This window comes from Candidatus Dormiibacterota bacterium, assembly GCA_036495095.1.
Classification (GTDB): domain Bacteria; phylum Chloroflexota; class Dormibacteria; order Aeolococcales; family Aeolococcaceae; genus CF-96.
This window is the reverse complement of record DASXNK010000023.1, coordinates 1-49,172: the sequence shown is the minus strand read 5'-3', so window position 1 is coordinate 49,172 and position 49,172 is coordinate 1. Positions and strand designations below refer to the sequence as shown.

Sequence of the window (49,172 nt, the reverse complement as noted above, 5' to 3'; positions counted from 1 at the left end):
GGATGACCCGGACCCGGGGGTCGCGGTCGTGCCAGGCCATCGCCATCGCGCCGGTGGCGTCGGGGCTGCCGTCGTCGACGAGGATGACCTCGGCCGACTGGGGCATGGTGTCGAGCACCCCGAGGAGCTCGGCGACGGCGTAATCGACGTTCTCCTCCTCCTTGTAGAGGGGGACGACCACGCTGAGGTCGACGCTGTGCAGCGCGATCGGTGCAGAGCCGTGCTCCGGGGTCTCGTCCCAGGCGCGGCTGGCGGAGAAATCCATCCCTTCCTTCCTTGCGGTCACGCCGCGACACCGTCCATCCCGAGTATGGCATCCCGCGCCGCCACACCCACGTAAGAGTCGAAGAAGAAACGCGGTCAGGTGCCCATGTCTTGCACCCGCAGGCTGCGGCAGCCCTCGGTCCACACGGCGCGGTGCTCGGCGGTCACCGCGAACGCCTCGTAGCCCGGGATCCCGGCGATCCAGGAGGCCCCGTCGCGGCCCATGACGAAGGCGGCGGTCGAGTAGGCGTCGGCGAGGGTGAGGCTGGGCCCGACCACGGTCAGGCTCAGCAGCCCGCACGCCGGCAGGCCGCTGCGGGGGTCGAGGATGTGGGCGCCGCGCTCGTAGGTGCCGCTGGTGGCGACGGCGAGGTCGCGCACCCCGAGGACGGCGGCGACCCGGTCGGCGATCTCCGGGTGGCGGATGCCGACCCGCCACCGACGTCCCGGCTCGGGCTCGCCGCGCGCCAGCACGTCGCCGCCCGCGTTGATGCAGAAGTTGCGCGCACCGGCGTCCTCGAGCAGGCGGGCGCCGCGCTCCACCGACCAGCCCTTCACCACCGCCGAGGGATCGAGCCCGCCGTCGGGACGCCACGCCGCGAAGAGGCCGCCGCTGCACCGGCGGACCTCCTCGCAGATCTCGAGCACCTCGCGGACGTCGGGGTGGGCGCTCCCGGGTGCGAGCTCGCCGCGGCCGATGCGGCTGATCTCGCTGCCGGCCCGGTAGGTGCTGAAGCGGGCGTCGACCTGGCGGAGCCAGCCGAAGAACCCGTCGAGGGCGGGCTCCGGCACTCCCGGGTCGCGGAGGTCGACCCCGACGGCGGTGCCCATCACCTGCTCGACGCGGACCCGGCGCGCCGTGGTGGGCGGCTCAGGCATGGGCCTGGTCGAGCGCCGCCTGGACCGACTGGGCGTAGGCGTCGCTGGTGTAGGTCGCCCCGGAGATGGTGTCGATCTGGGCGCTCTGCGCCGTCAGCACCTCGTCGTGGAGCATCGGCCCGGCGACCTGGCTGATGTACGCGGAGCGGGAGCGATCACTGGGCAGCTGCACCGCCTGGACGTCGGTGATGCGGCCCCCGGAGACGACCACCCGCACCTGGACGTCGCCGTATCGCATGCTCACGTCCTCGCCGGAGTAGCGCCCGTCCCTGAGGTGGCTGCCGCCGGCGGGCGACGGCGCCGGCGTGGCGGTGGAGGCCGCCGGCCCGGCCTGGTCGGTGGCGGTGCCCGCTCCGGCGGCGGCCGGCTGCGCCGCCGGGGTCGGGTCACCGGAGGGTGCGGCGGGGAGGCCGGCGACGCGGGTCGCGGTCGTGTCCGGCGTCCGGAAGCTGGCGAGAAGAGCGACCGCGGCGATGGTGCCGAGGACGGCGGTGGCGGCGCGTGCGGGGACGATCATGACGAGCTCCGGTTCAGGCCCGGGCCTGGTCGAGTGCGGCCTGCGCCGACTGCGCGTAGGCCTGGCTGGTGTAGGTCGCGCCCGAGACCGTGTCGATCCGCGCGCTCTGCGCCTGGAGCACCTCGCTGCGCAGCTGGGGCCCGGCAGAGCTGCTGATCTGCCCGGATCGGGCGTGGGTGGGCATCTGCACCGCCCGCACGTCGGTGATCCGGCCGCCGCTGATCACCAGCTGCACCTGGACGTCGCCGAAGCTGCGGAAGGCGTCGCCGGCGACCACGTCGCTGCCCGTCCAGGTGCCGTCGTGCAACCCGGAGGCGGCGACCGGGGTCGCGGTGGGCTGCGGTCGCGGCGTCGGCGGCGGCGCTGGCCGGGGGGTCGGGGGCGGAGCCGGGGTGGGGATGCGCGGAGTGGCCGCGGCGGCGGGCGCGGAGGCGGTGGGAGGCGGCGCGCTCGCCGGGGGCGCGACGGTGGGGGTTGCGGTCGCGGTGGGGACCGCGACCGACGGCGGTGGCGGCGGCGGCGTGCTCCCCTGCGCCGCCGGCGGGGCGGTGGAGGCCGGCGCGCTCAGCGTGCTCCGGGCCACACCCGCCGTCCGCGGCGTGGCCTGGTCGGGCGTCCGGAAGCTCGCCAGCAGCGCCACCGCGGCGGCGGTGGCCACGAGGGCGGAGAGGGCGCGCCTGGGGATGATCATCGACAGCTCGCTCAGAGCAGCGCGAAGCGCTCGTCGTGGATCTGCTCGTCGGAGACGCCGAGCTGGCCCAGGGCCTCGCGGACCCCGCGGATCATCCCGGCGGGCCCGCAGAGGAAGACGTCGCGCTCGCGCAGGTCGGGGACCAGCCGGCGCAGCGCGCCGACGCCGAGCGGGTCGTCGCCGAGCTCGGGGGTGCCCCGGCGGCCCACGAGGTAGTGGACGGTGCCGCGGCGGGCCCGCATCAGGTCGTCGATCTCGGCGCGGAAGAGGACGTCCTCCCAGCTGCTGGCGCGATAGAGCAGGGTGACCGCGCCCCGGCCGCCGAGCTCCTCGAGGAGGGCGCGCAGCGGGGTGATGCCGACGCCGCCGGCGATCAGCAGCACCCCCGGGCGCCGCCGCCGGTGCGCCGTGAGGATGCCGTAGGGTCCCTCGGCCATCACCCGCGTGCCCGGCGCCAGGCGCTGGACCTCGGCGCTTCCGTCGCCCACCGCCTTGACGGTGAGCCGCAGGAAGCGTGCGTTCGGCGCCGCCGAGAGCGAGAAGGGGTGCGCCTTCCACCAGCCGTCCCCGGCGAGGAAGCGCCAGCGGAAGAACTGGCCGGCGCGGGCCCGCAGCTGGTCGAGGTCGCGCCCGGTGACGTAGATCGACACCACGCCGCTGGCCTCCGGCACCACCCGGGCGATCCGCAGCCGGTGGCGCAGGGCGTGGCGGAGCGGGCGGCCGACCCGGAAGGCGAGCACGCAGCCGGCCACCACGAGGTACAGCCCGATCCAGTAGACGCGGGCCACCGGGTCGGTGGAGAGGTCGTTTCCCACCGCCAGCTCGTGGCCGAGGCTGAGGGCGATGGCGAGGTAGGCGTAGAGATGGACGAAGTGCCAGGTCTCGTAGCGCAGCCGCCGGCGGGCGATCCGGACCGAGGTGACCGCGACCATGAGCAGGCAGACGGTCCCGGCCGCCGCCATCAGCATCCAGGGGTAGGTGGTGAGCAGGGTCCAGGCCTCGGCGGCGACGCTGCTGCCGTCGCCGAGGGCGTAGCCGACCGTGGTCAGCACCACGTGGCCGCAGATCAGCAGGGTGCAGGAGAAGCCCAGCCACCGGTGCCAGTGGGCGACCCGGTCAGGGCCCGCCAGCTGCTCGACCACCGGGCTGCGCGACATCAGCAGGAGCTGGACGAGCGCGGCGTAGGTGCCCAGCAGCGCGGTGAGCTCCCCCGCCGCGGTGAGATCCGCCGAGGCGCTGGTCAGCGTGCTCAGGCCGCCGTGCCGGATCCACATGCCCACGATCAGCACCGCGTTGACGCCGAGCAGCGCGAGCACCTCGCGCCGGTGGGTGCGCCACTCGCGCGCTGGGCGCAGCCGCGAGCCCGGGGGCGTGGTGGGGAGGTCGAGAGTGCTCAGAGGGGGGTCTCCTGGGGTGATCCGCCGCTTCGCACCGTATCGCTCGAACCTTTCAGGAGGCTGACGATTCGGGGGAGGCGGCTCAGGGCGTCTGCACCGGCCGCCTCTCTACAATGACGCCGCTCATGGCCAGTCTCGAACTGGTGGAGACGGCGCTCCGTCATGGTCAGCAGAGCCTTCTGCTCAGCCGTCTTCGCCTGCGTCACATCATCCCTGTTGCCGCGCTCCTCGATCGGTGCGGCTTCGCCAGCCTGGACGTCTTCGGCGGCGCCACGTTCGAGGCCTGCATCCGCTTCCTGGGCGAGGACCCGTTCGAGCGTCTGCGCGCCCTGAAGGAGGCCGCCCCGTCGACGCCGCTGCTCGCGCTGGTGCGCGGCCAGGCGCTGGTGGGCCATCGCCAGATGGCCGACGACGTCGTCGACGCCTTCGTCCGGGTGAGCGCCGAGGCCGGCATCGACATCTTCCGCTGCTACGACTCGCTCAACGACGTCCGCAACCTCGAGCGCATCGTCACCGCGGTGCACGCCGCCCGCAGGCATGCCGAGGGGGCGCTCGTGTACACCGAGTCGCCGGTCCACGACGTCGACCGCTTCATCGCCCTGGGGGCGCGGCTCCGCGACCTCGGCTACGACGCCCTCTGCATCTACGATCCCGCCGGCCTGCTCGGCGCGGGCACCGCGACCGCATTGGTGCGGGGGCTGATCGCGGAGACCGGCCTCCCCGTCAACGTGCACTCCGCGGCGCTCACCGGCCAGGCGGGGCTCACCTACCTCGCCGCCGCCGAGGCGGGGGCCTCCTCGCTCGATGTCGCCCTCTCGCCGCTCGCCGACGGTTCCTCGCTGCCGGCCACCGAGGGAGTGATCCACGCGCTCGTCGGCACCGCCCAGGAGACCGCCTGCGACCTCGACACCGTCGCCGCCGCCACCGGGATGCTCGAGGAGTCGATGGGCCTCTACCGGGCCCTCGCCGACCCCGCCGCGTGGCGGCTGGACACCTCGGTGCTGCGCACCCAGCTGCCCCCGGCGGCGGTCGACCACCTCCATGCCGAGCTGCGCGACCGCGACGCGATGGGGCGGCTCGCCGAGGTGCAGCTGGAGATCCCCCGGGTGCGCGCCGAGCTCGGTCACCCACCGCTGATCACCCCGATCGCCCAGATCGTCGCCACCCAGGCGGTCTACAACGTCTGCGACGGCGAGCGCTACGCCACCATCAGCCAGGAGGTCAAGGACTACTGCCTCGGCCTCTACGGCGAGCCTCCGGGCCCGGTCGATCCCGGGGTGCGGCGGGTGGTGAACGGCCGCGAGGAGCCGATCACCTGCCGGCCGGCCGACCTGCTCGAGCCCCAGCTGCCGCTGCTGCGCCACGAGACCGAGCGCGACGGGATCCCCATCCGCGACGACGGCGACCTGGTCGCCTACGCCCTCTTCCCCGCGGAGACCGCGGCGCTGCTCCGCGGCGAGGCGGTGGCCGAGCTGCTCGGCGACGAGCCCGAGCCCGAGCCCGAGAACGCCGGTCCGGGCGCGGCGAACCCCGCCGAGGAGGCCTCGTCGGTGGCCGCGCCCGCGCCCCCGCCGGCGCCGCCCGACGAGGTCCGGCAGCTCACCGTCGAGGTCGACGGCGAGCAGTACACGGTGAGGGTCACCGCCCCGGCGGGCACCTTCGGCGGCGGCGGCGGGGGCGCGGCCGTCGACGGCGTCGCCGCGGGCGCCGGCCGCCCCGTGATCCGTGAGGGGACGGTGCTGGCGCCGATGCAGGGCCTGATCCTGCGCGTCCCCGTCGCCGTCGGCGACACCGTGGCCCTCGGTGACGTGGTCGCCGTGCTCGAGGCGATGAAGATGCAGAACGACGTCACCGCCACCCGTGCCGGCGTGGTCCGCGAGGTCTACGTCACCGAGGGCACGGTGGTCTCGCCCCAGGATCCCATCGTCCACGTCGAGTGATGTTCGACACCGTCCTCGTCGCCAACCGCGGCGAGATCGCGCTGCGGGTGATCCGCGCCTGCCGCGACCTCGGGGTGCGCAGCGTCGCGGTGCACAGCGAGGCCGACGCCGGCGCCGCGTTCGCGCGGCTCGCCGACGAGGCGGTCGAGATCGGCCCGGCCGCGCCGTCGCAGTCGTACCTGCGCATCGACCGGATCATCGAGGCGGCGCAGCGCACCGGCGCCCAGGCGATCCACCCCGGCTACGGCTTCCTCAGCGAGAACCAGGCCTTCGCGCGGGCCTGCGCCGCGGCCGGCATCGCCTTCGTGGGGCCGCCGCCCGAGGCGATGGCGGCGATGGGCGAGAAGGTGCCCGCCCGCGAGCGCATGGAGGCCGCCGGGGTGCCGGTGGTGCCCGGCTCGGGGGCGCTGGGGGACGTCGAGGAGGCGCTCGCGGCGGCCGGCCGGGTCGGCTACCCGGTGCTGATCAAGGCGAGCGCCGGCGGCGGTGGCATCGGCATGCGCGTGGCCCGTGACGAGCCCGAGCTGCGCGCCGGGCTGGAGGCGGCGAGGAGCACCGCCGAGCGCGCCTTCGGCGACGCCACCGTCTTCCTCGAGCGCTACGTCGAGGAGCCGCGTCACATCGAGATCCAGGTCCTCGCCGACGCCCACGGGAACACCGTCCACCTCGGCGAGCGGGAGTGCAGCATCCAGCGCCGCCACCAGAAGGTGCTCGAGGAGTCGCCCTCGCCGGTCATCGACCCCGAGCAGCGCGCCCGGATGGGCGAGGCCGCGGTCACCGCCGCCCGCGCCGTCGGCTACGTGAACGCCGGCACCGTGGAGTTCATCTACAGCCGGGGCGAGTTCTTCTTCCTCGAGATGAACACCCGCCTGCAGGTCGAGCACCCGGTGACCGAGGAGGTCCAGGGTGTCGACCTGGTGGTCGAGCAGCTGCGCATCGCCGCCGGCGAGCGGCTGGAGCTCCGCCAGGAGGACGTGGCGCCCCGGGGCTGGTCGATCGAGTGCCGGGTGAACGCGGAGGATCCGCTCCGGGACTTCATGCCCACCCCCGGCCGGGTCACCGTCTACCGCGAACCCAGCGGCCCCGGGGTGCGGGTGGACAGCTCCCTGGTGGTCGCCTCCACCGTCTCCCCCCACTACGACCCGATGATCGCCAAGCTGATCGTCTGGGGGCCGACCCGCGGCGCGGCGGTCGCCCGGATGCGCCGGGCGCTGCGCGAGTACGTGATCGGGGGCATCACCACCAACATCCCCTTCCACCTCGCCCTCCTCGACGAGCCCGACTTCGTCGCCGGCAGGCTCTCCACCCACTTCATCCCCGAGCACCCCCACCTCCTCGACCGCACCGCCGAGTGGGTGGAGCGCAAGCGCACCCTCGACGCCGCGCTCCGCGATGGGGCCCGGATCGCGGCCATCGGCGCGGCGATCGCGGTCACCATGTAGCCGGTGGGCTGGGGCCCGGTCGGCGCGGTCACCGTGCTCCGTCCCTGGGCGGAGCGGCTCGTCGAGGTGCTGCGACCGCGGCCGGGCGAGTGCATCGTCGACGCCTCCGCCGACGGGGGGCTGCTCCGCCGGCGCCTGGCCCGAGCGGTGGACCCCGGCGGGACGGTCATCCCACATCCGGAGACGAGTCGCCGGCTCGTCCCCGGCCCCTCCGCCGACGCCGCGGCATCGCTGCTCAGCCTCCAGCTCTGCGTCGATCCGGCCGGGCGTCTCGCCGAGCTGGTCGAGGCCGTCGAGCCGCGCCGCGGACGGGTGGTGGTGCTGGTCCAGGTCGCCGAGGGATCACCCCACGAGACCGCCGTCGTCGAGGTGCTGGGCGGCGCGGCACCGGCGGGGACGCTCACGGCGGCCGAGGTCGACGCCCTGGCCCGGGCCGGCCCCCTCCGCGCCGAGCGGCTCCGCGACGTGGTGCGCTTCGACGGAGTCGACCAGCTCTGGACCGCCCTGGTGACCGAGCGTGGCAGCCATGCCCGGCTGGACCCGTCCCGCCGCAGCGTCCTCGAGGCCGCGCTGGCCCGCTGGACCGCGGCCGACGGCACCCTGCGGATCGCCGTCGAGGCGGCGTGCCTCGTAACGGAATACCACCTTACTTGACAGTATGTGTATACCCTTATAAGATACCGATGCCCGAGAAAGGGCATCGGTGAGGGGGACGGGGCCGTCGGCGGCCCGCAGATCTCGAATCCTGATTCACACCTGGAGGTACGTTCATGGGTCTCGGAGTCGGCATCGTTCTGGTCGCCATCGGGGCGATCCTGGCCTTCGCAGTCGGCAACGTGAACACGGCGGGGACGGTCGACCTCCACTCCGTGGGGTACATCCTGCTCATCGTCGGCGTGATCGCCGTCGTGCTCTCGATGGTGTTCTGGTCGTCGTGGGGCGGCTCGGGCGTCAGCGGCCGGCGGCGCACCACCACCATCGACGAGGGCTGAGAGCCCGGGCTCGCGGGGGGGTCGTGCGAGCGACCCTCCCTGCCTGCCCCTACTGCGCCGGGGAGATCGAGGTGGTGAACGCCTGCGCCAGACCCTGGCCGTTGACGTCGCGCAGGCCGATGCCGACGGTCAGGTCCAGCGGCTGGCGGAGGCGGAGGAAGGTGACGTTCACGGTCCGCGAGGCGGCGTCGTACGTGACCGTCTGCAGCGCGACGGCGGAGGCGGCGCCGCCCAGGCTGATCACCGACTGGGTCACCGAGCTGGGGTCGAGGTCGCTGTCGAAGGTGATGTGCACGGTGGTGAGGCGAAGGATCCGGCTGGTGTCGACGTGCACCACCTGGGGGCCGCTGGGCTCGTCGTGGAGCGGCCGGGTGATGTCGGACTGGCTCACCACGTAGGCCGCACCGGCGGGGCGCAGGACCACGTTCTGATCGGTGAAGGCGGCGGTGGGATGGTCGTTGGTGGGATCGCGGAGCAGCCGGATCTGGGCGGTCACCGAGTCGGATCCGGAGACCGGCGTCGCGGAGATGACGTAGCCGCGGCTGAGCCCGCCGGGCAGCTGGCCGAGCAGGTCGGTCTCGACCGCCGGCGCCACCAGCCCGTCGAGCGCGGGCCGGTCGCCGGCCACCTCGGCCTTCACCAGGCCGTCGATCGCCGTCGCCGCCTTGAGCGGCACCGCGGTGCCCGCACTCGGCGCGCCGGGGACGCTGGCGAGGCTGGCGACCTCGGCGAGGACCTGTGACCCGCTGTGCTGGAGGTACGCCAGCGCGGTGCCGTTGGGGGAGAACGTCAGTCCGGAGGGCTGGCTGGCCGTCGCGGTGGCCAGCAGGCCGCCGTCGCTCACCCGGACCAGCCGCAGGTCGCCGCTGCCGTCGCCGTGCCGGACCGCGTAGGCGAGCCGCGCGCCGGTGCGATCGAGCGCGGGACCAACCAGGCTGTCGCCGGCGGCCGGCGGGGGCAGGGATACGTGGATCGCCGGGCTGCCGTCGAGCGGCTGCACGGTGATCGCCGGCTGGGCGCCGGAGCGGTCGATGATCCAGGCCACCCGCAGGCCGTCGGCGCTGAAGGCGGGCAGGTCGGCGGCGGCGAGGCCGATGAGCTGCAGCGGCGCGGCGGTGGTGGTGGCGTCGAGGTCGACGACGTGTCCCGGACCGGAGGTGGCGTAGGGGATGGCCTGGGTGTCGGCGGCGCCGGCGGGCGCCGGCGGGGGCAGAGCACCGCCGGGGATGCCGATGCCGGGGAACAGCGGGTTGGGTGCCACCGGCGGCGAGGTCGAACCCTGCGGGGGGGCCCCGGTGGCGGACCCGGTCACGGGCCCGACGTACAGGTGGTGGCCGTCGGGCGCGAGCAGCGCCGGCTGGCTGGGGTCGAGGCGGACGCCGGCGATCGGGCGCTGGTGGTGCTCCAGGTCGACCTGGGTCAGCTGACCCCCGCTGACGAAGAGGACCACCGGGTGGGTGACGTCGCCACCCCAGGCCAGCGGCGAGCCGGCGTCGGCGACGCTGCTGAGGACCGAGCGGTGGCTGCCGTCGGTGTCCGACACCGTGACCACCGCGTGCACCCCGTCGCCCGACGGGGTGAGCGTCGCCAGGGAGTGGCCCGCCGGGCTGAGCGCCACCGCGGTGACGGGGTCGCCGAGGCGCACCGGGCCGTCGCCGCCGTAGCGGACCAGCGCGGGCGCGGGCGCCGGGGTCGCGGCCACGGCGGCGGCGGCGGCGGCGGCGGCGGCGGGCACCAGGCCGGCGGTGGCGAGCAGCGAGCCGTCGCCGCTGAAGCCGAGGAGGCTGCCGTCGGCGACCGCGCCGGCCTCGTGCGCGGCGAGCGCGACCGGCCCCGCGGGCTTGCCGGTGGGGTTGGTCGGGATCACCGGGCTGGTGCCGAAGGTGATGTGGATGTCGGCGGTGGCGATGTCGCCCTTGACGTCCCGGGCCGCGCCCTTGGGGATCGTGACCACGTACCCCGAGTTGGGCTGCAGCTTGTGCTTGGGGGTGATGATCAGCTCGTTGTGGTGCCAGGTCGGCGGGTAGTAGTCGACCGCGGGCTGGATCTTCAGCCCCCGCTCCACCGCCCCGCGGTCCATGTCGTGGTTGAACGAGATGGTGATGACGTTGTCGGGGTTGATCGAGTACTGCCCGTTGATCGCCGACCTCACGTCCACGGTGAGGTGGTCGCTGTGGGGGGCGTAGTAGGCGAGCGCGGCGGCCGCGATCATCGCCCCGCCCATCCCCGCCGCACCGTAGGCGAACAGGCTCGACCGGGGGCGGAGCAGCCGGGCCAGGCCGCGGGGTCGCAGCTGGGTCTCGGCCGCGGTCATCAGCTGGGCGCGGAGCCGCCGCTGGAAGTCGGGGTCGACCCGCGGCTCGGGCCGGGCGGCGCGCAGGCGCCTGCTCAGCTCGAGCATCTCGAGATCGCCGCCGGCCAGCTCCTCGAGCTCGGCGTCGGGGCCGTCGTTCCAGCGCCTGAGGTCCATCAGACCCGCTCCGCCTGAGGGACGACGCCGAGGCGGTGGCGCACCCCGATCATGCCCCGGTGGATGAGCAGCTTCACCGCACCCTCGCTCTTGCCCATGATGTCGCCGATCTGGGCGAGCTTGAGGTCCTCACCGAGCTTGAGGGTGAGCGCGGTGCGCTGGTGGGTGGGCAGCGAGTCGATCGCGGCCCACACCCGGGCGGCCTCGTCCCGCTCGGAGATCGCCTCCTCGACCGATCGCTCGGTGGAGGCGACACCGATCACCGAGTCCAGGTCGGACTCGGGTCGCTTGGCGCGGTAGTGGTCTGCGATTGCGTTCACTGAGATCTGGTAGAGCCAGGCGCTGAAGGGGTGGCCGCTGGGCTTGTACCGGCCGATGGCGCGGAGGGCCTTGAAGAACACCTCGGCGGTGATGTCCTCGGCGGCCTCCTGGTTGCGGATTCGGCTGTAGACAAAGCGGTATATCTGCCCGAAATAGTGGTCGTACAGCTCACCGAAGGCCGCCGGGTCCTCCTTGGCGCGCTCGACGAGACCGTCCTCATACGCTCTCGGCAGTGTCATCGGACTGCGGCCGTGCGTACGTACATGAACAACGGGAGGCGTGGCTCCGGGGTTACGGCGAGCACGTCATCTCGGTGGGCGGGACGGCGCCTCCGGCGGGGGTCCGCCGGGGCTGAGAAGGACCGCCGACAGTATATGGGCCGCGCGCCGCCGCCACCCCCACCTGACCGGTCGGACGGAGCCGGCGGTCGAGCCCCGGCCCCGACCCCGCCCGGGCCTCGGGGCGCCCCCCGGTACAATCGGGTCACGTGATCCCCCGCTACACCCCGCCACGTATCGCCGAGATCTTCGGCGAGGAGTCCCGGCTGCGGCGGTGGCTGGAGGTGGAGCTGCTCGCCGCCGAGGGGTGGGAGCAGGCGGGGCGGATCCCGGCCGGCACCGCCGGCGCGCTCCGGGCCACCGCCCGCGTCGACCTCGCCCGGGTCGCCGAGCTCGAGGCCGAGCAGGGCCACGACCTCGCCGCCTTCGTCAGCGCCGTGCAGGAGACCACCGGCGACGCCGGCCGCTTCCTCCACCTCGGGCTGACCAGCTCGGACGTGGTCGACACCGCCCTGGCCACCCAGCTCCGCGACGCCGCCGCGGTGGTCGACGAGGACGCCGCCAGGCTCGAGGAGGCGCTCGCCGCCCTCGCCGTCGCCCACCGTCTCACCCTGATGCCGGGGCGCACCCACGGCGTCCACGCCGAGCCGCTGAGCCTCGGGGTCAAGCTCGCCAACCACTGGGACGAGGTGCGCCGCGGCCGCCTCCGCCTCCAGGCCGCCGCCGCGGAGGTGGCGGTGGGGAACATCAGCGGCGCGGTGGGCACCCACAACTCGGTCACCCCGGAGGTCGAGGAGCACGTCTGCCGCCGCCTCGGCCTCGGCGTCGCCGCCGCCTGCACCCAGGTGGTGGCCCGCGACCGCCATGCCGCCCTGGTGTCGGCGATGGCCATCCTCGGAGCGGTGATCGAGCGACTCGCCACCGCCGTCCGGCTGCTCCAGCAGACCGAGGTCGGCGAGGCCGAGGAGCCGTTCGCCCAGCGTCAGAAGGGCTCGTCGGCGATGCCCCACAAGCGCAACCCGGTGCTCAGCGAACGCCTCTGCGGGATGGCCCGGCTGCTCCGCGGCCACGCCCTCGTCGCCCTCGAGGACGTGGCCCTCTGGCACGAGCGCGACATCTCCCACTCGGCCGCCGAGCGGGTGGTGCTCCCCGACGCCTTCGCGGTGCTGGACTACATGCTCCAGCTCGCCACCCGGGTGGTCGCCGGCCTGCGGGTCGACGCCCGGCGGATGGCCGAGAACATGGACTGGGGCGGCGGGCTGGTCTTCACCCAGCGGCTGATGACCGCGCTGATCGACGGCGCCGGCTGGCCCCGGGAGCGCGCCTACCGCGCCGTCCAGGCGCTGGCGCTGCGCGCCCGCGAGGGCGAGGCGCCCTTCCGCGACCTGGTGCGCGGATCCGAGGAGGTGGGTGCCGTGCTCGACGACGCGCGGCTCGACGACGTGTTCGACTCCGCCGCGTACACGCGGTACATCGACGACACCTACCGGCGGCTCGGGCTGCCGGTCGAGGCACCCGGCGACACCACCGCGGCCACCCGGCCGGAGCTGGCGGTCGAGGCGGGCATTGGGGGGGGAAGGCTGTGACCCGTGGCGACGTGCTCTCCACCGCGACCGGCGAGGGGCTCGCCGTCTTCCGCCGGGGCAAGGTGCGCGACACCTTCGACCTCGGCGACGGCACCCTGCTGATGGTCGCCACCGACCGGCTCAGCGCCTTCGACGTGGTGCTGCCCACCGCCATCCCCGACAAGGGACGGGTGCTCACCCAGATGTCGCGCTGGTGGTTCGCGCAGACCGGCGACATCGTCCCCAACCACCTCCGCGACGACGATCCCGCGTCGCTGCCCGCCGAGGTTCCCTGGGACAGCTGGCGGGAGCGCTCGATGCGCACCGTCCGGGCCGAGCGCATCGACATCGAGTGCGTGGTGCGCGGCTACCTCGCCGGCTCCGGATGGAAGGAGTACCGCACCGAGGGCACCCTCGCCGGCGAGCCGCTCCCGCCCGGGCTCGGCGAGTCGGCGCGGCTGCCCCGGCCCCGCTTCACCCCCGCGGCGAAGAACGACGAGGGGCACGACGAGAACATCTCCCGGGCCCAGCTCGCCGAGGCCGTCGGCCCCGAGCTGGCGGAGCGGCTGGAGCGGGTCTCGCTTGCGCTCTTCGACCGGGCCACGGAGGTGTGCGCGCGGGCGGGGATGCTGCTCGCCGACACCAAGTTCGAGTTCGGCTTCGTCGACGGCGAGCTGACCCTCATCGATGAGCTCTTCACCCCGGACTCCTCGCGCTTCTGGGAGGCCGCGACCTGGCGCGAGGGCGAGCCCCAGCCCGCCTTCGACAAGCAGTTCGTGCGCGACCACCTCGAGACCCTGGACTGGGACAAGCGCCCCCCCGGCCCGGGGCTGCCCGCCGAGGTGGTGCGGGTCACCCGCGAGAAGTACCTCGAGGCGGCGCGGCGGATCTGCGGGCTGGAGCTGTGAGCACCTTCGCGGCCGAGGTGGTGGTCACCCTCCGTCCGGTGATCAACGACCCCCAGGGGCTGAGCGTGCGCGCCGGGCTGCGCCGGCTCGGCTTCGACGGCGTCGTCTCGGCGCGGGTGGGCAAGTTCATCGAGCTGCTGGTCGAGGCCGACGACGAGGAGGCTGCGCGCGCCGCCGTCTCCGGGATGTCGGAGCGGCTGCTCTGCAACATGGTGATCGAGGACTGGCGGATCGAGTCGCTGGGCGCGCTCGACCGGGCGCTGCCGCGCCCACCTGCGGGGGGCCTCCCCCCCGCCGCCCCCCTGGAGACCGCGCCCTGAGCATGCGCTTCGGCATCGCCGTCTTCCCGGGGACCTGGTCGGAGCGCGACTGCGCCCACGCGGTCTCCCTCGACGGCCACGAGGCGGTGATGCTCTGGCATCAGGAGGCCGATCTCCGCGGCGCCGACTGCGTCATCCTCCCCGGCGGCTTCTCCTACGGCGACCACCTGCGCTGCGGCGCCATCGCCCGGTTCTCGCCGCTGATGGACGCGGTCGCCGACCTCGCCGCCGGCGGCGGGCTGGTGTGGGGGATCTGCAACGGCTTCCAGATCCTCTGCGAGGCCCACCTGCTCCCCGGCGCCCTGCTGCGCAACGCCTCGCTCGAGTTCCGCTGCGAGCCCTCCTGGCTGCGGGTCGAGACCGAGGCGTCGCCCTTCACCGCCGGCTGCCGCCGCGGCGACGTCCTCCGGATCCCCGTCTCCCACGGCGAGGGCCGCTACGTCGCCGACCCCGAGACCCTGATCCGCCTCGAGGAGGACGACCGGGTCGCGCTCCGCTACGTGCGCCGCGACGGCGGCCCGGTGGGCGAGGCGTCGCCCAACGGCTCGATGCGCGACATCGCCGGCATCCTCAATCCCGGGCGCAACGTGCTCGGGATGATGCCCCATCCCGAGCGCGCCTGCGAGGAGCTGATCGGCGGCGCCGACGGGATGGCGCTGATCCGCTCGGTGGCCGCCTCGCTGGCCCGCGAGGGGGCGTTCGCGGGGTGACCGGCACCGGCGTGGAGGTCCCGCCCGCCGCGCTGCTCGCCGAGGTGGCGCTCACCGAGGCGGAGTACCGGCTCGCGGTCACCGCCCTCGGCCGCGTCCCCAACCCGCTCGAGCTCGGCATCATCGGCGCCCTCTGGAGCGAGCACTGCGGCTACAAGACCAGCCGCCCGCTGCTCTCCCGGCTGCCGACCACCGGTCCCAACGTGCTCCAGGGGCCCGGCGAGAACGCCGGCGCCGTCGACATCGGCGAGGGGCTCGCCATCGTCTTCAAGATCGAGTCCCACAACCACCCCAGCGCGATCGAGCCCTACCAGGGCGCGGCCACCGGGGTCGGCGGCATCCTCCGGGACATCTTCACCATGGGCGCGCGGCCGGTGGCGCTGCTCGACTCGCTGCGCTTCGGCCCCCTCGACGAGCCCCACCAGCGCCACCTCCTCGAGGGGGTTGTGGCGGGGATCGGCGGATACGGCAACTGCATGGGCGTGCCCACGGTGGGCGGCGAGGTGTACTTCGACGAGTCCTACCGGCACAACTGCCTGGTCAATGCGATGTGCGTCGGCGTCGTCGAGCACGACCGGCTGGTGCGCGCCGCCGCCGCCGGGCCGGGCAACCCGGTGCTGCTGGTCGGCGCCGACACCGACCGCGACGGCATCCATGGCGCCACCTTCGCCTCCGTCCAGCTCGACGAGAGCAGCGAGCAGCGCCGCCCCGCGGTCCAGGTGGGCAACCCGTTCCTCGAGAAGTGCCTGATGGAGGCCTGCCTCGAGCTGGTCGGCGACCCCCGGGTGGTGGCGGTGCAGGACCTCGGCGCCGCCGGCCTCACCAGCAGCGCCGCCGAGCTCGCCTGGAGGGGCGGCTGCGGCATCGACCTCGACGTCGCCCGGGTGGCCCGGCGCGAGCGGGGGATGACCGCCTACGAGGTGATGCTCAGCGAGTCCCAGGAGCGGATGCTCATCGTCGTCCACCGCGGTGAGGAGGAGGCGGTGCGCGCCGCCTTCGCCCGCTGGGAGCTGCGCAGCGACGTCATCGGGACGATCACCGACGACGGCCGGATGCGGATCCGGGACGGCGGCGAGACCGTCGCCGACCTGCCCCTGCGGATGATCGTCGACGAGGTGCCGCTGCGGCACCCGGAGGCCCGCCGCCCCGCCGGCGTCGACGCCCTGATCGCCCGCGACCCCCTCCCCGGGGGGCCGCCCTGGTCCCACGGCGAGGCGCTGCTGCGGCTGCTCGGCAGCCCCAACCTGGGCAGCCGGCGGCCGATCTTCCGCCGCTACGACCACCAGGTCGGCGACGACACCGTGGTGGCGCCGGGGGGCGACGCGGCGGTGCTGCGGATCCGGGGCACCTCCCTGGGCCTGGCCCTGACCACCGACGGCAACGCCCGCCACGGCGTCCTCGACCCCCGTCGCGGCGCCGCCATCGCGGTGTGCGAGGCGGCGCGCAACCTGGTGGCCACCGGCGCCGAGCCGCTGGCGGTGACCAACTGCCTGAACTTCGGCAACCCCGAGAAGCCGGAGATCTTCTGGCAGCTTGCCGAGGCCGTCCAGGGCATCGCCGAGGCCTGCGAGGCACTCGGGGTGCCGGTGGTCAGCGGCAACGTCTCCCTCTACAACGACACCAGCGGGGTGTCGATCGACCCCACTCCGGTGATCGGGATGATCGGCCGCCTCGCCGACGTCACCGGGCGCCTCACCCCGGGGTTCGCCGCCGAGGGCGACGAGATCAGCCTGGTCGGGCCGCTGGCCGCGACCCTGGGCGGCAGCGAGTACCAGCGGCTGGCCACCGGCGAGCTGGCCGGGCCTCCTCCCGAGCTCGACCTCGACCTCGAGCGCCGGGTGCAGGCAGCCGTCCTCGAGGCCGCCGCCGCGGGACTGCTCGCCTCCGCCCACGACTGCGGCGACGGCGGCCTCGCCATCGCCCTCGCGGAGTGCTGCCTGGCCGGAGGTCTGGGGGCCCGATGCACCCTCGAGGAGGCCGCCGGCGGCGCGGGTTTGGGCTCCGGAGGCGCGGCTATACTCTTCGGCGAGGGCCAGTCGCGGTTCCTCGTCAGTCACTCCACGGAGGTCGCGGTGCAAGTCCGCGCACTCATGGATCGACATCGGGTCCCGCTGCGGCGGCTGGGGGAGGTCGGAGGGGGCCGGATCCGCATCGAACCGGTTCTCGACGTGCCCCTCGGCGAGGCGGGCGCCGCCCACGAGGAGGCGCTGCTGTGATCGACCTCGGTGACGAGCCCCTCGACCGCCTCCACGAGGAGTGCGGCGTCTTCGGGGTCTACGGCCCCGGGGAGGATGTCGCCAACCTCACCTACTTCGGGCTGTACGCGCTCCAGCACCGGGGCCAGGAGTCCGCGGGCATCGCCGTCTCCGACGGCGAACGCATCCGCATCCACAAGGAGATGGGTCTGGTCGCACAGGTCTTCGACCAGGAGAACCTGCTCGACCTCTCCGGCTACGTCTCCCTGGGGCACACCCGCTACAGCACCACCGGCAGCACCCGGCTGCCCAACGCCCAGCCGATGCGCTTCGACCACGGCCAGCTGGGGCCCATCGCCTTCGGCCACAACGGCAACCTGGTCAACACCGCGGAGCTGCGCAACGACCTCGTCGAGCAGGGCGCGGCCTTCCAGACCACCAGCGACAGCGAGGTGATCGGGGCGCTGCTCAGCCGCACCCCCGGCGACAGCCTCGAGGTGGTGCTGCGGCGCTCGCTCTCGCGCCTCGAGGGGGCCTACTCGCTCCTCTTCATCACCCGCGACAGCCTGGTCGCCGCCCGCGACCCGCTGGGCATCCGCCCGCTCTGCCTCGGCCGCCTCCCCGGCGCCGATGGCGAGAGCACCGCGGGCCACGTGGTCGCCAGCGAGACCTGCGCCCTCGACGTCGTCGGCGCCGAGTTCATCCGCGAGATCGAGCCCGGCGAGATCCTCACCATCGACGGCGACGGGATGCGCAGCGCCCGCATCCCCAAGTCGGTGCGCGGGCCGGCGATGTGCTCGTTCGAGTTCATCTACTTCGCCCGCCCCGACAGCGTCATGCAGGGCCGGTCGCTCTACGAGGCCCGGGTCAACATGGGCCGCGAGCTGGCCCGCGAGGCGCCGGTCGAGGCCGACATCGTGATGGCCCTGCCCGACTCCGGCACCCCCCACGCGGTCGGCTTCGCCGAGGCGTCGCAGATCCCCTTCGTCGAGGGCGTGATCAAGTCGCGGTACATCACCCGCACCTTCATCCAGCCCAACCAGCGGCTGCGCGAGGCCGGCATCCGGCTCAAGTTCAACCCGATGCGGCACGTCCTCGAGGGCAAGCGGGTGGTGCTGGTCGACGACTCCATCGTCCGCGGCACCACCTCGCGGCGGATCGTCGAGGAGCTGCGCCGCGCCGGTGCCCTCGAGGTGCACATGCGGGTGGCCTCCCCGCCGATCGTGTGGCCGTGCTTCATGGGCATCGACATCGCCTCGCGCGGCGAGCTGATCGCCGCCCACCGGGACGAGAACGAGGTCTGCGAGGTGATCGGCGCCGACACCCTGCGCTACCTCAGCATCGCCGGGCTCAAGCGGGCGGTCGGGGAGCAGTCCGGAAAGGGCTTCTGCTTCGCCTGCTTCGACGGCGCGTATCCCCTCCAGGTGCCCCAGCAGCTGGTGATGGACAAGCTCGCGCTGGAGAGCTGACCTCGGCATGTGCGGACCCGCCTCACCCGAACGGGGGAGGCGCCTACCGCACAACGTCGGTAGCGAGGGTCACCCTGGCTTCGCTTGAATGGGGCACAACCGGCGTTCCCGCATGGGCTGACGCCGGACGGGTGAGGAGGTCGGGCAGCGATGCAAGCAGCCGCCGGTCGGGACCGGATGTACGTGCTCACCCTGGTCCTGACCCTGGTCGCGATCTGCGCCTTCGGCGTCTTCATCATCCGTGACTACCAGGACCAGGGCAGCCAGAGGGTCAACGTCGCCCGCATCGGCGGCACCACCGGGGGCGGCGACGCCTCCCTCCCGGCCAGCGGTGACACCGGCGCAGCCGCCGCCCAGGGCTCGACCGGCGGCGCCGCCGCCTCGGGCGCGGCGGCGGGGTCGGCGGGCACGGCGGGCACCGCCGCGGGCTCGTCGGCGGCGGGATCCACCGGCGGTGGCAGGGCGGCGGCGGCGGCCGGGTCGGCCGGAGCCTCCGGCGCCGGCGCGCCCGCGGCGGCGGCCCCGGTCGGGCCCGGGGGCACCTCGCCCGCCTGCGTCAACGGCCACATCGCGATCGGCCAGATCGTCGCCATCACCGGGCCGCTCACCGAGCAGACCGTCGCCAACGCGACCGCCGCCTACTTCAAGAAGGTGAACGCGACCGGTGGCATCAACGGCTGCCAGGTCGACTTCACCTACCTCGACGACGCCGGCCTCGACCAGCAGAAGGCCGCCGCCGACGCCCGCGAGCTGGTCCAGCAGGACAACGTCTTCGCCGTCGTCGGCGGCTTCAGCCCGATCACCTCGGCCACCACCGCCCCCTACTTCGCGAAGCAGGGCGTGCCCGTGGTCGGCGCCGAGGGCATCTCCCTCCAGCAGTACAACAACCCGGTCGAGTACTCGTTCGCGTGCTCGCCCGCGGGCTTCGGCATCTCCACGGTGAACGAGGCCAACCGGCTCGGCTACAAGCGGCTCGCGGTCTTCTACGTCGACTTCGACTTCACCCAGGTCTCCTTCGCGGCGATGAAGGAGCAGGCCGCCAGGAACGGCCAGACCATCGTCTACTCCAACGCCGAGAACATCTCGTCGGCCACCTACGGCACCGACGTGGTCGCCGCCAAGAACGCCGCCCCGGACGCGGTCGTGAACATCCTGGACGCCAACAGCGCGGTGCGCGAGGTCAACGCGATGAACAGCAACGGGTGGTACCCCAACATGGTGGCCACCACCTCGAGCTCCGACCCGGTGGTGATCCAGCAGGGTGCGGGGTGGTTCAGCCATCCCGGCCACAGCGTCTACGTTGCCCGCAACTACCTCCCCGCCAATGCCAACACCCCCGAGGTCAACGACTGGCTGCAGACCGAGGGGCAGTACTTCCCCGGCTTCGACCCCAACTCCTACGCGGAGGGGGCGTGGATGGCGGCGAAGATCTTCACCGAGCAGGCGCGCAAGCTCGGCGCGGGGCTCACCCGGGCCAGCCTGATCGCCGCGCTCAACGGCCTGCGCAGCTACCACACCGGCTTCACCCCGGACATCACGATGACCCCGGACCACGGCCCGAACAAGCAGATCCTCTGGATGAGGTGGGACGGGACGCAGTTCGCCCAGGTCACGCCCTTCGGACCCTGGTGAGGCGGGGCTGACGCCGCCATGTCGCTGATCGGCCCCGCGCTCGTCGACGGCCTCATCATCAGCAGCCTCTACGCGCTGCTCGCCTCCGGCGTGGTGATCATCTACAACACCTCGGGGGTGATCAACTTCGCGCAGGGCGCGCTCGCGATCTTCGCGGTGTTCATCCTCAAGACGCTGACCGACCACGGCTCGCCCTTCCTGCTGGCGGCGCTGGTGGCGGTGGCGGCGGGGGCGCTGATCGGCGTGGCCATCGACCGGCTCACCCTGGCGCCGGTGCGGCAGGCGTCGGCGCTCAACAAGTCGATCATCACCATCGGCTGGCTGATCACCCTGCAGTACGCGGCGGTGCTCCTCTTCAACGCCGGCGTCTCCACCAACATCAGCCACATCTGCGGGCGCTGCAGCGAGCGGCTGTTCTCGGTCGGGGGCCTCGGCGTCAACGCCCAGGACCTGATCACGGTGCTGGTCACGGCGGCGATCGGGGTGGGGCTGGCGGTGTTCTTCAAGCGCACCTATCTCGGGGTGGCGATGCGGGCCGCGTCCCAGAACGTCGATGCCACCCGGCTGATGGGGGTGAGTGTCAACAACGTGAGCGCGCTCGCCTGGGCGATCGGCGGGGCGATGGCCACCATCGGGGGCATCCTGATCACCCCGCGGCTGGGGGCGCTCGACAGCGGCACCCTCACCATCTACCTGATCGAGTCGCTCGCCGCGGCCCTGCTCGGCGGCCTGCGCAGCCTGCCCCGCACCGCGATCGGCGCGCTGGTGCTGGGGATGAGCCAGGAGCTCATCGCCATCATCCCCGGCCTCCGCGGCCTCCCCGGGCTCAAGTTCAGCGTCGCCTTCGTGGTCATCCTCGCCGCGCTGATCGTCAACCCCGACCTGGCCAGGACGTCGGCGCAGGTGGTCACCGAGAAGGTGGTCGAGCCCTTCCGGGCGCGCTGGTGGACCTACGTGCGGTGGTCCACCATCGCCGCGGTGGCGCTCTTCTTCTTCCTGGTCGGCATCGGCGGCACCGGCGGCTGGTTCGGCGACGTCAACCGCTTCTACTGGGCGCAGGTCTTCGGCGACGCGTGCATCTTCCTGTCGCTGGTGGTGCTCACCGGCTTCGTCGGGCAGATCTCGCTCTGCCAGTTCACCTTCGCCGGGTTCGGGGCCTTCTTCACCGCCATCTTCACCGCGAGGTGGGGCCTGCCCTTCTTCCTCGCGGTGCCCCTGGCGGCGCTCTGCACCGCCCCGATCGGGATGATCATCGGCATCCCCGCGCTGCGGGTCCGCGGCCTCCAGCTGGCGGCGGTGACGCTGGCCTTCACCCTGGTCGGCGACCAGCTCTTCTTCGCGCAGTCGTTCCCGCTCAGCGGCGGCGCCCCGGGACAGCCGGTCAACCCGGTCGCCGGCCCCATCGACCTGAGCGACCCCACCGCCCACTCGCTCTTCTGGACGCTGCTGATCGGGTTCGTCGTCGTCGCTCTGGCGGTGGCGGCGCTGCAGCGCAGCCCCAGCGGGCGCGCCTTCTTCGCGGTGCGCGACTCCGAGAACGCGGCCACCGCGATGGGCATCTCGCTGACCCGGATGAAGCTCGCCGCCTTCTCGCTGGCCGCGGGCATCGCCGGGCTCGGCGGCGGCCTCTTCGCGCTCACCCTGCCCTCGGTGAGCAGCCCCGATTTCAACCCCGGCCTGTCGATCACCTTCCTGGCGCTGATCATCCTGGCCGGCATCCGCTCGGTCTGGGGGGCGCTGGTGGCGGCGACCTTCTACATCTGGGGGCCGGTGGTGATCAAGTCGATCCTCGGCCACCTCGGCGCCGACCCGGCGCAGGCCTTCAACTACCAGCAGCTGCTCAGCGGGCTGCTGCTCATCCTCACCGTGATCATGAATCCCACCGGCATCGTCGGCAGCCTCGCCGAGCTGCCGCTGGTCGGCAGCCACCTGGCCCGCCGGCTCGGCGGCCACCGGGCCGCGACCGCGCCGGGCACGGGGGTGGCCTGATGCCACTGCTCGAGCTCGAGGGCATCACCAAGCGCTTCCGCGGGGTGACCGCGGTCGACGGCCTCGACCTGCGCGTGCACCGTGGCGAGATGGTCTCGCTGATCGGCCCCAACGGCGCCGGCAAGAGCACCAGCTTCAACTGCCTCAGCGGGCTGATCCAGCCCGACGCCGGGCGGGTGAGCTACGACGGCCAGGACCTGCTCGCCCTCGCCCCCCACCAGCGGGCCCTCGCCGGGCTGGGGCGCACCTTCCAGACGGTGCAGCTCTTCGGCGACCTCACCGTCTGGGAGAACCTCACCGTGGCGGCGCAGTCGCGCGGCTCGGTGGGGATGCTCGGGCACATGCTCGGCCTCGGGCGGGTGGAGACCCGCCGGTTCCGCGAGCGCGCCCGGGTGATCGCCCAGTTCGTCGGCATCGGCGACGTCCTCGAGCGGCCGGCGAGGGTGCTGCCGCTGCGCCAGCAGCGGCTCTGCGAGCTCGCCCGGGCGCTCTGCCTCGAGCCCCAGCTGCTGCTCCTCGACGAGCCCGCCTCGGGCATGGACGCCGCCGAGACCGACGAGTTCGCCCGCCTGCTGCTGCGCATCCGGAAGAGCTTCCGGCTCTCGATGCTCTACGTGGAGCACGACATGCGGCTGGTGATGGCGGTGAGCGACTACATCTACGTCCTCGACTTCGGCCGGCTCATCGCCGAGGGGAAGCCCGAGGACGTGCGCAGCAACCCGGCGGTGATCGCCGCCTACCTGGGGGAGAGCACCGGTGCGGCCGCGACTGGCTGAGCGCTTCCATCACCCGCCGCCGGTCCCCGGGGCGCCGCTGCTGGAGGTCGAGAACCTCTCCGTCCGGTACGGCGAGATCGTGGCCGTCCGCGACCTCTCCCTCACCCTGCACGAGGGCGAGGTGCTCGCCCTGCTCGGGCCCAACGGCGCCGGCAAGTCGTCGACGCTGCGGGCGCTGAGCGGCCTCCTCCACCCCGCCGCCGGCACCGTCCGGCTGCGCGGCCGGCGCATCGACCGCCTGCCGCCGGAGGCGATCGCGCGGCTGGGGATGACCCACGTGCCCGAGGGGCGCGGCATGTTCCCCGACCTCACCGTCCGCGAGAACCTGCGGATGCCCACCCGGGGGCTGTCCCGCGCGGCCTTCGAGACCGCGCTGGAGCGGGTCCACGGCTACTTCCCGCGCCTCGCCGAGCGGGCCTCGCAGCTCGCCGGCACGCTCAGCGGCGGCGAGCAGCAGCAGCTCGCCATCGGCCGCGCGCTGATGGTCGAGCCCCAGCTCCTGCTCCTCGACGAGATGTCGCTGGGGCTCGCGCCCACCATCGTCGAGCAGCTCTTCGAGATCCTCGCCCGGATCCACGCCGGCGGGGTCGCCGTGCTGCTCGTCGAGCAGTACGTGGGCCCGGCGCTGGCCGCGGCCGACAACGCGATCGTGATGGAGAAGGGCCAGGTGCGGGTGAGCGGGCCGGCTCGGCAGCTCGCCCAGGACGTCACCGTGGTCCAGGCCAGCTACCTGGGCGCCGCCGGGGCGGGCGCCGAGAAGCCGGCGCTGATCGGCTCGGCGTTCCGCGAGCCGCTCGGCGTCGAGCTCAGCCCAGAGCAGCTCCGCCGCCTCGGCGAGCTCGCCGCCCACCGGGGCATGACCGCGGAGCAGATCGGGCAGGAGGCGATCGAGCGGATGCTCACCATGGCGGGAGGCAGGGGGGCGCAGGGGGGAGGCCCCCCGCACATGAGCGCGTCTGAGCGCTCAGGCGCGTCTGAGCGCTCAGGCAGGGGGGCGCAGGGGGGAGGCCCCCCGGGAATGAGCGCGTCTGAGCGCTCAGGAGGGATGTGGTGATGCGTCGCGGTGCGCGATGGGCGCTGATCACGGCGGTGGTGGCGGTGATGGTCGTGGTCCTCGCCCTCCCCTTCGGCGGCCACGGCGGCGGCCGCGCCAGCGCCGCGGCGCCGGATGTGTACCAGGTCGTCGCCGGCTCGTCGGTGGTCGACACCGACCTCTTCCAGACCGGTTCACCGGTCGACCCCTCGCCGCTCGGCAACACCGCCTTCCCGCTCACCAGCGTCACCGCCGACAACCAGCCCCAGGCGGAGGCGCACGCCGCCTTCCTCGAGCCGCCGGCGTCGCTGCAGGCGGGGGCGAACCTCAACCACGTCCAGATCCCCTATCCCACCCAGGCCGAGGCGCTGTGCGCGAACTGCAGCAGCGCGGTGACCCAGAGCGCCGACGGCAACCTCGACCAGCACATCAACGGCGCCCGCATCACCCTCGGCGCCGGCCACGCCCACGCCACCGCGAGCAAGCTCGGGGCCACCGGCGACGCCAGCAACGGGGTGCAGACGGTGGGCGCGCTCGACCAGCTCGCCGGCCTCTACAGCGGGGCGATCACCGCCCTCTACTCCGACGTCATCAACAAGCCGGGCCAGACCCCGCCCCCGGCGCCGCTGAGCTCGCCGCCCGCCTGCCAGAGGGCGCCGCAGTCGGTGCTGAGCCCCGACAGGCAGGTCTGCCCGGCGGCGCCGCCCCCGATCTCGCTGGTCGCCGAGACCGGCGGCTCGTCGTCGCACAGCTCGGTGCTCACCGACGACGGCGGCACCGTGGTCGACACCCTCTCCAACCTCACCGCCACCCGGCTGCTCAACGGCCTCATCTCCGTCGCCACGATCGGCACCCAGGTGAGGGCGAGCGGCGACGGCACCCCGGCGGGGACGAAGGTGGACGCCACCAACAACATCCAGGGGGTGTGCGTGAACGGCGACTGCCAGTACTCGATCACCGCCAGCGGGATCTGCAAGGCCGGCGCCAGCGTCTGCGCCAACGACCCGCTCAACCAGGCGCTCCGCTCCCAGGGCTTCAACGTCTGCCGGCTCAGCGCCTCGACGGCGCGGGCGGGAACCCGGGTGGTCGGCGACGCCCAGGGGATCCTCGTCGAGTGGCACGTGCTCACCACCAGGGACGGGAAGAACGTGCCCGACCCCGACTACTACAGGTCGTTCGGCGACAGCGCCTGCGAGCCCGGGCTCTCCAACCCCCATGCCGGGTTCACCGGGACCTCCCTGTACGTGAAGCTGGGGCGCTCCGAGGCCCAGCTGTTCTCGAACAGCTTCCCCGCCGTCGGCGGCGGCTTCACCGGGGCGCAGTCGCCGGTGACCGGCGTCGGCGTCACCGCCCCGGCGGGCGGCGGCGGCTCGGTCCCGGGCGGCGGCGGGCTGACCGGCTTCGGCGGCTCGTCGAGCCCCGGCACCGGCGGCGGCCGCCAGCTGCGGCCGCCGGGCACCGCCGAGGTCGGCGCCAGCCTCGACGGCGTCAAGGACCGGCGGCCGCTGCTGCTCAGCGTCTTCGGGCTGCTCGAGGTGATCCTGCTCTGCAACCTCACCGCCATGGCGCTCTCACGGAGGCCCTGACCATGGGTGTGCTCGGCGGCCGCCGCCCCGCCCGTCGCGGCGGTGAGCCTCCCTGGGTCCGCCTGTACGCGGCGCTGATGAACCTGCTGTACCTCCGCCCGGCGGCGGCGCGGGTGTGCCACGACTGCCAGGTCGACTACGTCCCCGACCTCACCGACGGGCGCTGCCCGATCTGCGGCACCCCCTCGGGCGAGGCCGCCCCGCCGGTGCGGCGCTCGCGCCGCCGCGACCTCGCCGGCCTGGGGCTGGTCTGGCTGGTGGGCGTGATCGTGTTCCTGCTCCTGGTGCACGCCCTCTACGGCTGAGGCAGGCCACCGCGAGTCTTTCTACTCGCACGTCGGACAAAATATGGCGCCGGGCCGGTGGCGGCGGGTACCATCGAGCGATGGACCCCCTCGCCCGAGTGACCGTGTCCTCGGAGGTCACCCCCAGGCGGCGCCCGGGACGCCCCCGCCTCGAGGGGCCGTCGCCGGAGTACCTGCAGCGCCGTGAGGAGATCATGGTTGCCGCCGCCGAGGTGTTCCGCGCCAAGGGCTACGAGGCGGGAACCCTCGAGGACGTCGCCACCAGCCTCGACCTGCGCCGCGCCAGCCTCTACTACTACTTCGGCTCCAAGGCGCAGCTGCTGTCGGCGCTCTGCGAGCGCACCATGGGCATGATCCTGCGGATCGCCGAGGACATCGAGCGCGTCGACGACCCGGCCGAGCGGCTGGCGGCGATGCTTCGCCTCCACACCGGCATGGTGGCCCGCGAGCAGGGGCTGTTCACGGTGTTCTTCGACGAGCGCGGCTCGCTCGCCGACCAGGAGCGGGCCCGCGACTTCGAGCGGCGCTACCTCCGCCACCTCGTCGGCACCGTCGAGGCGGCGGTCAGTGCCGGCCTGCTCCCCCCCACCGACCCCTACCTCACCGCGCTCGCGCTGCTCGGCATGATGAGCTGGATCTACAAGTGGTACGAGCCCGGGCGCCACGACGCCGAGGCCTACGCACGCACCTGTGAGGCGCTGCTCCTGGGTCCGCGCGCCGGGAGGTAGGGGTGGGGAGCTCTCAGCTCGCCCGGGCCCGGCGGAAGAGGCGGAAGCGCCGGCGCTGCTCGGTCGCGCTCTCGAGCGCGCTGGCCCCGGCGTCGTCGCCGTCCTCGGCGTCGGCCTCGGCGCGGTCCGAGTCCTCGTCCTGCTCGTGCTCGTCGACGGCATGCAGCCCCACCGGGGGCATCTGGGCGTAGGCGACGGCGCCGTGGCCGAGCTCGAGCTCGAGCATCACCCCGCCGCGCACGGCGTGGCCCTCGAGATGGCGCACCGCCGAATCGGCGGTGGCCAGCGCCACCGCGCCGTGGGACGCCTCGGCGGCCAGGGTCACGGCGAAGCCGTCGTCCAGCTCGCCGTCCTCATCGTGCTCGACGACGTGCTCCACCACCTCGGGGGCCGCCATCTCCACGACCGGCCCGGCCGCGACCATGGCCTCGACGGCCTCCTCCTCCTCGATCGGGGCCTGGGCCTCCGGCTCGGCCGGCGGAGCCACCTCGACCGGGCGCACCGCACCGCGGGGCACCGGTGCGAGCCGGTGGGCACCCACCTCGACGAGCTCCTCGGCGAGGGCGGCGTAGGCGCGGGCGGCGTTCGAGGACGGTGCCGAGACCATCACGGGCACGCCCTGGAGCGCGCTCTCCTGGAGCTTCACGGTGAGCGAGATCTCGGAGCGGAAGACCCGCACCTGGGAGACGTCGCTCAGCGCCTCGAGCATGTCTCGGCTGAAGCGGGTGTTGTTGACGAAGGTCGGCACCACGCCGAGCAGCTCGAGCTCGGGGTTGAGGTGGCGGCGGGCCGCGGCGATGACCCGGATGACCTCCTTCAGCCCGCGCAGGGCGAAGGCGGACATCTGCAGCGGCACCAGCGCCGACCGGGCTGCACCCAGCGCCGAGATGGTGTGGAACCCGAAGTTCGGCGGGGTGTCGAAGAGGACCACGTCGTAGGCGGCGTCGATCCCCTCGCGCATCGCGTTGCGCAGCCGCAGCTCGGCGTTCACCCGGGCGGGCAGGTCGGCCTCGACCGCGCTCAGGTCCGGGTGCGCCGGGATGAGGTGGAGGTGGGGCGTCTCGGTCTCGAGGATCGCGTCAACGGCCGTCGACCGGCCGATGATCACGTCGGCGACGGTGCGGCGGCGGGCGTAGGGGTCGAGCCCCAGCCCCGAGGTGAGGTTGCCCTGCGGGTCGCAGTCGACCAGCAGGACGCGCCGCCCGAGGGCGGCGAGCCCGGCGCCGAGGTTGATCACCGTGGTGGTCTTCCCGACGCCGCCCTTGCCTGCGATGACGGCAACCCGCCAAGCCTGTCCAGACATCCATCCATCCTCTCGGGGCAGTTTGAGTGGAGCGCCTCCCCATCCCTCAGCCCTGGTCCTCAGTGAGAACGCGGATCAGCGGAGGAATCTTGTGCGAGCGGGGGTGTCGTGCACATTGTGGGGGCGCGGGCCGGTCCGGTCACGCCCGGAGCTCGGGCTGCCGGCAGGGCCGCGAAACCGGCCGGTCACGGGGCCTTCACGGTCCGTTGCCCCGCCGTGAGGCGGCCTCTGACCGGTGCTACCGTCGGCGCACATGCGCCTGCTCATCGCCGACGACAACGCCTCGCTCCGGAAGCAGCTCAAGCGCTATTTCGAGACCCGTGGGCACCAGGTCGAGACCGCCCGTGACGGCGTCGAGGCCTGGCACCAGCTCCGCCGCCACGAGCCCGACGTCGTCCTCTGCGACGTGATGATGCCCCACATGACCGGGCACGAGCTGGCCCGGACGGTGCGCCGCAACCCCGCCACCGAGCACGTCCCGGTGGTGCTGTTCGGCGCCGAGGCCGACGGCTCGCTCACCCGGGGCCGCGACTTCGCCGATGACATCCTGCCCAAGCCGTTCGACCTCGACATCCTCGAGGTGCGACTGGTCTCGATGCTCAAGCGCATCGCCGACGGCCGCGAGCAGGTTCCCCAGATGCAGGGCCAGGTGACCGCGGTGACCAGCGCCAAGGGGGGCAGCGGGGTGAGCACGATCGCCGCCAACCTCGCCCTGGCGCTGACCGCCGACGCCGAGAAGTCGGTGGTCGCGGTCGACCTCGACCTCGAGTACGGCGACCTCCCGATGCTCCTCGACGTCCCTCCCAAGGGTGGCACCGACCAGCTGATCCGCTCGCTGGTGGTCGACGGCGACAGCTGCGCCCCCGAGGACTTCTTCGCCCGCCATGAGGCCACCGGCCTCCGCATCCTCGGCGCGCCGCGCAGCCCGGTGGACGCGCTCCAGATCGACGAGAGCGGGGTCAACCACCTCCTCGCCCGGCTGCGGGCGCTCCACGACCACGTCGTCGTCGACGTGCCCCGGGGCTTCGGCGACCCCGCGCTCACCACCCTGACCTCGGCCCAGCGGGTGGTGGTGGTGGTGGTCCCCGAGGTCACCGCGCTCCGTCGCACCCTCTCACTGCTCGAGATCCTCCGCTCCCTCGACGTCACCGAGGAGCGGCTCCTCCTCGTCTACAACCAGACGGTGGCCTCCCACCAGCTCTCCCGGGAGCGGGTCGAGGGCTTCCTCGGGCAGCGCATCCCCCTCGAGATCACCCACGACATCGAGCTCTTCCACCGCGCCACCACCACCGGGCGCCCGGTGATCCTGCTCGACCCCCGCCACCAGGCCGCCCGTGATCTGCGCCGGCTGGCCGAGCTGGTGGGCACCCCCTACTAGGGGACCCTCCGTTCAGCTACAAGATAATGTTATAGTCCTCTGTGCAGGTGGGGACGGCCTGCGCGTGCGCGCACCGGGCTCCCCGCGTCACGGAGGACATGGAATGGGTGAAGACCCGGACGAGCTGAGGGAGGCGATCGAGGAGACCCGACGCCGCATGGACGAGACCGTGGTCGCCCTCGGCCAGAAGGTCGACGTCAAGGCCCAGGCCCGGGCGAAGGTCGCCGCGGTCCGCGAGCGGGTGACCACCGGCGGCTGGCGGCGCCTGGTGCCCTACGCCGCCGGCGCGGTGGCCGTCACCGGCGGGGCGGTGGCGGCGGTGGTGGTCCTGAGGTCCCGCTCCGGACGGCCGCCCGAGCGTCTCGCCCTGCCGGCGAGGAGGCTGCCCAAGCCCGCCCAGCAGGTGGTCCTGCCGGTGGCGGTCCGGGCCGACCGGCTGCTCGCCCAGACCACCCAGGAGCTGGGTGAGAAGCGCCAGCGGGCGACCCAGGCGATGGCCCGGGAGATCGCCCGGGAGCTCGCCGCCCAGCAGGAGAAGCACAGCCCGCTATGGAAGCGGATCGTTCGCGACGCCGGCACCGCGGCGGCCACCACCGGGGCGACCCTGCTGGTGCGGCGGGCGCTCTCCAGCCCGGCCCAGCCGCCGCTGCGCAAGGCCGGCAGGCTGCCCGGGGAAGCCCCCAAGGCGGTTCCCATGGAGCGCGTCCTGAGCGGCTGAACGGTTCGGACCGGCCGGGTCGCTACACTCTGTGCCGGGCAGCCGGTGGGCCGAGCCGCCGGGTGCCCGGCACCCGTCCGTTTCCCGTGCACGAGGCTTCCGTGGGCGACCTGCGCTACGCCGACGCCGGCGTCGACATCGACGAGGGGAATCGCGCCGTCGCTCTCATCAAGCGGTCGGTGGCGTCGACCTTCACCTCCGGGGTGCTGGGCGGGCTGGGCTCCTTCAGCGGGCTCTTCGCACTCGACACCGGTCGCCACCCCCAGCCGGTGCTGGTGGCCAGCGCCGACGGTGTCGGCACCAAGATCAAGGTGGCGATCGCCGCCGCCCGTCACCGGGGCATCGGCAGCGATCTCGTCAACCACTGCGTCAACGACATCCTCTGCTGCGGCGCCGACCCGCTCTTCTTCCTCGACTACTTCGCCACCGGGCGGCTCAACCCCGAGCAGCTCGCCGAGATCGTCGAGGGGATCGCCGCGGCCTGCACCGAGGCCGGCTGCGCGCTGATCGGCGGGGAGACCGCCGAGATGCACGGGCTCTACGCCCTCGGCGACTACGACCTCGCCGGCTTCATCGTCGGCATCGTCGACCGCGCCGGCATCGTCGACGGCGCCCGGGTCCAGGCCGGCGACGCCGTCCTCGGCCTGCCCAGCAGCGGCCTCCACACCAACGGCTACTCGCTGGTCCGCCACATCGTCAGCGAGAACGAGCTCGACTACGGGCAGCCGTTGCCGGGCACCGACCGCCCCCTCGCCGACATGCTCCTCGAGCCCCACCGCTCCTACCTCGCCGCGGTCCGCGAGCTGCGCGCCGGCCTCGACGTCCGCGCCCTCGCCCACATCACCGGCGGCGGCCTCAAGGAGAACGTGCCCCGGGCGCTGCCCCAGGGCCTGGGCGTCGAGCTCGACCGCTCCACCTGGACGGTGCCGCCGCTCTTCGCCGCCATCCAGGAGGTGGGCGGGGTGCATCCCGACGAGATGTGGCGCACCTTCAACATGGGCATCGGCATGGTGGTGGTGGTGCCCGCCGACCAGGCGGACGCCGCCGTCGAGGCCGCAGGCATGCCGGTCCACCGCATCGGCCGGGTCGTCGAGCAGGCGGCACCGGAGAGGGTGGTGCTGCGCTGAGCGCCGCCGCCGACCCCCGCGTGCCCACGGCGGTGCTGGTGTCGGGCGCGGGCACCAACCTCCGCGCCCTCCTCGCCGCCGCCGAACGTCCCGGGTACCCGGCGCGGATCGAGCTGGTGGTCTGCAACCGGCCCAGCGCCGGCGCGCTCGCGATCGCCCGCGAGCACGGCGTCGCGGCGGTGGCGATGCCGGTCTCGGGCTTCGGCGGCGACGCCGCCGCCCGCGACCTGGCGATGCGCGACCTCCTGCTCCACCGCGGGGTCCGGCTGGTGGTCTGCGCCGGCTACGACCGGGTGCTCGACCGCAGCCTGCTCGAGGCGTTCCCGGACGCCATCCTCAACCTCCACCCCTCGCTGCTCCCCGCCTTCGGCGGCGGGATGCACGCCGTCGAGGACGCGCTCGACGCGGGGGTGAGGGTGAGCGGGTGCACCGTCCACCTGCTCGCCCCCGGCTCCCCGGACGGGGGCCCGATCGTCCTCCAGGCGGCGGTGCCGGTGCTCGGGGACGACGATGCCGAGACCCTCAGGGCCCGCATCCACGAGCAGGAGTGGCGGCTGCTGCCCGAGGCGGTGGCGCTCTGGGCCGAGGGACGGGTGCGGCGGGAGGGCCGGCGGGTGCGCATCCTGCCCGCCCCGGTGGGGCAGATGGGCCGGTGACGCTGCGCGCCCTGCTCGGGCCCCACGACAAGACCGGGCTGGTCGAGTTTGCCCGCGGCCTGCGCGAGTGCGGGGTGGAGCTGATCGCCACCGACGGAACCCGCCGCGCCCTTGCCGCCGCCGGCATCGAGGCGACCGCGGTGAGCGAGATCACCGGCCTGCCCGAGATGCTCGACGGCCGGGTGAAGACCCTCCATCCCGCCGTCCACGCCGGCATCCTCGCCCGGCGCGACCTCGAGAGCCACGCCGAGCAGCTCGCCGCGCACGGCTTCCGCCCCATCGACATCGTGGCGGTCTCGCTCTATCCGTTCCGCGAGACCGTGGCGCGGGGGGCGCCGCGCGCCGAGGTGATCGAGAACATCGACATCGGCGGCCCCACCCTGATCCGGGGCGCCGCCAAGAACGCCGCCGCGGTGGCGGTCGTGGTCTCGCCCGATCGCTACCCCGAGGTGCTCGACGAGCTGCGCGTCCACGGCGCCGTCGGCGACGCCACCCGCCGCCGGCTCGCCGCTCAGGCCTTCGCCCACGTCGCCGCCTACGACACCGCGGTGGCCGCGTACCTGGCCGGGGACGCCGGCGAGGCGATGCCCGCCGACCTCAGCGTCGGCGGTCCGCGGCTCGCCGAGCTGCGCTACGGCGAGAACCCGCACCAGCGCGGCGCGCTGTACGCCGTCGCCGGGGGCGGCGGCGGGCTCGCCGCGGCCCGCCACCTCCAGGGCGCCGCCCTCTCGTTCACCAACTGGCTCGACGCCGACGCCGCCCGCCGCCTCGTCGCCGACTTCGCAGAGCCCGCTGCGGCGATCATCAAGCACACCAACCCATGCGGCTTCGCGGTCGGCCCCGACATCACCGAGGCCTACCGGCGCGCCCTCGCCTGCGATCCGCGCAGCGCCTTCGGCGGTGTGGTCGCCCTCAACCGGGCCATCGATCCCGAGGTCGCCAGGGAGCTGGTCTCGACCTTCCTCGAGGTGGTGGTCGCCGCCGGGGTCGACCCCGCCGTCACCGAGCTGCTCGCCGGGCGGCAGCGGATGCGCGTGCTCAGCGTCGAGGGGCCACCCTCCGCGGTCCAGCTCGACGTCCGCAGCATCGACGGCGGCCTGCTGGTCCAGACCCCCGACGCCGTCGCCACCGATCGCTCGTCGATGCGGGTGGCGACCCGCCGCGAGCCCACCGAGGCGGAGTGGGCCGACCTGCTCGTCGCCGCCCGGGTCTGCCGGCACGTCAAGTCGAACGCGATCGTGCTGGTCCGCGACGGCAGAGCGGTGGGGGTGGGCGCGGGACAGATGTCGCGGGTCGAGGCCGCCGAGCTGGCGGTGGCCCGGGCCGGCGAGGCCGGGGCCGGCTCGGTGGCCGCCTCGGACGCCTTCTTCCCCTTCGCCGACGGCCTCGAGGTGGTCGGCCGCGCCGGCGCCACCGCGGTCATCCAGCCCGGCGGCAGCAGGAACGATCCCGAGGTCGTCGCCGCCGCCGATGCGCTGGGGATGGCCATGGTGCTGACCGGCGAGCGGCACTTCCGGCATTAAAAAGAGCGGACCGCCGGTTTCCCGGCGGCCCGCCTGTAGGTCGGGGTTGGGTCAGCTGTTCCGCCGGCGCAGGCTGGCGCCCGCGAGGCCAGCACCGCTCAGGAGGAGCAGCAGGCCGCCGAGGCCGATCGCCGTGCCGGTGTTCGGGGCCGAGAGGCCGCCCGCGCCGGAGGCTGCCGCGGTGGAGCCGGTGGCCGGGGGAGTGCCCGCGTTCGGGGTGGCCTGGAGGCCGGTGAGGCCGACCGCGGAGGCGGTCAGCACGCCCGCCTGCTGACCGCTCTGGCCGAGCAGGTCCGAGACGGTGCCGACGGCGGCGCCGGAGCTACCGTTGCCGCCGGTCGCGCCCACCTGAAGGAGGATGAGGCCGATGACGCCGGGCACGCTGATCGGGATGCCACCCGCGCCGGTCTGGTCGGAGCTGAGGATCTGGTTGCCGTTGATTCCCAGCACGTACGCCGAGCCCTTGTTCGAGCTGGAGGCGTCGGAGTGCAGGAGGATGATCACCAGGGCGCCCTGGCCGACGTTGATGTCGACGCCGTTGTTGCTGCCGGCGCCCTGCGAGGAGAGGCCCTGGTAGCTGGCGTCACTGGTGGCCTCGAGGACCGCCACGGTGATGGCGCCGCCGGTGGTCTTCTCGGTCGGGAGCAGGGCCAGGTCGATCAGCGCCGCGCGGGAGTGGGAGGTCGAGGTGGCGCCGGCGGTGGTGTGCTCCTCCCAGTCGGCGACGGCGAGGGACAGCAGCGGGGTCAGCGGGAGGGCGATGAGCGCTCCGTTGTCGGTGCTGCTGCCGCCGCCCGTGATCAGCTTGCCGGCGGCGACGTCGGTCCCGAGCAGGCGGATCGCGGTCGCGTGCGAGCTCGCGGTGCCCGACCCGGCGCTGGCGCTGGTGCAGCTGACGCAGGTGTCGAGGATGTTCGCGTTGATCACGTTGGCGGTGGCGCTGCTGGGCGGCGCCGGGGTGACCACCGTCTCGTCGCTGGTGCGGGAGTGCGGGGTGCTGTCATGCCTCGGGGGCGTGGAGGGCCCGGTGCCGCTGTCGCGCGCGTCGGTGCCGGGTGCGTTCTGCACCGAGGACGGAACCGGCGCGTACGCTCCCGGATCGGGAGCCGGCTGCTGGGGCTGGCTGCTGTCGACGCCCGGTGCGCCGGGGGCGCCCAGGTCGGCACGCGCCGCCGAGCCGGCGCCGAAGAGCAGGAGTCCCGCGGTCGAGATTGCCGCAACGCCCTTGAGATATGTACTGAGCATTTTGTACCCCTACCCTCAGATGGGTCCGATAAGTCAGGTCGCGGAAGGAGGACGCGAGGGCGTCCCTGACAGAAGAGACAAGCCGTGGAGGCCCGGTGTATCGCTCGGCCGGACACTCGCCGAGGGCAGGCGCCTGGAGTATTCTGGAGACGCTCGAAAGCCTCGATCACGAGACGGCATGCCCGAACCCTACGTCGACGGCGAGCGGCCGATCTGCGTCGCCCGCCAGCACATTGCCATCTTCATCCCCTACGCGCTGGTGTGCGTCGCCGCCCTCGCGGTCGGCCTCGGGGTGCTCCAGATCCTCGACGCGACCCTGCTCCTCGCCCTCGGGGTGCTGATCCGGCTGGTGCTCCACTGGACCCGCTACCAGAACGATCCCGAGGAGCCGTGGCACCACTTCGGCCGCCACGTGGGCTTCTGGGTGCTGGTGTTCGGAGCCGGCTACGGCCTCCTCCACGTCTTCCGCTTCCCCGCCTGGCTGGTGATGGGCCTGGTGGTCGCGGTGCTGCTCGCCTTCCGGCTGCTGGAGTGGCACTGCAACACCTACACCCTGACCAACCAGCGGGTGATCACCAGCTACGGGGTGCTCAACCGGGTCTCGGAGTCGCTGGGGATCGAGAAGGTCCAGCACACCACCCTGAGCCGGGGGGTCACCGCCCGGTTCTTCGGCTACGGCGACATCGTCATCCGCTCCGCGGGCAAGGGGGAGGAGATCATGAAGCACATCGCCGACGCCGACAGCTTCAGCCTCGCCCTGATCACCGCGATGTCGGGGTCGAAGGAGAAGGCGGGCATCGTCGAGCGCTTCGTCGCGCCGTCGTACGAGCCCGGCTCCGGATACGCGCCCCCGCTCGGCTGGGGCGGGACCGAGCACGCGCACGTGGGGACCGTCCCCCGGAGCTGAGCGCCCGGGCTTCACGAACCCCTGTTCGACGTGGCAGACTCCCTCCATGCGGGCGGCGAGGGGACAGCGGCGGCTGGTGGGGGTGATCTCCCCCTGTCCCCACTGCGGCTCGCAGCACACCCACCTCGAGCTGCCGCTCGCCGACGACAACAGCATCTCCGCGGACCGGCACCGATGTGACGACTGCCGCGGCCACTGGTGGCAGCTGCACCAGCTTCCGGGGTCCCCGGTCGAGGCGGCGCGGCGGCTCTCCTGACCGGGGGTCGCCCTCGATGGTGGGTTCGTGGGATGCTGTCGGGCCCGGGCTCACGCCACCGCCCTTCTCACGACCCCCACCACACCTCATGTCCGGCACCACCCGCCGTCCCCCGCCCGCCGGCCCCCTGCCGCCGCGACGCCGCGTCGGCGCCGGGGTGCACCCGGTGGTGCTCACCCGCCGCCTCGCCCGCGGTGCCCGGCGGCGCTCCCGCATCCACCTCGCCGCCCTGGTCGCCGCCGCCCTCGCGATCGCGACCGTGCTGCTCTGGGGGGGCGGGCAGGCGGCCCTCGCGCTGCTCGACGACCGCCTCGGTGCCGTTCCCGACTCGCGAACGCTGCCCGCCGACTCGGTGGTCCTCGACCGCCACGGCGAGCTCATCGCGGTGCTCCACGCCGCCGGCGAGCGGCGGGTGCCGGTGGCCCTCGCGCAGATCTCCCCAGAGCTCCGCCGCGCCACCGTGGCCGTCGAGGACCGCAACTTCTGGCACGAGGGGGCGGTCGACGGCTCCCGGCTGGTGGCCGCGGCCTGGACCGACCTGGTCAACGGCGGCCCCGTCCAGGGCGCCAGCACGATCACCGAGCAGCTCGCCAAGGTCCTCTACGTGGGCACCTCGCCGCGCACCGTCGACCGCAAGCTGCGGGAGATCTTCATCGCCCGTCACCTCGCCCGCACCCTGAGCCGCGAGCAGGTCCTCGAGGAGTACCTCAACGACATCAACTACGGGCACGGCGCCTACGGGGCCGAGGCGGCGGCGCGCACCTACTTCGGGATCGGCGCGGCCCGGCTCGACCTCGCCCAGGCGGCGCTGCTCGCCGGGCTGCCCAACAGCCCCGCGCTGCTCGACCCCTTCCGCCATCCCGACGCGGCCCGGGCCCGGCAGCGTGCGGTGCTGGCCGCGATGGTCGACACCGGCGCCGTCACCGCCGCGGCGGCCGCGCAGGCGGAGATGCCGGCGCTGGTCTCCGGCGCCATGGCCGACGTCGACCTCTTCCCCACGGTCACCGCGCGGGTGGTTGGCGAGGTGCGCGAGCGGCTCGGCCTCGACGCCGTGACCGCCGGGCTGCGGATCACCACCACCATCGACTCCGAGCTGCAGCGGTTCTCCCAGTCGGCGGTCACCCGGCAGGTCGACTCGATGGCCGCGCAGCACGCCGGCGACGGTGCCCTGGTGGCGGTCGACCCGCGCAGCGGCGAGGTGCTCGCCGACGTCGGCAGCGCCGGCCCCGGCCATCCCGCCGAGCAGCTCGACATGGCCGCGCAGCCGAGGTCGCCGGGATCGATCTTCAAGCTCTTCACCTACTCGGCCGCCCTCCAGGCGCGGCGGCTGAGCATGGTCACCCCGATCCGCGACCGCCCCTACAGCCTTGCCCGGGGTGGCGGCGCCGGCGGCACCGCCCGCTACCAGGTGCACGACTACGAGCCGTGGTACCGGGGGACGGTCACCGTCAAGGAGGCGCTGGCGAGCTCGCTCAACGTGCCCGCGGTGAAGGCGGAGATGCTCACCGGCATCCCCGAGGTGGTGCGCGTCGCCCGTGCGATGGGGGTCACCACCCTGGACCGGCCCGCCTCCGCCTACGGCGCCAGCCTCACCCTTGGCGGCTACCCGGTGCCCCTGGAGGAGCTCGCCCAGGCGGCCACCGTGCTCGCCGCCGAGGGGTGGTACCGGGCCGAGCACGTGCTGCTCTCGGTCGGCGACCGCCGCGGCGGCGAGCTGCTGGCGCGGGGGCCGGGGCACCGCGCCCTCGACCCGGCGGTGGCCTTCGTGATGAACGCGATCCTCGCCGACGACGCCAACCGCGCCCCCGCCTTCGGCAGCCGGTCGGCGCTCACCATCCCGGGCCACCTGGTCGCCGCCAAGACCGGCACCACCACCGAGTTCCGCGACAACCTCACCGTGGGGTGGACGCCACGGCTGGCGCTGGCGACCTGGGTCGGCAACGCCGACGACTCGCCGATGCGCAACACCACCGGGCTGAGCGGCGCCGCGCCGATCTGGAACGCGGTGATGAGCCACGCGCTCGGCGGTGGCGGCGACGGCTGGCCGGGGCCCCCCCACGGGGTGCGGCGAGTCGCCGGCGGCTGGGTCCTCGAGGGCACCTCCGCGGAGACCGGCGCCGAGGCCGGCGCGCTCGGCGAGATGGCGCCGCTGGCGGACTGCCGGCAGTGGACCCGCGAGGGCGGCCTGCTCTGGTCGTGCGCCCCGGGGTGGTCCGGCCTCGCCGGCGACCCCGGCCCGCCCGGGTCGCCGTCCCCATCGCCGGGGATCCCCCAAAAGGAGGGAGGCCCGGGGTTCTCCGTCTCCTTCACACTGGGGCGATGAACCTCGACATCCTCGCGGTGCACGCGGCGCACTCGCCGGAGCGGAGCGCGCTGATCGACGACGCCGGGCGGCGGCGGAGCTACGCGGAGCTGAACGCGCGGGTCCGGCGCGCCGCCACCGCGCTCTCCGGCCTCGGGCTCGCCGCCGGCGAGCGCTGCGCCCACCTCCACCACAACTGCATCGAGGGCTTCGAGCTCGGCCACGCTCTGCGCCGGCTGGGCGCGGTGTCGACGCCGGTGAACACCCGGCTGCGGGATGCCGAGATCGCCTACCTGCTCAACGACAGCGGCGCCCGGGTGGTGGTGGCGGGACCGGAGTTCACCGCCGCCGTCGAGGCGGCGCGGCCCCAGGTCGAGGACGCCGACCGCCGCCGCTGGCTGATGCTCGGCGACGGCGCCCCGCCCCCCGGCTGGCAGGCCTACGAGGACGTGCTCGCCGCCGCCGGCGACGCCGAGCCTCCCGGGGGCGGCGCGACCAGCGCGCCGACGATGATCTACACCGCGGGCACCACCGGACACCCCAAGGGTGCCTACCGCGGCGGCGGCGTGGACGTGAGCGTGGCGTCCAGCTGGGTGGCGGCCTTCCAGTTCTCGACCGAGGACGTGCACCTGCTCGCAGGGCCCAGCTACCACAGCGCCCCGGGCTTCTTCGCCGGGCTGCAGCAGATGTTCGGCGCCACCACCGTGGTGCTGCGCCGCTTCGAGGCCGAGACCGCGCTGCGGCTGATCGCCGAGCACCGGGTCACCACCACGTTCATGGCGCCGATCCTGGTCAAGCGCATCCTCGACCTCCCCGAGGCGGTGCGCCGCGCCCACGACGTCTCCAGCATCCGGTGCCTGATCGTCGCCGCCGCCCCGTTCCCCGCCGACCTGAAGCGGCGGGCGGTCGACTTCTTCGGACCCCACGTCTTCGAGTTCTACGGCGCCACCGAGACCGGGCTGGTCACGCTGATCACCCCCGCCGACCTGCTGCGCAAGCCCGACTCGTGCGGCCGCGTGCTCCCCGCGGTGGAGGTGCGCCTCCTCGACGACGATGGCAACGAGGTCCCCGAGGGCCAGCCCGGTGAGCTCTGGGCGCGCTCACCGGGGGTGTTCTCCGAGTACCACAACCGGCCCGAGGCGACCGCGCGCAACCGGCGCGACGGCTTCTTCACCGTCGGCGACATCGCCTGGCGCGACGACGAGGGCTTCATCCACATCTGCGACCGCAAGGTCGACATGGTGATCAGCGGCGGGGTGAACATCTATCCCGCGGAGATCGAGGCGGTGCTCCACTCCCATCCCGCGGTCGAGGACTGCGCGGTGGTCGGCGTTCCCGACAGCGAGTGGGGCGAGTCGCTGAAGGCGGTGGTGAAGCTGCGGCCGGGGGGCGAGGCCGGCGAGCAGGAGCTGATCGGCTACGTGGGCGAGCGGCTGGCCGCGTACAAGCGTCCCCGCAGCGTCGACTTCGTCGAGGACTTCCCGCGTGACGCCGCCGGCAAGCTGCTGAAGCGGCTGCTGCGCGACCGCTACTGGACCGAGGCGGGGCGACAGGTCTGACCGGAACTCCCCGCACGGGGAGCCGCACTTATTGACAGTTTGTGGCGGAGGCCGTACCCTCGCCCGGAGTGCTGAGAGGGTGTGGAGCGGCGCGAGGGAGCCGCTCCGCGGGGAGGAGGCGGGATGAGCGCGATGGGGCTGACAGTCATCGTCGTGGTCATCCCCGCCTTTTCCGGCAGCCTCCTGGTGCTCGCCCTCGACAGCCGCGGCCAGCGCCGCCGCCGGCCGCCGGCCGGGGCGCCCCGGCTCTCGCGCCTGACCGCCGTGCTCGGCGCCGCCCTGGGTGTGGCCGGATTCGGGCTCGCCTCGGTGGCCGGCATCGGCGGCATCGGGCACGCGGCCGGTGCCGCCGAGACCCCGGAGGGGCGGCTCTGGATCACCTCCGCCGCCGCCGGCGCCTCCGCCGAGACCCCGGCCCCGCCCGACCGGACCGGCGAGGCGCCGGTGCTGCTGCCGTACGCGCCGCTGGGGCTCTGGGGCGCCGGGCTCGACGAGGCCTCGGGCAGCTACCGCGTGCTCGCCGAGGTCGCGGACGGCAACGACATCGCGCTGCTCGCGTCCGCCTGGCAGGTCACCGCCGGGGACGGGCGGCAGCCCCTCGCCGTGCTCGACCCCGCCGCCGTCGTCGCCGCCGCCCGTGCCCACGGCGTCGTCCCGGAGAACGGTGTCTACGCCCTCGAGCTGCGCAGCTCCGACCCGGAGACGACCCTCCACCTCGCCCTCGCCGCGCCGCCGCAGGCCAGCGCGCCGGCGCCGATCACGGCACCGGTGGCGGCGGCCGCCGCCGCCCGGCCGCCGGCGACCGGCGCGCCCGCGCCCGCTCCGTCGCGGGTCAGCGTGCCCGCCACCGGCGGCGGTGCCCGGCTGCTCGGCGGCCTGGCGATGCTGCTCGCCGGCGGCGCCTGCGCGGGGCTCTCGCTGCGGCTGCGCCGCGCGGCCGCAGCCTAGGCGAGGGAGACCGCGGCCACCCGGCCCGCCACCGCACCGGCCTCGGTGACGTGGAGGACGTGGCCACAGCGGGGCAGCACCTCGACGGTCGCCTGGGGCAGGAGGGCCAGGAGCGCCTCCCGTGGCGGCCCGCCGGCGGTGAGCGGGTCGGCCTCGCCGAGGAGCACGTGGACCGGGATCCGGGGGTCGAGCCCGCCGGCCCGCCGGCCCAGGTCGCGCAGCTCCGCCTCCATCACCCGCACCGTGGCGGCGACGCCGGTGAACGCCTGGCCCCGCCAGCCCTCGAGCTCCTCGGTGACCGCGACGTCGTCCACCAGGGCGGTGCGCGGGCCGTAGACGCGGCGCATCGCCCCGCGGATCAGCGGGCGGCCGGCGAGGCGCAGCAGGCTGCGCACCGTCCAGCTGCCCGGCCTCGACACCGCCAGCCGGACGGGCAGCGGCAGCGCGAAGGGCACCAGCGCCGGCGCCACCAGCACCAGCGCGCCGACCGCGTCCGGGACGGTGAGCGCTGCCTCCAGGGCCACCGCGGCGCCCCAGGAGTGCCCCACCCACGTCGCCGGGCCGGGGGCGACGGCCGCCGCCGCGGCGAGCGCGGCCGCCGCCTGGCCGGCCAGCCGGGGGTCGCCGGCGGGGCTGCCGCCGGCTCCGGGCCGGTCGAGCGCGACGGTCCGGAGCCCGCGGCCGGCGAGTTCCTCGGCGAGGCGCCGGAACTGCCGCCCGGTCGCCCCCACGCCGTGGACGGCGATCACCGGCGGCGCGGCGCCGTCGCCGGTGAGGTGGAGGCGCAGCCGGCCCGCCGGCCCCTCGAGGAGCCGCACCGCGGTCGCCGGGAGCGGCGACGGCGCGGTGTCGGGCCGGCTGCTCACCGGCTCAGTGTAGGCAGAGCCGGCGATCCGGCCCGCGGTCAGTAGGTGACAGGCTTGGCGTAGTACTCGTCGCCGCTGGTGAAGTTGGCGACGCCGGCCTCGTCGCGGGTGCCCTGGTCGAGCTGGGTCGCCCACCACTCCGCGCCGCCGGAGTCGGCGGGGCGGTTGAGGTAGTGCTGGTACCAGCCGGCGGTGGCGTCCGCGACCACCTGGAGGTGGTGCTCGTGGGAGAAGGCGAAGCTGTGGGCGACGCCGGCGCGGTCGACCGGGCCTCCGGCGACCCAGCCGTCGACCTCGGCGGTCTGCGGGGTGCGCCCCAGGATGTCCTGGTAGAGGGCGGTCACGAAGCCCCGGTCGGTGCCCCTGCCGTGGCCCGCGTAGTAGGTCGGGCTGGCGGCGAGCGCGGCCAGCAGGCTCTCGTCGTAGCCACCGCCCTGGAGCTGCGACACCCAGTAGGAGCGGCCGCCGGCGTCGGCGGCGTGGCCGGTCAGCCGCTGGTAGGCGGCGTCGACGCTGCGGCCGTACACCTCGGTCGAGGTGCTGAAGAAGGCGGCGACGCCCCCGCGGCCGCGGCCGCCCATCTGACCCACCCAGTAGGCCACCTCGGAGTCGGCGCCGACCCGGCCGAGGATGTCGTGGTAGAGGTCCTCGACGAAGCTGGCGTCGTCGTTGGTCACCGTGACCGTGCCGATGCCGCCGGAGCCGCCGGCCTTGCCCTTGGTCGAGGCCGAGACGGTCTGGCTGCCGGGGTGGCGCAGGGTCAGCGAGAAGACGTGCACGCCCGCGTCGGCGGCGGTGAACGTGTAGGCGGGGGGCATGGTCGCCAGCTTGTCGGTGCTCGAGCTCAGCGTCACCGTGCCCCTGTACGCGGTGTCGGTGGCGGTGCCGTTCAGCGCCGTCACCGTGACCGGCACGGTGGCGAAGGCCTGCACCGTGGCGGGGAAGGTGAGGCCGAGGTGGCGGGCGGCGACGGGCGGCCCACCGCCGAGGGTGCAGCTCCACGGGAACGGCTGGCAGGCGCTCGACTCGGCGCTCTCGGGCAGGAAGGCGCAGCTGCCGCTGGGCGATCCGGTGCTGTGGTCGTCGGCGTCGGAGTCGCCGTCGCACTGGGCGTTGCCGTTGCTGCCCGGGGCGGCGAGGCCGAAGTCGTGGAAGACGATCGGGTCCCCGCTGCTCCCCGCGAAGGAGAACGTGGTGGTCTTGTTGTTCGGGTAGATGTTGGACACGGTCGCGTGGACGCTGCCGCCCGAGACGGTGACGTCGGCCCACTGCGAGCGGCAGGCGCTGCCGCCCTCACAGGGCGCGTACCCCTCCGGGTTCGATGCGTTCGCGGGCGGAGTCTTGGTGGTGATGATCCGGTAGGCGCCGTCGGGCACCCCGGTGAAGCTCGCGCACGGCCCCGCCGAGCAGCTGCCGGTCGGCACCGGGCAGCCGGCGCCGCCCGCGGTGCCGTGGCCCGCGGGTGTGGTGGCGGACGCCGAGAACGCGCCGCCGGTGATCGAGACCACGGCGCTGCCCAGGATCTGGTGGCAGGAGTCCATGGTCTGGACGAAGATCGTCGCTCCGCCGCCCGAGGCCGCACCCGCCCTCGCGGACGAGGTGAGCACGGCGGCGCTCAGCGAGCCGGCGATCAGGGCGATGACGGCGAACGCCGTCCGCAGCCTCGGCAGCTTCATGTATGTGTCCCTTCCTGAACGCCGTCGCGGAAAAATGCGGCGGCCATCCTCCTCGAAGCACAACGGTGCCGGGCGCCCCGATCTTGCGCGCCCGGGGGCTCCCCTGGCCGGCGGCTCAGCCCGCCGCCTGCCTCGGGGTGGGCACGTGGGTGCCCATCAGCCCCACCTCCGGGGGCTCCTCGCCGTGGAGGCGGGCGTAGCGGCGGCGCAGCGTGCACTCGCGCTCGGCGGGCGCCATGCGCAGCAGCCGGATCACCTCGGCGGTGGCCACCCGGGCCAGCTCGGGGACCGCCTCGACCGCCGCCGACCACTCCAGGATCAGCTCCTCGGCCATCCCCTGCACCCGGGCCGGGAGCCCGTCGAGGAGCTGGTCGCGCAGGCTGTCGAGGCTGGAGCGGAGGTCGTCGCCCACCGCCGGCGGCGCCGCCACCTCGCCCGGCGGAGGCTCTCCGTCGGTCACCCGAGCAGCCCCCTCTCCCGGCGGGCCTGGTCCTCGACACAGTAACGGGCGGCGGGCACGGCCTCCAGCCGCTCGTCGGGGATGGGCTTGCCGCAGGCCTCGCAGATCCCGTAGCGGCCCTCGTCGACCCGCTGCAGGGCGGCGTCGACCTCGGCGATCAGGTGGTCGACGTCGTGCTCGACCCCGAGGTCGCGCTCCTCCTCGAACAGCTCGGTGGCCTCGTCGGCGGGGTGCTGGTCGGCATGGCTCAGCTCAGCGGCCGTGGCCTCGACGTCCTCGCCGACGAGCCGCGCCGTTGCCTCTCTGAGTGCCAGCAGCCGCTCACGTTCGGCGAGCAGGAGCTGACGGGCCCGCTCCATGTCCACGGCCCCAAGCCTACCCAGTTGCGCACACCTTCCGTGGCGGTGGCCCGGGCCTCCGGCTCACTCGTCCGGGGTCAGCCAGAGCACCGCCAGCGGGGGCAGGCTCATCGCCGCCGAGTGGGGTTGGCCGTTCCACTCGGTGTCGTCCGCGAGCACGCTCCCGAGGTTGCCGACGCCGCTGCCGCCGTAGGTCCCGGCGTCGGTGTTCAGCACCTCGCGCCAGCGGCCCGGGCGAGGCAGGCCGACCCGGAAGTTCTCGTGGACCACCGGGGACAGGTTGGCGACGCAGACCAGCCCGGGCCGGCCCCCGCCGTCGACCCGGATGAAGGACAGCACGTTCTGGTCGGAGTTGCCCGCATCGATCCAGCGGAAGCCCTCCGGGGTGTCGTCGCGCTGCCACAGCGCCGGCTCCGCCGCGTAGGCGAGGTTGAGATCGCGGACCAGGTGCTGCACCCCGGCGTGGTCGGGCTGCTCGAGCAGGTGCCAGTCGAGCGAATCGTCGTGCCGCCACTCCCGCTCCTGGCCGAACTCCGAGCCCATGAACAGCAGCTGCTTGCCGGGGTGGGCCCACATCCAGGCGAGCAGGGAGCGCAGGTTGGCGAACTTCTGCCAGCGGTCGCCGGGCATCTTGCCGAACAGCGAGCCCTTGCCGTGGACCACCTCGTCGTGGCTGACGGGCAGCACGAAGCGCTCGCTGAACGCGTACCAGAGGCCGAAGGTGAGCTGGTGATGGTGGTAGCGGCGGAAGATGGAGTCGAGCGAGAAGTACGACAGGGTGTCGTGCATCCAGCCCATGTTCCACTTGAAGGAGAAGCCGAGGCCGCCGGTGGCGGCGGGCCGGCTCACCCCCGGCCAGGCGGTCGACTCCTCGGCGATCATCATCACGCCGGGGTGCTGCTCGCGGACCGTCGAGTTGACCTCGCGGAGGAACTCGATGGCCTCGAGGTTCTCGCGGCCGCCGTACGGGTTGGGGATCCACTGGCCGGGCTGCCGCGAGTAGTCGAGGTAGAGCATCGAGGCGACGGCGTCGACGCGCAGGCCGTCGATGTGGAACTCCTCGATCCAGTACCGGGCGTTGGCGACCAGGAAGTTGCGCACCTCGTTGCGCCCGAAGTTGAAGACCAGGGTGCCCCAGTCGGGGTGCTCGCCGCGGCGGGGGTCGATGTGCTCGTAGAGGGCGGTGCCGTCGAACCTCGCCAGCGCCCACTCGTCGCGCGGGAAGTGGGCGGGCACCCAGTCGAGGATGACGCCGATGCCGCGCTGGTGGAGCTCGTCGATCATCGCCCGGAGGTCGTCGGGCGAGCCGAAGCGCGAGGTGGGCGCGTAGTAGCCGCTCACCTGGTAGCCCCAGGAGCCGCCGAAGGGGTGCTCGGCGAGGGGCAGGAACTCGACGTGGGTGAACCCCATCGCGCGGCAGTAGTCGCCCAGCTCCGCCGCCGCCTCGCGGTAGGTCAGCAGCTGCTCGCCGGCCTCGCCGCGTCGCCGCCAGGAGCCCAGGTGCACCTCGTACGCGGACATCGGCCGCACCGCGGGGTCGGCGGCCACCCGGCCGGCGATCCACTCGTCGTCGGCCCAGCGGTGCTGGCTGACGTCGACCACGCTCGCGGTCGCGGGCGGGGTCTCCGCGGCCCGGGCCAGGGGGTCGGCCTTGAGCACCCGGCGGCCGTCGGCCCCGGTGATCGAGAACTTGTAGTGGCAGCCGGCACCCACTCCGGGGAGGAACAGCTCCCAGACCCCGGAGGAGCCGAGCGATCGCATCGGGTGGAGGCGGTCGTCCCAGTAGCCGGCGTCGCTGACCAGCCGGACGCTGCGGGCGTTGGGCGCCCAGACCGCGAAGGCGGTGCCGATCACCCCCTGGTGCTCGATCACCCGGGCGCCGAGGCGGCGCCAGAGCTCGCGGTGCTGGCCCTCGCCGATGAGGTGGAGGTCGAGGTCGCCGAGGGTGGGGAGGAAGCGGTAGGGGTCGTCCATCACCCAGCTGCGCTCCGCCTCGTCGAAGCGCAGCCGGTAGGCGGGAAGCTCGGCAACCGGCACCCGGCCCTGGAAGATGCCGCCCTCGAGGCGCTCCAGCGGGGTCTCACCGCCCTCCCAGATCACCGTGCAGCGCTCCGCCGAGGGATGGAGGGCGCGCACCACGGTCTCGTTGCCGAGGGGGTGGGCGCCGAGGATGCGGTGGGGCTCGTGCTGCTCGCCGCTGAGCAGCCGGACGGCGTCCTCACCGAGCTCGGGGAGCGGAGGTGTGGTGGTGCCGGGGTCGGTCGGACGGCGTGCAGGGCTCATGGCCGGCCTCCCTCGAGCAGGAATCGGAGCGGGGTGCTCACCCAGTCGGGACGGTGGCCGAGCTCGTAGCCGACCTCGTACACCGCCTTGCGGAGCTCCCAGGCGCGCCGGAGGGTGAGCGTGTCCTCGGCGCCGCGGGGGAGCAGCGGATGGTCGCCGACGCGGGCCAGGTAGGCGCCCCAGAAGAGCCGGCGGTTGGCCTCGGCCCAGGCTGCCCCCTGGCGCCGCAGCGCCTCGACCAGCTCGGCGTCGGGCTCGGTGCGCTCGGCGAGGGCGGCCGCGGCGGCGTAGTCGAGCGAGCGCAGCATCCCGGCGACGTCGCGCAGCGGTGAGGAGAGGGCGCGGCGCTCGGCGACCCCGAGCGCGGGCTCGCCCTCGAAGTCGAGCACCGTCCACCCGGTGTCGGTGCGCAGCGTCTGGCCGAGGTGGTAGTCGCCGTGGACCCGGATGGCGAGGCCGCCGTCCGCGAGCCCGCGGAGCGCCTCGAAGCCCTCCACCACCGTGCCCCGGCGCTCGCGCAGCGGCTCCAGCGCCGGGTCGGTGCCGGCGAGCAGCTGGTCGAGCTCCCGGGTCATGGTGTCCGCCCAGGCGCCGAGCATGGCCGCCGTCACCGGCCGGGCGCGCATCGACTCGGGCATCTGATCCGACGCCAGCGCGAGGTGCATGTCGGCGGTCACCCGGCCGAGCCGGGCCGACTCGGGGAGGAAGGTGGCCCCCTGCTCCTCGACGTGGCGCAGCGCGGTCGGGTCGTCGCCCACCCCCCGCTCCTCGGCCTCGGCGTAGAGGTCGCGGAGCGAGCTGAGCGCCAGCGCCCAGCCCTCGGTGCCGTTGTGCAGGTAGGGCTGGACCAGGGCGAGCAGCACCGCCTCGGCGCCGGGACGCTGGTACTCGGCCACCCCCAGCGGGGCGGGCACGGCGGTGAAGCCGGCGCCGGCCAGCGCCTCGGTCATCTCCAGCTCCGGCGAGCGCACCTCCTCGATCCTCCGGAACCACTTCAGCAGCTCGGTGTCCCCGCGCACCAGCGAGCTGTTGCTCTGCTCCCGGCCCAGCGGGCGGATCGACGCCGGGTCGACGTCCGGGGCGATGCCGTCGCCGCGGCAGCTCACCTCGCCGGCCTCGGTGCGGAGGCTGGCGCCGGTGGCGATCATCTCCCAGAGCACCGCGCTCGACTCGGGGTCGCCGAGGGCGTCGACCACCGCCGCGGGGCCGGCGTCGCCGCCGGTCTCGGTGACCACCTTCTCGGGGTCGAAGAACTCCGAGGCCGGCCCGGGGCGGACCCCAAGGGGCAGGCTGTATCGCTCCCGGCCGCCGTCCTCGAAGGCGACGGTGGCGAGCACGAGCAGCACCGTGGGATCGCTCTCGCGCAGCGTGGCCACGTCGTCCACCTCGAGCTCCGCCACCCGCCGGCCGCGGCTGCCGAACCAGCGCTGCCTCTGGAGGTAGGCGAGCAGCGCCGGAGCCGCCTGCTCGAGGTCGTGGCGGGACAGCAGGGTGGCGCGGCTCACGGGGAGGGCGCCTCCAGCGAGAACCAGTAGAACCCGTGTGGGGCCATGGTCAGGAGGTAGGGGAGCTCGCCGATCGGCGGGAACGGGATCCGCCCGACCAGCTCCAGCGGGGTCATGCCCACGTAGGCGCGCAGGTCGAGCTCGACCGGCTGGGCGAAGCGGGAGAGGTTGTTGACGCAGAGCACCCGGCGGTCATCGAGCACCCGCATGAACGCGAACACCGACGGGTTGCTGGCCTCGAGCACCTCGAAGGCCCCCTCGCCGAAGACCGGGTGGCGGCGGCGCACCGCCATGAAGCGGCGCAGCCAGTGGAGCAGCGAGGACTCGTTGCGCTCCTGCGCCTCCACGTTCACCGCCTGGTAGCTGTACACCGGATCCATCAGCGGCGGCAGGTAGAGGCGGGCGAAGTCGGCGCGGCTGAAGCCGGCGTTGCGGTCGGCGCTCCACTGCATCGGGGTGCGGACCCCGTCGCGGTCGCCGAGGTAGATGTTGTCGCCCATGCCGAGCTCGTCGCCGTAGTAGAGGATGGGGGCGCCGGGCAGCGAGAGCAGCAGCCCGTAGAACAGCTCCATCTGCCGCCGGCCGTTGTTGAGCAGCGGCGCGAGCCGGCGGCGGATGCCGAGGTTGAGCTTCATCCGCGGGTCGCGCGCGTACTCCGAGTACATGTAGTCGCGCTCGTCCTCGGTGACCATCTCGAGGGTGAGCTCGTCGTGGTTGCGCAGGAAGATTCCCCACTGCGCGCCACTGGGGATCGGCGGGGTGCGCTCCAGGATCTCGGTGATCGGATAGCGCTGCTCGCGCCGCAGCCCCATGAACATCCGCGGCATCAGCGGGAAGTGGAAGCACATGTGACACTCCGGCGCCTCCTCGGTGCCGTAGTAGTCGACCACGTCCTCGGGCCATTGGTTGGCCTCGGCGAGCAGCACCCGGTCGCCGCCGTACTCGCGGTCGACGGTGGCGCGGAGGTCGGCGAGGAAGGCGTGGGTCTCGGGGAGGTTCTCGCAGTTGGTGCCCTCGCGGGCGTACAGGTAGGGCACGGCGTCGAGGCGGAACCCGTCCATCCCGAGGTCGAGCCAGAAGCGAACCGCGTTGATCATCGCCTCGCGGACCTCGGCGTTGTCGTAGTTGAGGTCCGGCTGGTGGCTGAAGAAGCGGTGCCAGTAGTAGGCGCCGGCCTGGTCGTCCCAGGTCCAGTTCGAGCTCTCGGTGTCGATGAAGATGATCCGCGCGTCCTGGTAGCGCTGCTTGGTCTCCGACCACATGTACCAGTCGCGCTTGGGGCTGTCCGGGGCCGAGCGCGACTCCTGGAACCAGGGGTGCTGGTCACTGGTGTGGTTCATGACCATGTCCATGATCACGCGCATGCCTCGATCGTGGGCCTTCTCCACGAGCTCGCGGACGTCGTCGACGCTGCCGTACTCCGGCTGCACCTCGTAGTAGTTTGAGATGTCGTACCCACCGTCGCGCATCGGGCTGGCGTTCACGGGCAGCAGCCAGATGCAGTCCACCCCCAGCCACTGGAGGTAGTCGAGCTTGGCGATCAGCCCCTGGAGATCGCCGACTCCGTCGCTGTTGGCGTCCGCGAAGCCGCGCACCAGGAGCTCGTAGAAGACGGCGCGCTTGTACCAGTCCCGGTCGGAACGGTCGATGCTCATCGCTTCCTCAGGTGGAGGACGTGCGCGGCCTGCCCCGCG

43 protein-coding genes are annotated in these 49,172 nt (G+C 73.8%); 27 read left to right on the top strand and 16 right to left on the bottom strand.

The genetic code is table 11. The annotated features are described in order from the left end of the window. The 5 genes from VGL20_02235 to VGL20_02215 form a co-directional block, all read right to left on the bottom strand. A partial coding sequence (locus tag VGL20_02235) for a glycosyltransferase (GenBank protein HEY2702485.1) occupies positions 1 to 265 on the bottom strand: 265 nt, incomplete at its 3' end. Between the two features lie 95 nt (positions 266 to 360). Further along, the gene (locus VGL20_02230; protein HEY2702484.1) at positions 361 to 1,143 is read right to left on the bottom strand and encodes an FAD:protein FMN transferase; all 783 of its coding nucleotides are present in this window, start codon (positions 1,141 to 1,143) and stop codon (positions 361 to 363) included. Then, entirely contained in the window at positions 1,136 to 1,660 is a 525-nt protein-coding gene (locus VGL20_02225; protein HEY2702483.1) for an FMN-binding protein, read from the bottom strand. Before VGL20_02225 ends, VGL20_02230 begins: the two co-directional genes overlap by 8 nt. A gap of 13 nt (positions 1,661 to 1,673) precedes the next feature. After that, positions 1,674 to 2,351 (bottom strand): FMN-binding protein, encoded by a 678-nt coding sequence (locus VGL20_02220; protein HEY2702482.1) that lies wholly within the window; start codon positions 2,349 to 2,351, stop codon positions 1,674 to 1,676. An 11-nt stretch (positions 2,352 to 2,362) separates the two neighbouring features. Next, positions 2,363 to 3,667, bottom strand: coding sequence for a ferric reductase-like transmembrane domain-containing protein (locus VGL20_02215; protein HEY2702481.1), 1,305 nt, complete (start codon positions 3,665 to 3,667; stop codon positions 2,363 to 2,365). Between the two features lie 206 nt (positions 3,668 to 3,873). On the opposite strand from VGL20_02215, the gene VGL20_02210 reads away from it, so the two are divergent. From VGL20_02210 to VGL20_02195, 4 genes are all read left to right on the top strand, one after another. Beyond that, positions 3,874 to 5,688, top strand: a complete 1,815-nt coding sequence (locus VGL20_02210; GenBank protein HEY2702480.1) for a pyruvate carboxylase subunit B — start codon at positions 3,874 to 3,876, stop codon at positions 5,686 to 5,688. Beyond that, a complete protein-coding gene (gene accC / locus VGL20_02205) occupies positions 5,688 to 7,130 on the top strand; it encodes an acetyl-CoA carboxylase biotin carboxylase subunit (GenBank protein ID HEY2702479.1) in 1,443 nt (480 codons plus the stop codon). The genes VGL20_02210 and accC overlap by 1 nt, the downstream gene beginning before the upstream one ends. A 3-nt stretch (positions 7,131 to 7,133) precedes the next feature. Next, positions 7,134 to 7,784, top strand: coding sequence for a hypothetical protein (locus VGL20_02200; GenBank protein ID HEY2702478.1), 651 nt, complete (start codon positions 7,134 to 7,136; stop codon positions 7,782 to 7,784). Between the two features lie 116 nt (positions 7,785 to 7,900). Continuing rightward, positions 7,901 to 8,122, top strand: coding sequence for a DUF6458 family protein (locus tag VGL20_02195; protein ID HEY2702477.1), 222 nt, complete (start codon positions 7,901 to 7,903; stop codon positions 8,120 to 8,122). 49 nt (positions 8,123 to 8,171) lie between these two features. Here VGL20_02195 and VGL20_02190 read toward each other — a convergent pair whose 3' ends face one another. Continuing rightward, positions 8,172 to 10,592: an Ig-like domain-containing protein gene (locus VGL20_02190; GenBank protein ID HEY2702476.1), complete on the bottom strand. Its 2,421-nt coding sequence runs from the start codon at positions 10,590 to 10,592 to the stop codon at positions 8,172 to 8,174. Further along, positions 10,592 to 11,152, bottom strand: coding sequence for a sigma-70 family RNA polymerase sigma factor (locus VGL20_02185; protein ID HEY2702475.1), 561 nt, complete (start codon positions 11,150 to 11,152; stop codon positions 10,592 to 10,594). The genes VGL20_02190 and VGL20_02185 overlap by 1 nt, the downstream gene beginning before the upstream one ends. A gap of 248 nt (positions 11,153 to 11,400) precedes the next feature. Between VGL20_02185 and purB the strand changes: the two genes are divergently transcribed. The 13 genes from purB to VGL20_02120 all read left to right on the top strand — a co-directional run bounded on the left by purB (position 11,401) and on the right by VGL20_02120 (position 26,407). Further along, positions 11,401 to 12,777 (top strand): adenylosuccinate lyase, encoded by a 1,377-nt coding sequence (purB, locus tag VGL20_02180; GenBank protein ID HEY2702474.1) that lies wholly within the window; start codon positions 11,401 to 11,403, stop codon positions 12,775 to 12,777. Beyond that, the gene (locus tag VGL20_02175) at positions 12,774 to 13,664 is read left to right on the top strand and encodes a phosphoribosylaminoimidazolesuccinocarboxamide synthase (GenBank protein ID HEY2702473.1); all 891 of its coding nucleotides are present in this window, start codon (positions 12,774 to 12,776) and stop codon (positions 13,662 to 13,664) included. The genes purB and VGL20_02175 overlap by 4 nt, the downstream gene beginning before the upstream one ends. Beyond that, positions 13,661 to 13,984 carry a phosphoribosylformylglycinamidine synthase subunit PurS gene (gene purS, locus VGL20_02170; GenBank protein ID HEY2702472.1) on the top strand — a complete coding sequence of 108 codons (324 nt, stop codon included), beginning with the start codon at positions 13,661 to 13,663 and terminating at the stop codon, positions 13,982 to 13,984. The genes VGL20_02175 and purS overlap by 4 nt, the downstream gene beginning before the upstream one ends. 2 nt (positions 13,985 to 13,986) lie before the next feature. Continuing rightward, positions 13,987 to 14,694, top strand: a complete 708-nt coding sequence (gene purQ / locus VGL20_02165; GenBank protein ID HEY2702471.1) for a phosphoribosylformylglycinamidine synthase subunit PurQ — start codon at positions 13,987 to 13,989, stop codon at positions 14,692 to 14,694. After that, positions 14,691 to 16,910, top strand: a complete 2,220-nt coding sequence (gene purL / locus VGL20_02160) for a phosphoribosylformylglycinamidine synthase subunit PurL (protein HEY2702470.1) — start codon at positions 14,691 to 14,693, stop codon at positions 16,908 to 16,910. Before purQ ends, purL begins: the two co-directional genes overlap by 4 nt. After that, positions 16,907 to 18,358, top strand: coding sequence for an amidophosphoribosyltransferase (gene purF, locus VGL20_02155; GenBank protein ID HEY2702469.1), 1,452 nt, complete (start codon positions 16,907 to 16,909; stop codon positions 18,356 to 18,358). The genes purL and purF overlap by 4 nt, the downstream gene beginning before the upstream one ends. 150 nt (positions 18,359 to 18,508) lie before the next feature. Further along, entirely contained in the window at positions 18,509 to 19,990 is a 1,482-nt protein-coding gene (locus tag VGL20_02150) for an ABC transporter substrate-binding protein (protein ID HEY2702468.1), read from the top strand. Between the two features lie 18 nt (positions 19,991 to 20,008). Next, the gene (locus VGL20_02145; protein HEY2702467.1) at positions 20,009 to 21,979 is read left to right on the top strand and encodes an ABC transporter permease; all 1,971 of its coding nucleotides are present in this window, start codon (positions 20,009 to 20,011) and stop codon (positions 21,977 to 21,979) included. Next, entirely contained in the window at positions 21,979 to 22,755 is a 777-nt protein-coding gene (locus tag VGL20_02140; protein HEY2702466.1) for an ABC transporter ATP-binding protein, read from the top strand. The genes VGL20_02145 and VGL20_02140 overlap by 1 nt, the downstream gene beginning before the upstream one ends. Further along, entirely contained in the window at positions 22,736 to 23,809 is a 1,074-nt protein-coding gene (locus VGL20_02135) for an ABC transporter ATP-binding protein (GenBank protein ID HEY2702465.1), read from the top strand. Before VGL20_02140 ends, VGL20_02135 begins: the two co-directional genes overlap by 20 nt. Continuing rightward, positions 23,809 to 25,374 (top strand): hypothetical protein, encoded by a 1,566-nt coding sequence (locus VGL20_02130; protein HEY2702464.1) that lies wholly within the window; start codon positions 23,809 to 23,811, stop codon positions 25,372 to 25,374. Before VGL20_02135 ends, VGL20_02130 begins: the two co-directional genes overlap by 1 nt. Positions 25,375 to 25,376: 2 nt before the next feature. Beyond that, positions 25,377 to 25,679 carry a hypothetical protein gene (locus VGL20_02125; protein HEY2702463.1) on the top strand — a complete coding sequence of 101 codons (303 nt, stop codon included), beginning with the start codon at positions 25,377 to 25,379 and terminating at the stop codon, positions 25,677 to 25,679. Between the two features lie 80 nt (positions 25,680 to 25,759). After that, positions 25,760 to 26,407, top strand: a complete 648-nt coding sequence (locus VGL20_02120; GenBank protein ID HEY2702462.1) for a TetR/AcrR family transcriptional regulator — start codon at positions 25,760 to 25,762, stop codon at positions 26,405 to 26,407. 13 nt (positions 26,408 to 26,420) lie between these two features. Here VGL20_02120 and VGL20_02115 read toward each other — a convergent pair whose 3' ends face one another. Beyond that, positions 26,421 to 27,710, bottom strand: coding sequence for an AAA family ATPase (locus VGL20_02115; GenBank protein HEY2702461.1), 1,290 nt, complete (start codon positions 27,708 to 27,710; stop codon positions 26,421 to 26,423). Positions 27,711 to 27,963: 253 nt separating this feature from the next. On the opposite strand from VGL20_02115, the gene VGL20_02110 reads away from it, so the two are divergent. The 5 genes from VGL20_02110 to purH all read left to right on the top strand — a co-directional run bounded on the left by VGL20_02110 (position 27,964) and on the right by purH (position 33,112). Further along, complete coding sequence (locus tag VGL20_02110; GenBank protein ID HEY2702460.1) at positions 27,964 to 29,088, top strand: response regulator; 1,125 nt, start codon at positions 27,964 to 27,966, stop codon at positions 29,086 to 29,088. 103 nt (positions 29,089 to 29,191) lie between these two features. Beyond that, a complete protein-coding gene (locus VGL20_02105) occupies positions 29,192 to 29,806 on the top strand; it encodes a DUF3618 domain-containing protein (GenBank protein HEY2702459.1) in 615 nt (204 codons plus the stop codon). 101 nt (positions 29,807 to 29,907) lie between these two features. Beyond that, positions 29,908 to 30,933 carry a phosphoribosylformylglycinamidine cyclo-ligase gene (gene purM, locus VGL20_02100; GenBank protein ID HEY2702458.1) on the top strand — a complete coding sequence of 342 codons (1,026 nt, stop codon included), beginning with the start codon at positions 29,908 to 29,910 and terminating at the stop codon, positions 30,931 to 30,933. Positions 30,934 to 30,953: 20 nt separating this feature from the next. After that, complete coding sequence (purN, locus tag VGL20_02095) at positions 30,954 to 31,589, top strand: phosphoribosylglycinamide formyltransferase (GenBank protein HEY2702457.1); 636 nt, start codon at positions 30,954 to 30,956, stop codon at positions 31,587 to 31,589. After that, positions 31,586 to 33,112 carry a bifunctional phosphoribosylaminoimidazolecarboxamide formyltransferase/IMP cyclohydrolase gene (gene purH, locus VGL20_02090; protein ID HEY2702456.1) on the top strand — a complete coding sequence of 509 codons (1,527 nt, stop codon included), beginning with the start codon at positions 31,586 to 31,588 and terminating at the stop codon, positions 33,110 to 33,112. Before purN ends, purH begins: the two co-directional genes overlap by 4 nt. Before the next feature lie 51 nt (positions 33,113 to 33,163). Here the strand turns inward: purH and VGL20_02085 are convergent, their stop codons facing one another. Continuing rightward, complete coding sequence (locus VGL20_02085) at positions 33,164 to 34,357, bottom strand: hypothetical protein (protein ID HEY2702455.1); 1,194 nt, start codon at positions 34,355 to 34,357, stop codon at positions 33,164 to 33,166. Positions 34,358 to 34,535: 178 nt separating this feature from the next. On the opposite strand from VGL20_02085, the gene VGL20_02080 reads away from it, so the two are divergent. From VGL20_02080 to VGL20_02060, 5 genes are all read left to right on the top strand, one after another. Then, positions 34,536 to 35,264: a PH domain-containing protein gene (locus VGL20_02080; protein ID HEY2702454.1), complete on the top strand. Its 729-nt coding sequence runs from the start codon at positions 34,536 to 34,538 to the stop codon at positions 35,262 to 35,264. 46 nt (positions 35,265 to 35,310) lie between these two features. Further along, positions 35,311 to 35,520: a hypothetical protein gene (locus VGL20_02075; protein ID HEY2702453.1), complete on the top strand. Its 210-nt coding sequence runs from the start codon at positions 35,311 to 35,313 to the stop codon at positions 35,518 to 35,520. Between the two features lie 88 nt (positions 35,521 to 35,608). Then, complete coding sequence (locus tag VGL20_02070; GenBank protein ID HEY2702452.1) at positions 35,609 to 37,843, top strand: transglycosylase domain-containing protein; 2,235 nt, start codon at positions 35,609 to 35,611, stop codon at positions 37,841 to 37,843. Further along, entirely contained in the window at positions 37,840 to 39,381 is a 1,542-nt protein-coding gene (locus tag VGL20_02065; protein HEY2702451.1) for an AMP-binding protein, read from the top strand. Before VGL20_02070 ends, VGL20_02065 begins: the two co-directional genes overlap by 4 nt. A gap of 123 nt (positions 39,382 to 39,504) precedes the next feature. Beyond that, complete coding sequence (locus VGL20_02060; GenBank protein ID HEY2702450.1) at positions 39,505 to 40,329, top strand: hypothetical protein; 825 nt, start codon at positions 39,505 to 39,507, stop codon at positions 40,327 to 40,329. On the opposite strand, the gene VGL20_02055 is transcribed toward VGL20_02060, so the two are convergent. The 7 genes from VGL20_02055 to treS all read right to left on the bottom strand — a co-directional run bounded on the left by VGL20_02055 (position 40,326) and on the right by treS (position 49,133). Next, positions 40,326 to 41,195, bottom strand: a complete 870-nt coding sequence (locus VGL20_02055) for an alpha/beta hydrolase (protein HEY2702449.1) — start codon at positions 41,193 to 41,195, stop codon at positions 40,326 to 40,328. The genes VGL20_02060 and VGL20_02055 overlap by 4 nt on opposite strands. A 38-nt stretch (positions 41,196 to 41,233) precedes the next feature. After that, positions 41,234 to 42,871 (bottom strand): DUF4214 domain-containing protein, encoded by a 1,638-nt coding sequence (locus tag VGL20_02050; protein HEY2702448.1) that lies wholly within the window; start codon positions 42,869 to 42,871, stop codon positions 41,234 to 41,236. A gap of 115 nt (positions 42,872 to 42,986) precedes the next feature. Continuing rightward, the gene (locus VGL20_02045; GenBank protein HEY2702447.1) at positions 42,987 to 43,331 is read right to left on the bottom strand and encodes a hypothetical protein; all 345 of its coding nucleotides are present in this window, start codon (positions 43,329 to 43,331) and stop codon (positions 42,987 to 42,989) included. Then, the gene (locus tag VGL20_02040; protein ID HEY2702446.1) at positions 43,328 to 43,690 is read right to left on the bottom strand and encodes a TraR/DksA C4-type zinc finger protein; all 363 of its coding nucleotides are present in this window, start codon (positions 43,688 to 43,690) and stop codon (positions 43,328 to 43,330) included. The genes VGL20_02045 and VGL20_02040 overlap by 4 nt, the downstream gene beginning before the upstream one ends. 63 nt (positions 43,691 to 43,753) lie before the next feature. Next, positions 43,754 to 45,973, bottom strand: a complete 2,220-nt coding sequence (glgB, locus tag VGL20_02035; protein ID HEY2702445.1) for a 1,4-alpha-glucan branching protein GlgB — start codon at positions 45,971 to 45,973, stop codon at positions 43,754 to 43,756. Further along, the gene (locus VGL20_02030; GenBank protein HEY2702444.1) at positions 45,970 to 47,478 is read right to left on the bottom strand and encodes a hypothetical protein; all 1,509 of its coding nucleotides are present in this window, start codon (positions 47,476 to 47,478) and stop codon (positions 45,970 to 45,972) included. The genes glgB and VGL20_02030 overlap by 4 nt, the downstream gene beginning before the upstream one ends. Beyond that, positions 47,475 to 49,133: a maltose alpha-D-glucosyltransferase gene (gene treS, locus VGL20_02025; GenBank protein ID HEY2702443.1), complete on the bottom strand. Its 1,659-nt coding sequence runs from the start codon at positions 49,131 to 49,133 to the stop codon at positions 47,475 to 47,477. The genes VGL20_02030 and treS overlap by 4 nt, the downstream gene beginning before the upstream one ends. Positions 49,134 to 49,172: the final 39 nt, after the last annotated feature.

Excerpts from the sequence above, each read along its gene's own strand:
- VGL20_02140 (HEY2702466.1), top strand. The coding sequence starts at position 21,979 with ATGCCACTGCTCGAGCTCGAGGGCATCACCAAGCGCTTCCGCGGGGTG.
- VGL20_02065 (HEY2702451.1), top strand. The coding sequence starts at position 37,840 with ATGAACCTCGACATCCTCGCGGTGCACGCGGCGCACTCGCCGGAGCGG.
- VGL20_02120 (HEY2702462.1), top strand. The coding sequence starts at position 25,760 with ATGGACCCCCTCGCCCGAGTGACCGTGTCCTCGGAGGTCACCCCCAGG.
- accC (HEY2702479.1), top strand. The coding sequence starts at position 5,688 with ATGTTCGACACCGTCCTCGTCGCCAACCGCGGCGAGATCGCGCTGCGG.
- VGL20_02195 (HEY2702477.1), top strand. The coding sequence starts at position 7,901 with ATGGGTCTCGGAGTCGGCATCGTTCTGGTCGCCATCGGGGCGATCCTG.
- VGL20_02060 (HEY2702450.1), top strand. The coding sequence starts at position 39,505 with ATGAGCGCGATGGGGCTGACAGTCATCGTCGTGGTCATCCCCGCCTTT.
- VGL20_02220 (HEY2702482.1), bottom strand. The coding sequence starts at position 2,351 with ATGATCATCCCCAGGCGCGCCCTCTCCGCCCTCGTGGCCACCGCCGCC.
- VGL20_02210 (HEY2702480.1), top strand. The coding sequence starts at position 3,874 with ATGGCCAGTCTCGAACTGGTGGAGACGGCGCTCCGTCATGGTCAGCAG.
- VGL20_02115 (HEY2702461.1), bottom strand. The coding sequence starts at position 27,710 with ATGTCTGGACAGGCTTGGCGGGTTGCCGTCATCGCAGGCAAGGGCGGC.
- VGL20_02075 (HEY2702453.1), top strand. The coding sequence starts at position 35,311 with ATGCGGGCGGCGAGGGGACAGCGGCGGCTGGTGGGGGTGATCTCCCCC.
- purQ (HEY2702471.1), top strand. The coding sequence starts at position 13,987 with ATGCGCTTCGGCATCGCCGTCTTCCCGGGGACCTGGTCGGAGCGCGAC.
- VGL20_02105 (HEY2702459.1), top strand. The coding sequence starts at position 29,192 with ATGGGTGAAGACCCGGACGAGCTGAGGGAGGCGATCGAGGAGACCCGA.
- VGL20_02185 (HEY2702475.1), bottom strand. The coding sequence starts at position 11,152 with ATGACACTGCCGAGAGCGTATGAGGACGGTCTCGTCGAGCGCGCCAAG.
- VGL20_02190 (HEY2702476.1), bottom strand. The coding sequence starts at position 10,592 with ATGGACCTCAGGCGCTGGAACGACGGCCCCGACGCCGAGCTCGAGGAG.
- VGL20_02230 (HEY2702484.1), bottom strand. The coding sequence starts at position 1,143 with ATGCCTGAGCCGCCCACCACGGCGCGCCGGGTCCGCGTCGAGCAGGTG.
- VGL20_02080 (HEY2702454.1), top strand. The coding sequence starts at position 34,536 with ATGCCCGAACCCTACGTCGACGGCGAGCGGCCGATCTGCGTCGCCCGC.
- treS (HEY2702443.1), bottom strand. The coding sequence starts at position 49,133 with ATGAGCATCGACCGTTCCGACCGGGACTGGTACAAGCGCGCCGTCTTC.
- VGL20_02040 (HEY2702446.1), bottom strand. The coding sequence starts at position 43,690 with ATGGAGCGGGCCCGTCAGCTCCTGCTCGCCGAACGTGAGCGGCTGCTG.
- VGL20_02125 (HEY2702463.1), top strand. The coding sequence starts at position 25,377 with ATGGGTGTGCTCGGCGGCCGCCGCCCCGCCCGTCGCGGCGGTGAGCCT.
- glgB (HEY2702445.1), bottom strand. The coding sequence starts at position 45,973 with ATGAGCCCTGCACGCCGTCCGACCGACCCCGGCACCACCACACCTCCG.
- VGL20_02225 (HEY2702483.1), bottom strand. The coding sequence starts at position 1,660 with ATGATCGTCCCCGCACGCGCCGCCACCGCCGTCCTCGGCACCATCGCC.
- VGL20_02130 (HEY2702464.1), top strand. The coding sequence starts at position 23,809 with ATGCGTCGCGGTGCGCGATGGGCGCTGATCACGGCGGTGGTGGCGGTG.
- VGL20_02145 (HEY2702467.1), top strand. The coding sequence starts at position 20,009 with ATGTCGCTGATCGGCCCCGCGCTCGTCGACGGCCTCATCATCAGCAGC.
- VGL20_02110 (HEY2702460.1), top strand. The coding sequence starts at position 27,964 with ATGCGCCTGCTCATCGCCGACGACAACGCCTCGCTCCGGAAGCAGCTC.
- VGL20_02085 (HEY2702455.1), bottom strand. The coding sequence starts at position 34,357 with ATGCTCAGTACATATCTCAAGGGCGTTGCGGCAATCTCGACCGCGGGA.
- VGL20_02070 (HEY2702452.1), top strand. The coding sequence starts at position 35,609 with ATGTCCGGCACCACCCGCCGTCCCCCGCCCGCCGGCCCCCTGCCGCCG.
- VGL20_02150 (HEY2702468.1), top strand. The coding sequence starts at position 18,509 with ATGCAAGCAGCCGCCGGTCGGGACCGGATGTACGTGCTCACCCTGGTC.
- VGL20_02050 (HEY2702448.1), bottom strand. The coding sequence starts at position 42,871 with ATGAAGCTGCCGAGGCTGCGGACGGCGTTCGCCGTCATCGCCCTGATC.